Genomic DNA, 57,501 nt, shown 5'->3' with positions numbered 1-57,501 from the left:
TGGATGGTGGGCTGAGCGTCGCGGGAGATCGCGCCGACCGTCGAGTCGTCGACCGGGACCTCGCGCCATCCGATGACGGTGACCCCCTGCTCCGCGGCGATCCGCTCCACCAACCGCATGGCGTCCATCGCGAGCATCCGGGACTGGGGGAGGAAACACAGCCCGGTCGCGTACGCACCGACCTCGGGCAGCTCCAGGTTCTGCTCCGCGCGCATCACCTCGCGGAAGAACCGGTCCGGCACCTGGATCATCAGGCCCGTGCCGTCACCGGTGTTGGCCTCGGCGCCGACCGCACCCCGGTGCTCGAGGTTCACGAGCGCGGCGATCGCCTTCTCGACGATGTCCCGGGACTGACGTCCGTACATGTCCACGACGAACGCGACACCACAGGAATCGTGTTCATATTCAGGGCGGTACAAGCCTTTGGGGCCGGGAGTCGTCATAATCTGCTCGCCTTCGTTTGTCGACGGGCGGACTCCGTGGTGGCTGGAGCACCCGCACTCAGATCACCGTGGTGCTCTGGCCCGCAAATAATATGGGGAAAAGGGGTTAGCCGCACAATTGGGTTTAGTCAATCAACGCCGACTGACGTGGGACACGGATTCCACCCTGTGAGATTTCTCTCAGGTCGCGGGTGCAGTCGGCCCCGAAATCGCGATGCGCCCCGCTCCGAGTGGTCCACTCGGAGCAGGGCGCATCGCGCCTCGGTTCGCCGATCGCGTGTCAGGTCACCGGATGAAGGGCAGCGGGGGCAGGGTGACACCGTCCGGCAGCCCCACCTCGTAGTCGCCGAGCGACCCCGTGGTGATGATCGCCGCGTTCGCGGCCACCGCCACGCCGCCCGTGGCACCCGGTTCTCCACCGCGACCGTTGGGGGTTGTCGGGCCGGGAGCCGGCGGCGCCTCGGGAACGGCGACCGGGGCGGGCGGCGCCATGGGCATCCCGGGCAGCGGCGGCAGGACCAGCCCGAGGTCCATGACCGACTGCCCGATCATCGGGGCGGCGGCGATCGACCCACCGACGAGGACGACGGGCAGCAGGATCGGCAGTGACCCGACCGCTGAGCCGACAGTCGAACCCAACGGGGCCAGGGATGCGGTCAGGGATCCGACCGGGGCGAGCGAGCCTTCCACGGAACCCGGCTCCAGTGACCCCATCGGGAGAGAACCCTCCACCGAACCGTCGTCGAGCGAGCCGGGCTCCAGGGAGCCGTCCAGCGACCCGGCCTCGGAGCCCACCGACAGCGGCGCCAGTGAGGCGGGATCGAGCGACCCCGGCTCCAGCGAACCCTCCAGAGACCCGGCCTCGGAGCCCACCGACAGCGGGGCGAGCGACCCGGCGACCGACGCGAGGGGAAGCTCGAGCGACCCCTCGAGGGAGCCTGCCTCGGACCCCGCCGACAGGGGCTCGAGCGATCCGGGCTCCAAGGATCCGGGCTCCAAGGACCCGGGCTCCAGGGAACCCTCCAACGAGCCCTCGTCCAGCGAACCCGGCTCAAGGGACCCCTCGAGCGAACCCTCGTCAGACCCGGCGGACAGCGGCGCGAGCGACGCCGGATCGAGCGACCCCTCGCCCCCCTCCGAACCGAGCGCAAGGAGCACCGTCAACGCCACGAGCGAACCAGCCTGGACGGATCCCGGCTCGAGAGATCCCTCGTCCGAACCCGCCGACAGCGGCTCCAACGATCCCGGCTCCAGGGAACCCTCCAACGAGCCCTCGTCCAGCGAACCCGGCTCAAGGGACCCCTCGAGCGAACCCTCGTCAGACCCGGCGGACAGCGGCGCGAGCGACGCCGGATCGAGCGACCCCTCGCCCCCCTCCGAACCGAGCGCAAGGAGCACCGTCAACGCCACGAGCGAACCAGCCTGGACGGATCCCGGCTCGAGAGATCCCTCGTCCGAACCCGCCGACAGCGGCTCCAACGATCCCGGCTCCAACGATCCGGGCTCCAGCGATCCGGGCTCCAGCGAACCCTCGAGCGAACCCTCGTCGGACCCGGCGGACAGCGGCGCGAGCGATGCCGGATCCAGGGAACCCGGCTCAAGGGAGCCATCCAACGAACCCTGTCCCAGCGAACCGGGGTCGAGGGAACCGGGCTCGAGGGAACCGGGCTCGAGCGAACCCTCGAGGGACCCCCCTTCTCCGGATCCCGCCGACCCGAGCAACAGCTCGAGATTCAGTCCCAGCCCGAGGTCGAGCGACCCCTCCTGGGCGCCTGCGACCGCCGGGGAGCCGGTTGCCGCGAGAAGGGCCGCGCCGGCAACGGCCGCCGCACGAATGTGTAGTGCACGTTTCGATGACATCTTCGGTCCTCTGTTCGGTCGGTATCTCCACGCGGGATCGCTAGCACCAATCCCCCTGCCTCATACCCACATCGTGGAAACTCAGGATAGTGTTACGTTCGTCACAGTTCCACCGGTGCGGCGTAGATTTACTCTCGCCGTCGTCGGCCAGCCACCCAGCACCGCCTAGGCTCGGCGGGTGACCACCCCGCCTGACGCCCCGTCTCCTCGGATTCGACCGCTGCGTCGGATGGCGGACGGGACCGTCAAGCAGATCAACCCGTTCACCGGCACCGAGGTGTGGACGGTCCCGGGCCGCGGTAACCGCCCCGTCGACCATCACCCCGGCGAGGTCCGCCCGGTGGACCCGGTCGCCCCCGAGGCCCACTGCGCGTTCTGCGTGTCCCGCCTTCGCGAGACCACCCCCGAGAAGTCCCGCCTTATACGCGCCGGCGACACCTGGACGACGCTCGACCAGGTGGCACCGGACCGACTCGACCTGACGACGCCCGAGTTCCGACTTTTCGGAAACCTCTTCGAGATCGTCTCGCTCGACTACTGGAAAGCGGTCCACGGCTACCGGATCCCGGCCGGGGCCGCCGCGCATCAATCCGCCTACCTCGGGACCGAGGCCGGTGTCGAACACGTCCGTTCGCTGGTCCGGACCCGGATCGCCGCAGCGCAGGGGGATCCGTCGGTCGCCGATGCCATGGGGACCGCGGAACTGGCCGCCCGCTCGGAGAGCTTCTTCGGTGGCTGCCACGACGTCGTGGTGGCCCGACGTCACCTGGTCGACGGGGCCGTCTCCACCGACAGGCACTCCTCGTCGGGGTCCCTCGACCCGGACGAGCACCACCAGTTCATCGCCTTCACCGTCCGCGCCATGCGGAAGCTGTACCTCGACAACCCCCACGCCCGGTACGTGTCGGTGTTCCAGAACTGGTTGCAGCCGGCGGGCGCGTCGTTCGCCCATCTGCACAAGCAGCTCGTGGCGATCGACGAGATCCCCGCGAAGACCGCTCGCGAGGTGGCCGCCCTCGACCGGGAGCCGGACCTCTACGCCACCCTCGGGGTCGGTCTCGCGGTCTCGGAGGGGCTGGTGGTGGCGGCCAACGAGCACGCGGTGGCGGTTGTCGGGGTGGGGCACCGCTATCCCGCCCTCGTCGTCTATTCGCGATCAGCGGCGAGTGATCCGTGGGAACACTCGCCGGAGGAACTGCGCGGGGTCTCCGATCTGCTGCACGCCTGCCACGCCGCCACGGGCCCTCTGGTGCCGACAAACGAGGAGTGGCACACCCGACCGCCGGGGGTCGACGCCCCCATGCCGTGGCGGATCGTGCTCAAGTGGCGGATCTCCACCCCGGCCGGATTCGAGGGGGCGACAGGGATCCACGTCAACACCATCGACCCGTGGGCCCTGCGCGATCGGGTCGCGCCGCGACTGGAGGAGTTGCGCGCGTCGGGGCTGATCGCCGACATGGCGCTCGGGGACGAGCGCGGGGAGCCGACGATCAGATAGCGCGACGCGCCCGCCCCCGGGGGAGCCCGGCCGCGGTGGCTTCTCGGATGCCCGGTACGGAGGCCGGGATCACCACGGGCCCGGAGAGCGCCGGGTCGAGCAGCATCGCGGTGGGCGTCTCCTCCGAACCCATGTTGATGCTGCGGCAGAGCTCGTAGGCGTCCTCGTCCCGCCAGATGTTGACCCAGTGCACCTCGAGCCCTTCCCGGGCGGCGCGCCGCCGCAGTGCGGAGGAGTACGGACACCCGGGACGCCACAGGACCACCACGGCGTGTTCGGTACAGGCGCTGCGCACCGACTGAAGGGGCTCGTGACCGGTCATCCTGAGCGGGGAGTTCCACAGTGCCACCACGGTGGTGAGCGCCAACACCAGCAGCGCCGGTGCGGCTCCGTGACCGAAACCCACGATGATCCACGCGAGCGCACACCCCACTGCCACGACGGCCACGGGGCCGAACCAGTGGCCGGGGACGATCTCGCGCCCCGCCCGCGCGAAGGGGTGTGTCACGCGCACGACCATACGCGTCCGCGTTCCGTGTTCGCCCGCGCATTGACCGAATTGTGATGCGTCCACGATCGGTTCCCGGTCTGTCGCGGGGGGAGGTAGCGTCGATGCGATGACGGACTCGCGCCCGCCGACCCCGGCCCCGCAGGCCAGCACCCGGAAGGTCCGCGACCTCACCGGACCCGGCATCACCACCGCGTTCGGGATGGAGGGAACCGACCTGGGGATCACCGCCCGGACGCCCTCCGGACGCCTGCTCGCCGTGTTCGGCGACACCTTCGCGGGGGCGGGGGTGGGCGCACCCCACGTGGGTCGACCCCACCCCGGGATCGCGCAGTGCACTCCCACCACCGACGAGCGGCCCGGGCCGGGGAATCCGGACTGGAGGTCCCCCGTCGGTCTGTTCGCCGACGACTTCGACGCGTCCGGAGGCCTGGTGTGGACGGGCGCGGCCGGGCCCGGCCCACCGGACTACGCGGGCCAACTCCTCGACTACGTCCACGGCCGGGGCTGTTCCACGATCCTCCCCGGCGACGTCCTGACCGTGGGGGACACGATGTATCTCCACGTCATGGTCAACGAGGGTCTCGGGACGGTCACCCGGACCGAGATCCACCGCTCCGTCGACGACGGCCACACCTGGGAGCCGACCGGCGTCACCTTCTCCCCACTGCTCGAGGGCGGGCACCGTCAACTGTGGACCTGGGAGTCGGGCGGAGACGGATTCGTCTACGTCTTGTCGACCGGTTTCCAGCGGGACAAGGGGGTCATCCTCATGCGGGTCCGTGAGGAGCAGCTGGCCGATCCCGGCGTCAACGGGTGGCAGACGTGGGGATTCCGCGACGGGGCATGGGCCTGGGGCAACCCCACCACCATCGTGCTGCCGGGCCGTATCGGCGAGATGTACCTGCGGCGGTGCGAGGACTTCTGGACCCTCACCTACTTCAACGCGGAGCACTACCGGATCGACTGCCTCACCTTCCCGCACATCGGCGCGGACCTTCTCGACGGCTCGGTGACCGCCCACACCACACTCCTGCACGGCTGCGCCTGGGGTGACGAGTCCGACGGCTCCGATCCGGCCGCCGGCCCGGCGCGGGTCGCCCAGCTCTACTGCGGCTGCCCCGTACCCGGATCCACTCCGGAGCGGTGGCACCTCGTCGTGAGTCAGTGGAACACCCACGACTCGGCCGTGGGCCCGGCCGGCTGGCCGTACCGCTCGATGCAGTACGTGGGTTCCATCCCGCGCCCGCCGGGGGCACGGGCCCGGGACCGACCCGCCGCCGACGCGTAGGGTCCCGGCCGCTCAGGCCCAGGGCAGCGGCCCGAGGTTCCGCTCCGCCCAGACCCGTACGGCGTCGGCGGAGCGGGGATCCAGTTCTGTGGTGTCCACCTCGATCGCGTCGGGCCAGGGGGCCAGGCCCGCGAGCTGTCGCCCGAGCACCGCCACGGTCGCTTCCGACGGGTCCGAACCCGCGCGCCGCCGCTGTTCGATCCGCCGGACCAGTTCCCCGCGCGGAGCCGTACACGCGACCTCCACGAGTTCGGCGTGCGCGTCGGCAGCAACGGTCTCCGCCTCGGCGCGGCGGCGGGGGTCCAGCCAGGTGGCGTCGAGGACCACGCTGCGCCCCATCGCGAGCATGTCCCCGGCCATGTCGAGCATCCTGGTGTAGACGGCGGCGATCGCCTCCTCCGAGTACCGCCCCCCGCCCTGGTCCGCGGGGACGTCGGAGCGCAGGTCATCGGACCGGAGAAGCTCGGCCTTCAGGGCTACCGCCAGTGGTGCGGCCAGCGTCGATTTGCCCGACCCGGACACCCCTCCCACGAGAACCAACCGGACGCGGGCCCGCAGGAGGGCGTCGACGGCCCGGTCCGCGAGTTTCAGGGCGTCCCGCGCCTGCGCCCCTGCGCTCCCCGATTGGTCGGCCCGGATGGCCGTGACCTTGGACCGGACCAGCGCGCGGTACCCGATGTAGTGGTGGACGAGGGACGACGGGGCATCGTCCCCCGAGAAGTCCCGATACGCCTCGAGAAAGGCCTCGGCGAGGTCTCGAGCCCCCAACCTGTCGAGGTCCATCGCCAGGAATCCCGCGTCGAGCACGGCGTCCCCGAACCTCAGCCGGTCGTCGAACTCGAGACAGTCGATCACCCGGGGCCCGTCGTCCTCGAGGTAGATGTCGGCGGCGAGCAGATCCCCGTGCCCGTCGACCACCCGGCCGGCCCCGACGCGTGCGCGCAGGAGTCGCTCCCTTCCGCGGAGGTACTCCCCCGCGAGCCACTCCACGTCGTCGACGATCTCCGGTGCGTCCTCGCCGACGCTCAGCCGACGCAGTTGTCCGATCGACTCACGCCACAGCCCGGCCACGGCGTCCGGCGCGCCCATGGCCGCGACCTCCTCCGAGCGGGGACTCGCGGCATGCAGGTGGTCGAGCTGCCGACCCACCTCCTTCACGCCCGCCACGAGATCCGGATCGTCGGCGCGACTCGTGCCCGCCGCCCTCGAGCGGACCAGTGCTTCCAGGCTCCGCCGGGAGGGGAGTCGGCGCATCCGGACCACGTGGTCGATCACGTCGCCGTCGGGCCCGCGGACCTCGAGTACACCGCCGTAGACGTCCGGTGCCAGCCGACTGTTGAGCTCGACCTCCCGTCGGCTCTGCTCGGCGCGGGCCCCGACGGTCGTGTTGTCGAGGAAACCGAGGTCGATCCGCTTACGGACTTTGTGAGCCTCGTCACCATAGAGAATAATGAGAGCGCTGTGGGTCTCGACGACGGCCGGCGCCCCGTCTGCTGCCGGATCCGCGTCCGCAGGCGTGTCCATAACCCCAGCCTAGGCAGGTGCGACCCGGTTCGCTGCCAACCCCGCGACACGGGAGAACACGCCCGGATGGAGGCCAGTGACCGAAGTGTTACCTCAAGGAACACTCAGCATTTGACCCCCTGACAGGGTCGGTGTTCGCTTGTAGTGTCGCCGACGCACCTCGCTTTCGATCGAGGTGCCCGCGATGAGAGACATCGGGGTCAATGAAGATGGGAGCCGTTCAGTACATGACGAACACCCACCGGAAGACCACCAACCGTACGACTGCCAAGATCGCCGCCGTCGGCGCGTTCGGACTCGGTGCCGCCATCGCGTTCCCCGGGTTCGCCGCCGCGCAGGAGGCTTCGAACGGGAGCCTTGAGGGACTCGCGGGCGACACCGGGAGCCTCACGGAGATCGCCGGGGAGAACGGCAGCCTGGCCGACCTCGGCCTCGGGACCGACCTCGCCGTCGACCTGGGCAGCCTCGCCTTCAACCTGAACCTCGATGCCGAGGCCTCCAACCCGGGCTCGGTCGAGCTCGGCAGCCTCGGCGTCTCGCCCAACACCGGCAGCGCCCTCCTCGACGGCGGCACCGACGCGGGCACCGGATCGCTGGACACCGGTTCGCTCGGTGCGGGCAGTGCCGACGAGGGCACCGACACCGCCACGGGCTCCGTCTCGGGCTCGGCTGACGAGAGCACCGACACCGGCTCCCTCTCCGGCTCCGCTGACGAGGGCACCGACACCGGCTCCCTCTCCGGCTCCGCTGACGAGGGCACCGACACCGGCTCCCTCTCCGGCGAGCTCGCCGGTCTGAGCTCCGGCGCAGAGGCCGGCGCGGACCTGGGCATCGACGCCGGACTGTTCGCCGGCTCGCTGGGCTGACCCAGCAGCATCCGGTCACGCCGGATGCGCCCCCACGGCCCGGGGTCGTGGCTCCCGTCGGGGGTCACGACCCCGGGCCGTCGTGTGTCCGCTGACACGATGGGGAATGATGCAGTGGTGACGATCGTCGTGGCTTGCGGGGCCTTCAAGGGCTCTCTCACCGCTATCGAGGCATGCCACCACGCTGCCGCAGGTGCTCGCCGGGCCCATCCGGACACCGATGTGGTGGTGAGGCCGGTCGCGGACGGGGGCGGCGGCAGTCTCGAGGTGATGGTCGCCGGAGGTGCCCGCGAGGTGCGCGTGACCGCGTCCGGTCCCACGGGAGAGGCCGTCGAGACCTCCTTCGCCGCCATCGACCCCGACACCGCCTTCGTGGAGATGGCCGACGCCTGTGGGTTGCTCCGCCTCCCTGGTGGCCGGATGCGGCCCCTCGAGTCATCCAGTCGGGGCGTGGGCGAGGTTCTCCTGGCCGCGCTCCGGTCGGGCCGCGGCAACATCCACCTCGGCATCGGCGGCAGCGCCTCCACCGACGGCGGTACGGGCATGCTCTCCGCGTTGGGAGCCCGCTTTCTCGACTCCTCTGGCGCCGAACTTCCCGACGGTGGTGGCGCACTCGTGGACCTCGACCACGTCGACCTGGACGGACTCGACCCCGGGGTCCGCGCCTCACGCATCCTGGTCGCCTGCGATGTGGACAATCCACTGCTAGGTCCTCTGGGAGCGGCCCGCGTCTACGGGCCGCAGAAGGGGGCCTCCGCCGCTCAGATCGAGGTCCTCGAGTCGGGGCTGGCCCGCCTGGTCGAGGTCCTGCGCGGCCAGGGCCTCGCGGTGGATCCCGATGCGCCGGGCTCCGGTGCGGCGGGGGGCGTGGGCTTCGCGGCGCGGGAACTGCTCGACGCGTCCCTGGACCCCGGGTTCGAGGTGCTGGGCACCCTCACCGGCCTCGAGGACGTGGTGTCCGCCGCCGACCTGGTGGTGACCGGCGAGGGTCGCCTCGACGACCAGACGATGCACGGCAAGACCCCCATGGGAGTCGCGGCGCTGTGCCGCTCGCACGCGGTGCCCGTGGTGGCCGTGTGCGGACGCCTCGACCTGGGCGCGGACCGCGTGGCCGAGGCCGGGTTCGCGGCAGCGGCCGCCCTCACCGAGCGGGAGCCGGGCCTCGCCAGGTCAATCGCCAACGCGGGCCCGCTGTTGGAGGACGTGGCCGCCGAGGTCGTCGCGCGCATCCTGCCCTGAGGGGCGTCACCGGCCACCCTGCCGACGACTCCGCCCCCTATTGTCGGGCGTCCGGCCGTCCCGTCACGGTCACGGCCGCTGCGACGCGGTCCTCGACGAGCATCCACATCCGTAACCGGTCCCCGGACCGGATGCGCCGGATCGTCATCACGGCCCCCGGCACCACGGGCCGCGAATACTCGATCACGATGCGGTGGCGTCCCCGCAGCAGGTCCTGGTGATCCAGGAGTTCGTCCTCCACCGCGTCGAGGTAGGCGGCGTTGTTGAGGTGCTGGAGCAGATCGAAATCGGTGCTGCGCAGTACGTGGGGTCGGTCCACCGGCAGATCCCGTCCCGGGGCCTCGGTGGGCAGGGGCTCGGTCATGGCGGCCCACCGCAGCCGGTGGTCCTGGGTGGAGGCGGAGAGGGTGGCAAAGCCCTCGTTGCTGATGCGGGCGGGCACGCCCTCGGCGTTGACGTTGATCCAGAACGCCTCGGTCTCCACCAGCCCGTCGGGTCGCGTGCCGGCGTCATCGGGGCCGGCCTGCGGGTCCGCCGTCAGGCGCACCCGCATGTTCGCCCACCGCGTGGAGAGTCCCGAACACCAGCGGTGGAGGTGAACGGTGGCCGGCCAGGTGATCGGTTCGATCACGTCGATGACGGTCCGCCGCACGATCCAGTACGGGTCGGTCCGCGCGTGCCCGGTGAACTCGAGATCGTCGCCCGCCACGTCCTGCAGGTACCGGGCGATACTGTCCAGTCTCAGCCTGCGCCGTGGGTCGACGTCGCCTGTCCGCACCGTGCGGGAGGTGGAGAACCCCGACTCGGCCGAGGGTGGCGGGGGAAGCGGACCCAGGCCGTCGTCCTGTTCCGGGTCGTCCTGTTTCGCGTGGTTCATCGGTGTGGTCCTCTCGCCCAGGGTCCCGGTGTCCGCGACCGGTGCGGCCACTGTAGGCGCCCCGCCGCGGGGAGTCGGGCACGGGCGCAGGGGGCGACTGATGGTCCATGATGGGGACACCGACAGAACCGGAGGTCGACATGCGCAAGTGGCTCCTCGGCGCCCCCGTCGCGGCCCTGGCCGCCGTCGCGGCCTCGGACCTGCGACAGACCAGGTACCCGATCCTCCGGACGTTCCCCGTGCTCGGGCACGCCCGGATGGCCCTGAGTTCCATCGGGCCCGAACTGCGCCAGTACATCGTGGCGGGCAACGACGAGGAGCGCCCGTTCACCCGTGATCAACGCGCCTGGATCCAGGAGTCGGCGGAGGGGCGGGCCACGACGTTCGGGTTCGGCACGGACAACAACATCGAGTTCCTCTCCGGATACCCGATCATCAAGCCGCGCACGTTCGCCGGGGTCACGGTGTCCGCCCACGCGCACTCCGCCGAGCAACTCCAACTCCCGCCGGCCAAGATCCTCGGCGCCGCCCGCGGCCGGGCCCGCGCATTCCGACCCGAGTCCCTGGTGTCGGTCTCCGGGATGAGCTACGGCGCTCTGTCGGCTCCGGCCGTCGAGGCCCTCAACCGCGGGGCCGCCCTCGCGGGAGCTCTGCAGAACACGGGCGAGGGTGGGCTGAGCCCCTACCATCAGAAGGGCGGTGACCTGGTCTTCCAGATCGGCACCGCCTACTTCGGGGTCCGCGACGCCGACGGCCGTCTCGACCTCGACGCGCTGGTCGCCCTCACCGAGAAGCACCCAATCAGGGCGATCGAGATCAAACTCAGCCAGGGTGCCAAACCCGGGCTCGGCGGCCTGCTGCCCGCCGCCAAGGTCACCGCGGAGATCGGGCGGATCCGCGGGGTCCCCACCGACCGCGAATGTGCGAGCCCCTCCCGACACACCGCCTTCCACGACGTCGACTCCATGCTCGACCTGGTCGAGGAGATCGCCGAGCGCACCGGCCTTCCGGTGGGCATCAAGTCCGCCGTCGGCGAACTGGAGTTCTGGGAGCAGCTGGCCTCCGCGATGGTGTCCCGGGAGCGCGGTGTCGACTTCGTCACCATCGACGGCGGCGAGGGCGGTACCGGAGCCGCTCCCCTCGTCTTCACCGACGCCGTGTCACTCCCGTTCCGGCTAGGCTTCTCCCGCGTGTACCGGGTCTTCGCGGAGGCCGGGCTCACGGACGACGTGGTGTTCGTGGGCTCGGGCAAGCTGGGGATCCCCGAGAACGCGGTGGTCGCGTTCGCCCTCGGCGTGGACATCATCGCCGTCGGTCGCGAGGCCATGCTCTCCATCGGCTGCATCCAGGCCCAGAAGTGCCACACCGACCGCTGCCCCACCGGCGTGGCCACACAGAACCCGTGGCTGGCCCGCGGAGTGGACCCGACGGACAAGGCTGTGCGGTGTGCGTCCTACCTCCGGTCGTTGCGACGCGACCTCGTCAAGGTCTCCGGCGCCGTCGGCGTGCCCCACCCGTCACTGATCGGGCCCGAGGACGTGGAGCTGGCCGACGGCACCCGGGAGTCGACGACCCTCGCGGAGATCTACGGATACCGGCCGGGATGGGGCCTGCCCGGGCCCGCGGACATCCGGCGCATCACCGATCTCATGTCCGCCAGCGGTGCTGCCGAGCACACCGCCGCCTACACGCCCCCGGGGCTCTGACCCACCCCTCCCGACCCTTCCGCCATCGAAAAGAGCGTTCCGCGCAGATCTACTCGACCGATGTGTGCGGAACGCTCTTCCCGACGGCCGCAGGCGGGGCCCAGCCACCACGCCGACGGACGCGGGCGGGGCCCAGCGACTAGGCCGATACGCCGGCCCTGAGGAGCCCGAGTTCGCGGTTGAGGTTGGCGTGCGCCTGCTTCTCCCAGAGGTCGCGGCCGGCCCGCGTGAGGAAGACCGACTTCCGCTCCAGCAGTGCCTCCAGGGAGGCGATCCGCCCGGCCACGAACCGCTCGCCCGGCACGTGCGCGAATTCGTGGCGGACGTCCTGCGAGTAGGTGTCGTACGTCTCCGGGTCGGCCCCGAGGACCGCGAGATCGGCATCGGAGAGGACCGCGCCGTTGAGGTCCCCGGCCTCGACCCGGTGCCCGCCCATGAGCCGCACGAGGCGCGACACCTCGTCGACGGGGGCGGCCGGGTCGAGCGCCTTCTCGGTGAACGCCGCCGACTTGTCGTTGTTCTCCGACTCCGTGGGGTCGAACACAGCGGTGTGGAACCAGGCGGCCAGCCGGACGGCGGTCCCGTCGAACGCCTCGCCGTCCGACTCCAGGGCGTCGACGGCACGCAGCACCGCGCGCAGGTGCGTCTCGTTGTGGTAGCGACGCCGCGGTTCGTTCCACCGCTCGAGCAGATCCGAGCGCAGCCCGGGCGTGAGGAACTCGACCTCGGCGTCGAGGGGATCAACGGGTGCCGGACGGTCGGTATCCATGACCCGATGTTACCGCCGGACCCCGTCTCATCTGCGCGAATCACCAACCGCGACACCGGGACCGGCCCCACCACACCTCAGTCCTCGAAATCCGCCCCCGTGCGCGGCGGGAACCCCGCCAACGCCTCCTGCTCGGCCGCGTCGAACGTCCGGGCCCGGGACAGGAACCGCCTCCCGGTCGGATTCTCGAGGCTGAAGCCCGAACCCCGGCCCGGGATCGCGTCCAACACCAGCTGCGTGTGCTTCCAGGTCTCGAACTGGGAGCCCGAGATCCACACGCGCACCCGGGCCTCACCGAGGTCGAGCTCCCCCACCAGCACGTCGCGCTGGCCCACCCGGAACTCCCCGTCCGGGTAGCACATGGGCGCCGACCCGTCGCAGCACCCGCCCGACTGGTGGAACATCACCGGGCCGTGCCGGCCGACGAGCTCACGGATGAGCTCGGCGGCCGGCTCGGTGACCACGACGCGCGCCGGGAGACCGGGCGGCGCCCCCTCCGGCGGGAGGGCCCGCGCCGCGATGGGCACGCTCCCGCCCGAGGGGAGTCCGCAGACATCGTCCATGGCCGGTCCCTCCTCCTGTAACCCGCCGCGACTCAGAAGAAGCCCTGGGGCTTGCCCGAGTAGCTCACCAGCAGGCACTTGGTCTGCTGGTAGTGGTCGAGCATCATCCGATGGTTCTCGCGTCCGATGCCGGACTGCTTGTATCCGCCGAAGGCGGCGTGCGCCGGGTACTGGTGGTAGGTGTTGGTCCACACCCGGCCGGCCTGGATGGTGCGCCCGGCCCGGTAGGCGGTGGTGCCGTTGCGCGACCACACGCCGGCGCCCAGGCCGTAGAGCGTGTCGTTGGCGATCATCATGGCGTCGTCGAAGTCCGTGAACGAGCTCAGGCTGAGCACCGGCCCGAAGATCTCCTCCTGGAACAGACGCATCTTGTTGTGGCCGCGGAAGACGGTCGGCTGCACGTAGAAGCCGCCCGCGAGGTCGCCCTCGAGCTCCGCGCGCCCGCCGCCGGTGAGGACGTCGGCGCCCTCCTGCTTGCCGATGTCGATGTAGGACAGGATCTTCTCCAACTGGTCGTTGGAGGCCTGCGCGCCGAGCATCGTGTCGGTGTCCAGCGGATTGCCCTGCGTGATCTTGTTGGTGCGCTCGATCGCGAGCTCGCTGAACTCGTCGAAGACCGACCTCTGCACGAGCGCGCGTGAGGGGCACGTGCACACCTCGCCCTGGTTGAGGCCGAACATCGCGAAGCCCTCGAGCGCGGCCTGCCGGAAGTCGTCGTCGGCGTCCATGACGTCCTCGAAGAAGATGTTGGGACTCTTGCCGCCCAACTCGAGGGTCACCGGGATGAGGTTCTCCGAGGCGTACTGCATGATCAGGCGCCCGGTGGTGGTCTCACCGGTGAAGGCGACCTTCCGGATCCGGGGGTTGGAGGCCAGCGGCTTGCCGGCCTCGGTGCCGAAGCCGTTGACCACGTTCACGACGCCGGGCGGGAGCAGGTCGCCGATCACGGACATGAGGAACAGGATCGACGCCGGGGTCTGCTCGGCGGGCTTGAGCACCACGCAGTTGCCCGCGGCCAGGGCCGGCGCGAGCTTCCACACGGCCATGAGGACCGGGAAGTTCCAGGGGATGATCTGGCCGACCACGCCGAGAGGCTCGTGGAAGTGGTACGCCACGGTATCCTCGTCGATCTGCGAGATCCCGCCCTCCTGGGCGCGGATACAGCCGGCGAAGTAGCGGAAGTGATCGATAGCCAGCGGGATGTCGGCGGCCAGGCACTCGCGGATCGGCTTGCCGTTGTCCCACGACTCCGCCAGGGCGAGGGCCTGGAGGTTCTCCTCCATCCGGTCGGCGATCCGGAGCAGGACCAGCGACCGCTCTGCGGCGGAGGTGGCGTTCCAGCCGGGGGCGGCGGCCCACGCGGCGTCGAGGGCTGCCTCGATGTCCTCGGACGTGCCGCGGCCGACTTCGCAGAAGACCTGGCCGGTGATCGGGGTGACGTTCTCGAAGTACTCGCCCTTGACGGGAGCCACCCACTCGCCGCCGATGAAATGGTCGTAGCGGTCCTGGTAGGTCATCACCGAACCATCGGCGCCGGGCTGTGCGAAAACGGGCATCGTGCCCCTCCTTCTCCTCCGCGCGACCCCCGTGGTCGACGCTGTGATGTAGGACACTATGCGCGCCGGGGTTGCAGCAACGTTGCACGAGGTTCGGATCCGGCCGCGCCCGGGTCCGCACTGCCCGTCCGGGCAGGTCCGCACCCGTTCGACCTGCCGGAATCCACAGTTTCCCCTCGCTGCGGGCCCCCCGGTGGCCCTAGCGTCGGCCCCCATGCAGACCACAGCCACACCCCCGGGGCTCCGGGAGATCTCGGCGGTCCGGGGCGGACCGGGCCGACGGTTCGGGGCGTTCACCGTGCTCGCGGACGACCGTCGGGTGCGGATCGGGCACGATCTCGACGACGACGAGGTGAGCGAGGCACTGATCCCGACCATGTCCCGCGATCTGCTCGCCACCGGGGTCCTGCACACCGTCGACGAGTTCCACCGGGCGGTGACCGCGCTCGTGACCTGCCGCGACGGGAGCTGGGACGAGTGCTGGTCCGCCTACTACCAGTCGTCGATCTCGGCGCTGTCCCGTGGCGACTGCCCGTTCTCCCCGGTCCATGACCGGGCGGTGGCGGAGATGTCCGGCGACTCCGCGGTGGAGATCGGGTGCTGCTTCGGATTCCTGTCCCTCCGCCTCGCCCGGGAGGGCGTGAGGACCGTCGCGGTGGATCTCGACCCGTCCGTCCTCGGGCTCCTCCGGTCCTGCGCGCCGGCCGACGGACCGCTGCCCTCCCCGGTCTGCCTCGACGCACGGACGACCCCGCTGGCCGCGGGTACAGCGGACACCGTCTACCTGGTCCACGTCCTCGAGCACCTGGGCGACCGCGAGGGGTGGGACATGGTCCGCGAGGCGCTTCGCCTGGCGCGGCGACGCGTGGTGATCGCCGTGCCCTTCGAGCCCGTCGCCGTGAGGCAATACGGTCATGTCCGGACCTTCGACATCCCCACGCTGGCCGCGCTCGCCGACCGGATCGTGTCGCTCTGTCGCAGCTGGTCCCCCGGGGTGCGGACGCGGGTCGACGAGCACCACGGCGGATGGCTCGTGGTCGACAAGTGACCCGCCCCGTCACTCCATCGCCAAGAGCGTTCCGCACACGTTTGCCGAGAAGAGGGTGCGCGGAACGCTCTTCTCGTTGGGCCGTCCGGCCGGTGGAGGCCACTCGGGCGGGGCGGCGGGCACGGTGGAGGCTGCGGGCTCGGGCGGGGCGGCGGGCGGGCGGGCTCGGGCAGGACGGGCGGGTGCGGGGCGGTCAGAGCAGGCCCTGCCGACTGGCCACGTACACCGCCTCGGCGCGCCGTGAGACCTTGAGCTTGCGGAGGATGTTGCTGATGTGGAACTTGGCGGTGGTGGCCGAGATGAACAGCGTCTGACCGATCTCCTTGTTGGACATCCCCTCCGCCAGCAGCGTGAGGACCTCGATCTCCCGGGCCGACAGGGCCTCGGACGCCGAATCGACCCCTCTGAGCGCGTCCACGACCATGGAGGCGGTCCGCGCGTCGAAGGCGCTCTCCCCCGCGGACACCGACCGGACGGCGGTCACCAGTTCGGTGACGTCCACGTTCTTGACCACGTATCCCCGCGCCCCCGCCCGGACCGCCCGCACGACGATCGCCTTGTCGAGGAAGGTCGTGAGCACCAGCGGGGCGACCTCGGGGAACAGGTCGCGGACCGCCGCGCAGAGGCGCAACCCGTCCAGTTCGGACCCGCTGCCCAGCTTGAGGTCGATCACCGCGACGTCCGGGCGGGTCGAGTTGATGACCCCGAGGGCCGCGTCCGCGGTCGACGCCTCACCGACCACCTCGAGATCGGGCTCCCGCTCGAGCATCAACCGCAGGCCCTCGCGGAGGACCGCGTGGTCGTCCACCAACACGGTGCGGATCGTGCCCGGCGGGGTCGTCGGGCCGGTCGCCGGCGGGGGCATCGGGCCGGGACTCACCGGACCGACCCCCGGACCGCTGTGTCGAGGCCCCCGACACCGGGCGCCACCACGGTGATCGCCACCCCGCCCGCGTCGGACCCCGAGATGCGCAACACCCCTCCCACCATCTCCGCCCTCTCCCTCATGTTCACCAGACCGTGGCGCTCTTCCGGGGACCCGGTCCGCACGGCCTCGAGCAGGCCCCGCAGATCCTGCGGTCGCCCCACGCCGTCGTCCTCCACGGTGAGCGCCACGGCCTCGTCACCGAAGTCGAGGGTGACCACCACGCCGCTGCCCCGCGAGTGCCGCGCGGCGTTCGAGAGCGCCTCGCCGGCGATCCGGAGGAGCTCGTGCTCGATCCCGGGGGTCGTCGGCACCTCGTCGCCGAGGACCCGGACCTCGGAGGACATGGTCGACGGGACGTGGAGGCGGCACAGGTCCTCGATCAGCCGGCTCAGCCGGCCGTCCCCGTCGTCGATCGTGCGCAGGGCGTAGATCACGGATCGCAACTGGTCGACGGCCTGGTCGGTCAGGTGTACCGCCTTCTCGAGCAGGGGCCGCTGCCGGTCGGCGTCTCCCACCGCGTCGAGTCCGAGTTGGAGGTGCATCCCCGCGCCGAGGACGAGCTGGGACACGCTGTCGTGGAGTTCCCGGGCCATCCGGGACCGTTCCACGTCGAGGATCCGCTGGCGGTGCGCGGCGTCGAGCTCGCGGTGGGCGATCTCGAGCTCGGAGTTCCGCCGGGAGAGCTCCACCACGTGCCCCCGGGCCTCCTCGTACGCCTCCTCCGCCCGGGCGAGGAGCATCTCCTTGTCGCGGAACAGCACGGAGTTGTGCAGTGCGACCGCCGCCTGCGCGGCGAGGATCCGCAGGACCACGGTGTCGATGTCGTCGGCCTGCCTGCCCGGGTGACGCCACGACGCCAACCCTCCGATCACCCCGCCGTGCAGGATCAGCGGAACGGTGACCGCCTCCGGCCCACCGGCGTCCGCGACCTCGGCGGACCGGCCGCCGCGGAGGACCGCCAGGAGGACGTTGACCACATCCTTGGGCAAACCCTCCGGCACGGGCGCCAGGTCCCGTCCCTCGAACGCGACGAACCGGCCCTCGGGGTCCACGATGACGTGCCGGGGTTCGACTGACGGTAACTGACCGTCCCGCAGGGCCACCAGCGCCCACTCGGCGTCGAGTTGGTCGTAGGCGACCTTGAGGACGGACAGCATCAGCTCCTCGGGCCCCTCGGCGGTCCGCACCAGCGCCCCCGAGACGCGATCGAGCGCGTGCATGGAGCGGCGCAACCTGGACTCCGCCGCGCGGTACTGGTCGAAGAAGCTCCTCTTGACCGACCGGAGGCCCAGGAGCGAGTCCAGGTCCGTCGGCCCCTCGGTCATGACGCCTCCCGGTACAACCGTTCGACGTCCTCGAGGGTGACGGGACGCGGATTGGTGGCCATGCACAGATCGCGCAGGGCGTGAGCGGCCAGGGTGGGAATGTCCTCGCCCCGGACCCCCAGGTGAGTGAGCCCGGTCGGGATCCCGACGGACTCCGCGAGGTCCCGGAAGCGGTCCGCCACCCGGTCCGTCACCTGACCGGCGCGCGACCCCACGGCGACGCCGGCGGCGCGGGCCAGATCCGCCATGCGGTCCGGGTCCATCACCGCCCCGTTGTGCCGGACCACATGCGACAGCAGGATCCCGTTGATCTGGCCGTGGGACGCGTCGTACCGACCGCCCACCGGATGGCTCATCGCGTGGACCGCCCCCAGGACAGCGTTGCTGAAGGCCATCCCGGCCTCGAGCGAGGCGAGCGCCATGCTCTCCAACCGGTCGCGACCGTGCCCTCCCCCGTTGCTCCCACCTAGCCCGAACCGGTCGAGCGACCGTGCGCACAGTTCGACGGACCGGAGTGCGTGGGAGTCGGTCAACGGCCCCGCTGCGCGCGAGAAGTAGGCCTCCACCCCGTGCGAGAGCACGTCGACCGCGGTGGCCGCGCGCACGTCCTCGGGGACGGTGGCGTGCGTGCCCGGGTCGATGACCGTGACGTCCGGCACCAGCGAACGGCTCACGATGGTCACCTTGGTCAGGCGGTCCGAGTCGTTGACCACGCAGAACTGGGACACATCGGCGCCGCTGCCGGCCGTCGTCGGCACCGCCACCACCGGGGGCAGCGGCAACCGGACCCGGTCGACACCCTCGTACTCGAGGACGTGCCCGCCGTTGGACACCACCAGCGCGACCCCCTTGGCGGCGTCGATCACCGACCCGCCCCCCACCGCCACGATCACATCGCACCCCGAGGAGTGGTAGGTCTGCGCACCCTCGAGGATCTGTGAGGCGCGCGGGTTCGGTCGAACGTCGGACCACACGACCGGCTCGGCACCCCGCGACGTCAGTTCGTCCACGACGGTCCCCGGCCACGGGGTGAGTTCGAGCCACGGATCGGTGACGACGAGGGGGCGACGGGCCCCCAGCCCCATGGCGGCGGTCGCGGCCTCGGGCAGGGCTCCGAAACCGAAGAGGATCTCCGGCGCGTGGAACTTGGCCACCCGGCCTTCCGCGGACATGACCTCACGATAGGCCCGGGCCATGTCAGGCGAGCGAGCTTCCCAGCAGACCTGCCCGTTCGGACAGTTCCGCGGGATCGCGCGCGGTCACCACCCCGTCCAGGTACCGGGCGTACCCGCTCAGCCCACAGCTCGGCCGGTTCCAGTACCTCCGGGCCTCCGGGGTGATCCACGCCATCCGGTGGGCCCGCCTGCTGATCCGCCCCACCAGGTCCTCCCGCGGATCGAGGCCGTTGCTCCGTCCGTCACCGACCACGAGGACGGAGGTCCGGGCGTCGATCAGGTCCCCGTGGCGGTCGAGGAGTTCGGCGAACACCCGTCCGTAGTCACTGCTCGCCTCCAGATCCAGACCGGGCGCGGCCAGCACGGTCGCCAGCGCCTCCGCGCCCGACGAGGACAGGAGGTGGTCGGTGACGTCGACGGGTCGGTCGACAAAGGCGACGACGGAGCATCGGTTGACCTTCTGATGCAGGCTCTGGGCCAGTCGCAGCACGAATCCGGTGACGGGTCGGACCGAGAGCGAGACATCGACGAGGATCAGCAGCTTGAGCGGTCCGGGCACGCGGGTGCGGTTCATGAGGGTGAACGCCTCGCCGTCCGTGGCCCAGGCCCGGCGCAGCGTGGAGCGCGAGTCCAGCAACCCGCGCGCGAACGGTCGCGAACGCCGGCGGGGCGCTCCCCGGATCCGGCGCATCACCTCGTGTGACGCGCGCTCGAGGTCACCGTCATCGGTTCCCTCCGCGCGTCCGCGATCCTCGTCGTCGTCACCACCCCCACCGGGTCCACCGTCGGTGACGTCGTCCGGGAGGCTCCTGAGGAACTCCACGACCGCGTCGACGAACATCCCCACCTGGTCGCCCGGCGGTGGCCCGCCGTCCCCACCGCTCCCCGCATACACCTGGCGGGCGTCGTAATCATCGAGGGTCCGCAGGACATCGAGCGCGTCCCCCCAGTCCAACGACTCACCGCCGGACACCGAGAGCGCGGAGGACCCCATCTCCCCCACCCGTTCCGACGACGCGCGGTCCACCTCGATCTCGTAGGTGACCGACGACCGCCACTGCTGCGCGCCCTGTTCGACGGCGAACTCCTCCTCTCCCGTCGCGGTCGAGAAGTCGGAGTCGTCGTAGTGGATGTCCTCGTCACGACGGGCCGTGTCGTCGCCCTCGACCAGGTCACCGATCTCGGCCGGGTCCAGGTCCGACGGGGTGAACGGCGACGCCCCCTCAGAATCCAGTTCCAGCTCGTCGGGCAGCGCCCCCGCCTGCGGATCCTCGCCTCGGGCGCCCGCGGTGACCTCGGTCCGGGCCGCGGGCACACCGAGGAAGAAGCGGTCGAACACCGCGTCGAAGACCCGGTTCTCCCGCTGGTACTTGACCGTCACCGCACGGAGCGCCGGCCGCAGCACCTCGGGCCGCGAGGCCCCCAGCAGCGCGAGGACCGTCCGCACCTCCACCACCTCGGCCGGGGACACGGCCACCCCGCGTTCCCTGAGGAGACGCCCGAACGCCACGGAGACGATGTCGAGGACCTCCGGGGGCGAGACGCAGGGCCCCGTCCCGGCAGTCATCGTCGTCCGATCCCACGCCCGACCGCGCTGCGGGCCCGGCCGGCCCCGAACGCGGCGGAGGTCGACGCCCCGGTCGCGTCGGCGGCCGCCCGCATGCCCCCGCGTCCGCCGGTCGACTCCTGCGCCGCCTCGACCCCACCGCCGGGCACGCCATCGATCGCGTCGCCGGGCACCCCGCTGAGCATCTCGCGCGCGGCGTCGTCGTCGGACCGGTACTTCAGGAGCGAGGCGGCCAGCACCCAACCGAGCTCCGGACTGTCCGGTTCCCACACGGACGCGGCCCGCGCCGCGTCCACCACCTCGGAGATCGACGGGGCCTTGCGCAGGGGCATCTCGCGCAGTCGGCGCGCCTTCTCCACCACCTCGGCCGCCACCGGTTCCGGTACCTCCGGCGCGCGGGACCGGACGATCTCCGTCTCCCTCGCGGCGTCCGGGAAGTCCACGTGGAAGTGCAGGCACCGACGCTTGAGGGCGCTGGACAGCTCCCGCGTGTCATTGGAGGTGAGCACCACCCAGGGAGTCGTTCGCGCGCGATAGGTCCCGAGCTCGGGGATCGTCACCTGCTTCTCCGCGAGCACCTCCAGCAGCATCGCCTCGAGCGACTCCTCGGTGCGGTCGATCTCGTCGATGAGCAGGACGACCGGGTCTTCTGAGGTGATGGCCTCGAGCAGCGGCCTGGTCACCAGGAAGTCCTCGCCGTGGATCCCCACCTCCATCTCCGCCAGCGCGGCCGAGGCGGCGGCGAGGTCCTCGTGCACCTGCAGTTCGGCCGTGATCCGGTCCCGGAGCATCTGGACGTGCAGCAGCTGCTTGGCGTAGTCCCACTCGTACAGCGCCCGGGCGTCGTCCAGGCCCTCGTAGCACTGCAGCCGGACCAACCGACGCCCGAACGCGGTCGCGAGCGACTTGGCCAGCTCGGTCTTCCCCACGCCGGCCGGGCCCTCCAACAGCAGCGGCCTGTCGAGGACCGTCGCTAGGTGCACGACGGTCGCCAACTCCCGGTCGACGATGTACCCCGTCGCCCGGAGCGCCTCCTGCAGGAGGTCGACGTCGATCACCGCGTCAGCGGGTCCCGCCTCGTCGGGGCGGTCTGCGATGACATCCATGGTCGGGCCCCTTCCGTGCTCGCCGATCAGTACGAGCCGGTCATGGCGTGCTCGACCATGGGGATGAGGGACTCGACCGTGGACTCGCGCGGGTTGCCCGGGGTGCACGCGTCACCCATCATGTGCTCGGCGATCCTGCGGACGTTCTCCGCGGAGGTGTCGATCCTGTCGCCCTTGCCCTTGTACTTGCCCGTGTCCATCTGGTTCTTCTCGTACAGCCCGGGCGTGATCTGGCTGAAGTTGTCCGGGATGCCGACGTCCTTGGACAACCGGATGGCGGCCTCCACCGCGGCGTCGGCCGCCTGGACGGTCGTCATGTTGCGGGTATCCACGCCCATCTGCGGGGCGAGTTCGGCATATCGCCGGTAGCGGGACGGCAGGTTGTACTCCCACACCCGGGGCAGGGCGATCGCGTTGTTCAGACCGTGGTGCGTGTCGTAGTACGCGCTGATCGCGTGGGACATCGAGTGGATCATGCCCAGTCCGCCCGAGTTGAACGCCTGGGTGGCGATGTACTGCGCGTTCATCATCCCCGTGCGTGCCTCGAGGTTGCGGGGGTCGTACACGGCCGTGGTGAGGTTGTCCGCCACGAGCTTGGTCGCGTACAACGCGTTGCCCAGCGAGGGGGCGAAGTCGAGTCGGGACACGTACGGCTCCGAACAGTGCGCGAGGACGTCGAAGCCGCAGTACGCGGTGAAGTGCTGGGGGCAGGAGTAGTAGAGGAGCGGGTCGTCCATCGCCAGCGAGACCAGGCTGGCGTCGTCGAACGCGACCCACTTGTGCGGGTGGTCCATGTCCGAGGTGTCGGTGATGACGTACGCCCACGAGGTCTCCGCACCGGTTCCTGCGGTGGTGGACACGGCGATGTGCGGCGGGTTCTCGAAGTTGGTGGACTTGGAGAAGCCCTGGAACTCGTTGATGTCGCGGCCGTCGTGGGCGATCACCACGCGGGCGCCCTTGGCGGCGTCGTGGCTGGAACCCCCGCCCACCGAGATGATGCCGTCGCACTTCTCCGAGTTGTAGAGCGCGGCGGCGTCCATGACGTTGTAGTCCTTGGGGTTGGACTCGACCTTGTCGAAGACCACGACGTCGAGGCCCTGGTACTCGATCTTGCCCTTGAGCTCCTCGACGATCCCCGATCCGCGCAGTCCGGTGGTCATGATGAGGACGCGGGTCATCCCCAGCTTCTTGGCCTCCACGCCCAGGATGTCGTGCGCCCCCACCCCCAGCAGTGCCTTGGGGAGCGGGTGGAACTCCTTGATCGGCATGTCCCAGATCTGATTCAGTTCGATCGCCATCGTGCGCCTCCTGCTCGAGCGATCCCCACCATCGGCGGGGCGGTGTGTGTGACACCGATCACTCTCGCCCCGAGACCGCCCCCTCCGGAACAGCTATCGGCACGTTCTGCCCACCCGGCACGCCACGGACGGTCCGGTCGGCCCCGCCTCACCTACCCGGGTGGACAGGTAGGCCCCGAATCGACACCGGCGGCAGCCCGCCGGGCCCCTCACGCCCCGAAGCGCTGGTCGAGGACACGGCACCGCGCCTCCGCCGCCGCCACCGTGGAGGCGTCCGCGTAGCGCGATCGCGCCAGGCCCCGCCACGCGGCGAGGTCCTCGCGACCGGCGCCGGCGACCCAGGCGCGGAGGACGGGGAGCCGATCCGCGGACAGGACCGCCGCGCGCACCATCGAGTGGATCTCCAGTCGCAGGTCGGCCACGCCGGGAGCGTCCGATGACGGCAGGAGCGGTCCCGGATACGCGGCGACCGCCCTCATGACGTCCCCGCACCCGAGCGCGTCCGTGACGTCACGGACGTCGGTGGCGAGCGCGCCCGGCGCCAGGCGGTAGGGCCTCGACCCCACCACATCCGTCCCGAGCACCCGCCGCAACCGGGAGACCTCGGCACGGACGCTGACCTCGTCCAGGCGGTCGTCGGCGAGCAGCTCCGCGAGCGCGCCACCGGTCAGCCCCTCCGGATGGGCGTCGAGCAGCACGCAGATCTCGGCGTGCCTGCCGGTCAGGACGCGACCGTCGATCCCGGGGACGTCCCCGTCGAGGACCCCCGCCCCCGGACCGAGGACCCGCAGCCGCAACCGCCCGCCGTCGGACCGGTCGGCAGCGGTCGGGCGGGGCACGACGAGACCGGCGGCGGTGCGCAGCTCCCCCTCCGCGAGCATGACCGTCGCCCGGATCAGCGCGAGCATCTGGTCCGAGGCGGCGCTGCTCGGACCGGTCACATCGATGAGCCCTATCAGCTCACCCGAGCCGGGGTCGTGCACGGGAGCCGCCGCACAACTCCACTCGTGCGCCATCTCGAGGTAGTGCTCGGATCCACGGACCCGCACCGCCGTGTCGTGCCTGAGCGCGAGGCCCGGCGCGTTGGCCCCGACCGCCTCGTCCGTCCAGACGGCCCCGGGGATGAACGCCATCGACTCGGCTCGTGACCTGACCCCCCGGTCGCCGATCACCCGCAGCAGCCGCCCGCGCTCGTCCGCGACGGCGACGATGTGTCCGCTCGACACGACGCCCGGGACGAGGACGGACTCGACCACCGGCAGCACCGACGCCATCCGGTGTTGCGCCACGTGACGAGAGAGGTCCGGCCCCTCCAGCTCGACCGACGGCGCGACCACCGTGGGGTCGATACCCCGATCCCTGCTGCGCTCCCACGACTCGGCCACCAGCAGGCTCGCCGCGGGTCCCGTGCCCCCGAACATGCCTCCAGTGTAACCCGTATCACACTATCGGCGATTTCGAACCTGATGGCCCCCTCATAAACGGATCCAAATAGACCGTGCTGGAGACGGGCGGCGACGAACCCTCTACACTTGCCAGTGATACAGGCCACACATGACCTAAGGATCGCAATGACGACCGAGTTCGCCACCCCTCCCGCCACCAAGTCCTTCCCCGTCGAGAACCTCGGCCGGCTCGTGTTCAAGAACGCGGAGGAGGCCCCGAACGACGTCGCGGTACTGCGACTCGTCGGAACCGACTGGACAGAGGTCACCTGCGCCCAGTACCTGCAGGAGGTCAAGGGGGTCGCCAAGGGCCTGATCGCCCGGGGCGTCCAGCCCGGTGACCGCCTGGCCATCATGAGCCACACCCGCTACGAGTGGTCGCTCATCGCCTGGGCCGCGTGGGCGGTCGGCGCCGTCACCGTCCCGATCTACGAGACCTCCTCGTCGGCCCAGTGCGACTGGATCCTCACCGACTCCGGCGCCACCTTCGCCGTGGTCGAGGATCTCGAACTCCGCGAGGTGATGACGTCCGGCACCGAGTGGAGCGGCGACATCATGGTCATCGAGAACGACCTGGTCGCACAGCTCACCGCCTCGGGAGCGGACATCACCGACGAGCAGGTCGAGCAGGCCTCGCTGGCGATGGGCCACGAGGACCGGTGCGCCATCATCTACACCTCGGGCACGACGGGCAACCCCAAGGGCTGCGAGATCCTGCACGGCGGGTTCGGTGGCGTCGTGGTGGCCGTCGAGCAGCAGCTCCAGGACGCGTTCGTCCCCAACAGCCGCACCCTCATCTTCTTGCCGCTGGCCCACGTCCTGGCCCGCATCCTCGAGGTGGCCTGCTTCTACAAGCGCGTCGCCGTGGCCCACGAGCCCGACACCACCAAGGTCGTCGAGCGACTCGCGGAGGTCCATCCGACCTTCCTCGTGTCGGTCCCGCGCGTGCTCGAGAAGGTCTACAACTCCGCGGCGGGCAAGGCGGAGGCCGCCGGCGGCGCCAAGGCCAAGATCTTCAAAGCCGCGGTGCAGACCGCGATCGACTACTCCACGGCCATCGAGGGCGGCGGGAAGCCGTCCACGGGCCTGGCGCTCAAGCAGAAGCTGTTCTCCAAGCTCGTCTACTCGAAGCTGCACGAGGCCCTGGGCGGCGAGTGCAACCGCATCATCTCCGGTGGCGGCCCCCTGGGCGCCCGTCTGGGCCACTTCTACCGCGGCGCCGGCTTCGACCTCCTCGAGGGCTACGGCCTCACCGAGTCCTCGGGCGTGCTGACCGTCAACCCGATCGGCCAGGCGAAGATCGGCACCGTGGGTCGGCCGATCCCGGGCGTGACCATCCGGATCGCCGAGGACGGCGAGATCCTGGCCAAGGCCAAGACCTTGTTCAACGGCTACTGGCAGAACCCGAAGGCCAACGAGGACTCCTGGACCGGCGAGTGGTACCACACCGGCGACATCGGCCAACTCGACTCGGACGGCTACCTGTCGATCACCGGCCGCAAGAAGGACCTCATCGTCACCGCCGGTGGCAAGAACGTCTCACCGTCCCAGATGGAGGACCTGCTCTCGGCCGACCCGCTGATCAGCCAGGCCGTGGTGGTGGGCGACAACCGCAACTACATCGCCGCGCTGGTCACCATCGATCAGGAGACCTTCCCGGCGTGGCGGGACAAGCACGGCAAGACCGGCGAGGTGGAGGACCTGCTCCAGGACGGTGACCTGGTCGGCACGATCCAGGACGCCGTGGACCAGGCCAACAAGTCCGTCTCCCGTGCCGAGTCGATCCGCAAGTTCAAGATCCTCGCGGCGGAGTTCTCGGTGGAGAGCGGCGAGCTCACCCCGACGCTCAAGCTCAAGCGGAACGTGGTGCACGACCGCTTCGGCAGCGAGATCGAGGCGCTCTACTCCGGCAACTGACGCCCCGAGCCGGCGCCCGGATCCCACCGCGGGGTCCGGGCGCCGCGGCATTTCCGGGGCCGCGCGAATTCACCCGGGCCCCGTCCGGACGATCGCGGGATCACGTACACTTGCCGATAGACAGATCGGTTCATTCTGCAGAACGGAACTCACCAATGGCGAAGATCTATTCCGACATCACCGAGACCATCGGCCACACGCCCCTGGTCCGCCTCAACTCCCTGACCGACGGCCTGGGCGCCACCGTGTTGGCCAAGCTGGAATCCGCCAACCCGGCCGCCAGCGTCAAGGACCGCATCGGCGCCGCGATCATCGACGACGCGGTCGCCTCCGGCGCCCTCAAGCCCGGTGGCACCATCGTCGAGGGCACCTCCGGCAACACCGGTATCGCGCTGTCCATGGTCGCGTCCGCGCGCGGGTTCAAGGCCGTCCTGGTCATGCCCGACACCATGTCGGTCGAGCGCCGCGCCGTCATGCGCGCCTACGGGGCCGAGCTCATCCTCACCCCGGGCTCCGAGGGCATGAAGGGCGCGGTGGCCAAGGCCGAGGAGATCGCCAACACCCGCGAGAACGCCGTCCTCGCCCGGCAGTTCGCCAACCCGGCCAACCCGGACGTCCACCGTCGGACGAGTGGTCCCGAGGTCTGGGAGGACACCGACGGAGCGGTCGACATCTTCGTGGCCGGCATCGGGACCGGCGGCACCATCACCGGCGCCGGCGGCTACCTCCGCGAGCAGAAGTCGGACATCCAGATCGTGGCCGTCGAGCCCAAGGACTCCCCGCTGCTCACCGAGGGCAAGGCCGGACCGCACAAGATCCAGGGCCTCGGCGCCAACTTCGTCCCCGAGATCCTCAACCGCGAGATCTACGACGAGGTCATCGACGTGACCCTCGACGACTCGCTGCGGATCGCCAAGCGCCTGGGCAGCGAGGAGGGCATCCTCGCGGGCATCTCCTCCGGCGCGAACGTGTGGGCCGCGCTCGAGCTGGCCAAGCGCCCCGAGAATGCCGGCAAGACCATCGTCGTGATCGTGTGCGACTACGGCGAGCGCTACGTGTCCACCATGCTGTTCGAGGACTACCGCGACTGATGACCGACCCGACTCCGTCGTCCGCGGACGCGCCCGCGGCGGGCTTCCTGCGCACCCTGCGCGAGGATCTCGCCGCGGCGCGCGCCCACGACCCGGCGGCCCGGGGCGATGTCGAGAACGCGATCGTCTACTCCGGCCTGCACGCGATCTGGTCCCACCGGCTCTCCCACCGCCTGTGGGTGGCCGGCGGGGCCGGACGGTTCGCGGCCCGCGTCCTGAGCCAGTTCACCCGGTTCCTCACGGGGATCGAGATCCACCCCGGGGCCACCATCGGTCGACGGTTCTTCATCGACCACGGCATGGGCGTGGTCATCGGAGAGACCGCGGAGATCGGTGACGACTGCATGTTGTACCACGGGGTCACCCTGGGGGGCGTCTCGCTCAAGCACGTCAAGCGCCATCCCACCCTGGGAGACCGCGTGACCGTCGGCGCCGGGGCCAAGATCCTGGGCCCAGTCGAGATCGGCTCCGACTCCTCGGTCGGCGCCAACGCCGTCGTGGTCAAGGACGCCCCGGCCAACTCGATCGTCGTGGGCATCCCGGGCGTCGCCAAGCCCGCCAAGGAGTCGAAGGAGACGCTGCGCGACGCGCAGTTCTACATCGACCCCGCCATCTACATCTGATCCACGTGACTACGGCCACCCCGACGACGCTCCTGATCGCGTTCGCGGGGTGGCCCGAGTCGTCTGGCGAGGGTTAGGATCGCCGTCATCGCGCCGCGGGATCGAGGTGATCGTGACCATGACGACGACGATGCGAGCCTGGGTGGTCCGCGAACCCGGCCCCCTGGCGGAGTCGCCGCTGGACTTCGTCGACACGCCCGTGCCCGAGCCCGGGGCGGGAGAGGTCTTGCTCCGCGTCCTGACGTGCGGGGTCTGCCGCACCGATCTCCACGTCGCCACCGGTGACCTCCCCGCCCGCCGACCGCGCGTGGTCCCGGGACACGAGATCGTCGGCGAGGTCATCGGATCGGGGCCGGGGTGCGGTCGGTTCGTCACCGGTGACCGGGTGGGGGTGCCCTGGCTGCGGGGCACCTGCGGGAGGTGTGGTGCCTGCCGGTCAGGACGCGAGAACCTGTGCGCCCGGTCCCGCTACACCGGATGGGACGCCGACGGTGGTTACGCGGAGTTCACCACCGTTCCCGAGGCCTTCGCCTACGCCCTGCCCGAGGGGATCGACGACGTCTCGGCCGCACCGCTGCTGTGTGCGGGCATCATCGGCTACCGCGCGCTCAAGCGGGCGGCGCTGCCGCCGGGCGGCAGGCTGGGCATCTACGGCTTCGGCGGTTCGGCCCATCTCACCGCGCAGCTCGCGCTCGCGCAGGGGGCCGAGGTCCACGTGCTCACCCGGGGCGAGGGCGCGCGCCGGTTGGCGCTGGAGCTCGGCGCGGCCTCGGCCGGTGGCGCCGGCGAGCGCCCCCCGCTCCCGCTCGACGCCGCGATCCTCTTCGCCCCTGCGGGTGAGCTCGTGCCCGTGGCCCTGGCGGCGCTCGCCCCCGGCGCGACCCTGGCCGTGGCCGGCATCCATCTCTCCGACATCCCCCGGCTCGACTACCAGCAGCATCTGTTCCACGAGCGCGCGGTGACCAGCGTGGAGAGCAACACCCGCTCCGACGGCGAGGAGTTCCTCGCCCTGGCCGAGCGTCTCGCCCTGCACCCAACCACCCACGAGTACCGGCTCGACGAGGCCGGCCACGCCCTCGCCTACCTGGACGCGGGGGACGTCCGCGGCGCAGGCGTCCTGCGCGTGGCCCACCGGTCCACCGAACAGCGCGACCGCCGGCCTGCCGGGCCTCCGGCTGACCGCGGCGGCGGCTGAACCCGGTACCCGCTAGCCTCTGCACCATGGGACGACGGACGAGTCGTCACCCGGCGCGCAGGATCATCGCCGACGGTGACGCCAGAGGAGAGGTGGCGACCCTCGCGGTGGAGGAGCCGCTGGAGATCCGGCTCGGCGGGCGCCCCTACGTGGTCACCATGCGCACCCCGGGCGACGACATGGACCTGGCCGCCGGGTACCTCGTGTCGGAGGGAGCGATCTGGCACCGCGATCACCTCCCGGAGATCTGCTACTGCACCACGGTGAGCGGCCGCACCGAGCAGGACTACAACACCCTCACCGTGACCCTGTCCCCCGATGTCCCGGAGCCCCGGTCCGTCCGCGCGACCACCATGACCAGCTCCTGCGGGGTGTGCGGGGTCGACTCGGTCGCGGACGTGCGCACGGCGACCCACTTCCCCGCCGGGCCGGCCACCCCCCTGGTCGGAGCCGAGATCCTGCTCTCCCTGCCCGACCGACTCCGCGAGGGCCAGGTCGTCTTCGGCCGCACCGGCGGGGTCCACGCAGCGGCGCTGTTCTCCCCGGACGGCGAGTTGCTCTGCCTGCGCGAGGACGTGGGCCGGCACAACGCGGTCGACAAGGTGGTGGGCTGGGCTCTGCGCGAGGGCCGACTCCCGCTGCGGGAGACGATCCTCCAGGTCTCCGGGCGTGCCTCGTTCGAGCTCGTGCAGAAGACGTCCATGGCGGGGATACCGGTGATCTCCGCGGTCAGCGCCCCCTCGTCGTTGGCCGTGGACCTTGCCGCGGAGACCGGGGTGACGCTGGTCGGGTTCAGCCGGGGTGACCGCGCGACCGTCTACACCCATCCGGAGCGCATCGGGGTCTGAGAGGCCTGAGAGACCTACGCGTACCCACCGGGGCCACCCCTGCACCGGAGCCACGGCTGCGCCGTGATGTGTTCGGGCGCACAATAGGCCCATGAGCCTGATCCCCCACATCCGTCGGTCCGCGCCCACTGCCGACATCGATGAGACCCGGATCCGGATCGGCGAACCCGAGACCAGTGCGGCGGGCCTCAAGGCCGTCTCGGTGGCGCTCGAGCGGGGGATATCGCAGGCCGGCGTGTCCCGCACCGCCCGTGCGATGGCCCGCCTCAACCACCGCGGTGGCACCGACTGCCCCGGGTGCGCCTGGCCCGAGTCCATCACCGGGCCACGCAAACCGGCGGAGTTCTGCGAGAACGGCGCCAAGGCCGTGGCTGAGGAGTCCACCACCCGGACCGTGACCCCCGAGTGGTGGGCCGCCCACCCCATCCGCGAGCTGCGCGACAAGACCGAGTACTGGCTGGGTAATCAGGGCCGGATCACCGAGCCGCTCGTGCTCAGGCCCGGCGACGAGCACTACTCACCAATCTCCTGGCGGGACGCGTTCGCACTCATGGCAGAGCACGTGAACGCCACGTCACCGGGCCGCTGCGTGTTCTACACCTCCGGCCGCACCGCCAACGAGACCGCGTTCATGTACCAGCTGCTCGCGCGGTCGATCGGCACCAACAACCTGCCCGACTGCTCCAACATGTGCCACGAGTCCTCCGGGTCGGCCATGACGCCCACGATCGGCATCGGCAAGGGGACGGTCTCGCTGGAGGACTTCGATCACGCGGACGTCATCCTCGTCGTCGGACAGAATCCCGGCACCAACCACCCACGGATGCTCTCCGCCCTCACCGACGCCCGGCGGCGCGGCGCCCGCGTGGTGGCGGTCAACCCGCTGCCCGAGGCCGGACTGCTCGGGTTCGCCGACCCCCAGTCCCCCACGGGGATCGCCAAGAGCCTGGTCGAGGGGGGCGGTGAGACGGTGGCGGACGATTTCCTGCAGATCAAGGTGGGTGGCGACCTCGCGCTGTTCCAGGCGGTGGGCCATCTACTCCTGCGGGCCGAGGAGGCGGCGCCCGGGACAGTCGTGGACCGGGAGTTCGTGGACACGTGCACCGAGGGGTTCAGCGCCTACGCCGCCGCGCGTGCCGACCTGGACTGGGACACCACCGAGCGGGCCACCGGGCTGCGCCGCGACCAGATCGAACGCCTGGCGACCCTGCTGGTGCACTCGCGGGGGACGATCATCTGCTGGGCGCTGGGACTCACCCAGCAGCCCCACTCGGTCGACACTCTGCGCGAGATCGTCAACCTCCTGCTGCTGCAGGGGAACTTCGGCAAACGCGGGGCCGGCGCCTGCCCCGTCCGCGGGCACTCGAACGTGCAGGGCGACCGGACCATGGGGATCTGGGAGAAGCCGGGCGCGGTGTTGTTGGACGCGCTCGACGACGAGTTCGGCATCGACTCGCCGCGTGAGCACGGATACGACTCGACGGAGACGCTCGAGGCGTTCGAGCGCGGCGACGTGGACGTGTTCGTCTCCATGGGCGGCAACTTCGCCAAGGCGTGCTCGGACACCGACGTGCTCGAGACGGGGATGCAGCGCACCGGGTTGACCGTGCACGTGTCGACCAAACCCAACCGGTCCCATGTGGTCCACGGTCAGACGTCGCTCATCCTCCCGACGCTCGGGCGCACGGACCGCGACGACCGTCATCCGGGGGGCGCGCAGTTCGTCTCGGTGGAGGACTCGATGTCGGTCATCCGCTCGTCCCAGGGACGGCTGGAACCGGTGTCGGACCAGCTGCTCAGCGAACCGCAGATCGTCGCGGGCATGGCGGAGGCGATCCTCGGCCACGACCACCCGGTGGGGTGGCGCGCGATGGCGGAGGACTACGACGTGATCCGCGACCACATCGCACGAGTGATCCCCGGGTTCTCGGACTACAACCGGCGGGTGCGACAGAAGTCCGGTTTCGTGCTGCCCAATCCGCCGCGCGACACCCGGTCCTTCGCCACCCCGTCCGGGCGAGCCCACTTCACGGTGTCGCCACTGGAGTGGTTGGAGGCGCCGGCCGGGCATCTGGTCCTGCAGACCATGCGGTCGCACGACCAGTACAACACCACCTATTACGGACTCGACGACCGCTACCGGGGCATCTCCGAGGGGCGCCGGGTGATCCTCGTGAACCCGGATGACCTACGCGACCTGGGCCTCGCGGACCGCCAGCTGGTCGACGTTGTGAGTGTGTTCACCGGCGCGGACGGTGTGACCAGCGAGCGTCGCGCGGAGGAGTTCCGGCTGGTGTCCTACCCGACGGCCCGCGGCTGCTGCGCGGCCTACTTCCCGGAGGCCAACAACCTGGTCCACCGGCAGAACGTCGCCCGTGAGTCCAACACGCCCGGCTTCAAGGCGGTGACCGTCCGGTTCGAGCCGCGCAGCGAGCGCTAGCGAGCGCAGCGGCGAGCAACCGGCGCGCGGACTCCGTCCGGTTCGAGCCGCGCAGCGAGCGCTAGCGAGCGTAGCGGCGAGCAGCCGCATCGGCGGCCGCCGCATCCCCCGCCCCCGATTCACCCTTCGCGACGTAGCCCCGCCCGGGGGCCACGAACAGCAGCACCACCGCAGCGCCCGCCGCGACCAGACCCAGCGCGAACAGTGCGTCGGAGATCCCGGTCACGAAGACCTCGGCGGCGGCGTCGACTATCCCCTGGAGCGCCGGCCCGGCCACGGCGACGAACTCCACCGCACCGGCGAACGAGCTCTCCACCGCCTGCCGCCCGGGCTCGGGCACGCCGGGCAGGACGTCGACGATCCCGCTGGCGTAGCGACCGGCCAGGATACTGCCGGAGATCGCGATGCCGATGGCGGCGCCCACCTCGCGCATCGCGTCGTTGACGGCGGCGGCGACGCCCTGTTCGTCGACGGAGATGTCGGAGACGATCGCCGAGGTCGCCGGTGCCGTCGAGAGTCCCAGACCCACGCCCGCCGCGAGCATCGGCCACATGATGTCCCAGTATGTGGAGTCGACGCCCAGCCGCGAGAGCAGGATCATCCCGGCCGCGATCGCGCCGACGCCCACCACGGAGACGACCCGCAGCCCGACCACGGCGGTGATGCGGGGCGATACCAGCGAGAACACCAGAACCGGCAGCGCCATCGGCGCCAACGCCAGGGAGGCGGCGATCGGGTCGTACCCCTTGACCAACTGCAGGTACTGCACGATCAGCAGGAAGAACCCGAAGATCGTCAGGAACTGCATCCCGACGGAGATGGAACCCGCGGCGAAGCCCCGCCGGCGGAAGTACCGCACGTCGAGGAGGGGGTCGGTGGCCGGCAGTTCGACCAGGACGAAGGCCAGCAGGCTGGCCGCGGCCACGATGAGGGTGACGACGACGAGGGGGTCGGAGAAACTCGTGTGCGCACCCTCGATGAGCCCAAAGACGACTCCACCGACCGCCAGCGCCGAGAACACGGACCCCAGCACGTCCGGCCGACCGTGCCGGGAGGCCACGGATTCACCGATCGTGAGGGCGGCCAGGAGCACCAGCAGACCGATGCCGGAGTAGACCACGAAGATCGCTTTCCACGACCACACCTCCAGCATGACCCCCGAGCTGAGCAGGCCGACGATCCCGCCGATGCCTGCGAACCCGGCCCACATCCCCACTGCGGAGCCGCGACGTTCGGGCGGGAAACTGGCGGTGAGCAGGGAGAGCGTGGAGGGCATGACGAACGCCGCGCCCACTCCGGCCACCGCCCGCAGGATGATCACCCAGAGCGGCGAGTCCAGCCAGATGGGCAGGGCCGAGGACACGGTGAACAGGGCCAGCCCCACGATGAGGGTGGCCCGACGGCCGAAGCGGTCCCCCAGGGCTCCCGCGGTGAGCACGAGCGCGGCGAGGGCCAACGTGTAGGAGTCGACGATCCAGGTGAGCTGGGCCTGGGTCGCCCCGGTGGCCACGGCGATGTCCGGTAGGGACGTGTACAACGCGGACATCGTGGCGACGACCAGCGACACCGCCACGATGTTGACGAACAGCAGCCAGCGGCGCCGTCCGGTGGTCGGTTCCAGCACGTGGGCTCCCAGGGGTCAGGGTCGGCAGGGGTCACGGTCGGACGGTCTCGAGAAACGATACCGCCAGTATCGGTTGGGTCCCCACACCGTATACCACCGGGGGCCGTCACAATGGACCCATGAAGTCTCCGACCGATCCGCGCCGGGCACGTTCGCGGGGCAAACTCCTGGACGCCGCGGTCGATCTACTCCTGGCGGGCGGCGCCGCGGCGGTGACGGTGGACGCGGTCACCCGGGTCTCCGGCGTCGCCCGGACCACGCTGTACCGCAACTTCCCCTCCACCGATTCCCTGATCGCGGAGGCGTTCCGACGTCTCCTGCCGACGCCGGAGGCACCACCGGGCGACGCCCCGATACGCGAGCAGATGATCCAGCTGGGCACCTCCATGGCGCGGATGATCCAGGACGCGCCCCTCCAGCAGTCGATGTGGGGATGGCTGGCGATGGGCCGGGGAGCCGGGAACGACGACGAGGTGGGCGAGCTGCGCCGCGGGGTGGTGGACTCCTACGCCGCACCTCTGCACACGATCTTGTCCGCCGCGGAGGCCGACGGCACCCTGATCCCCGGTGATCGCGACCTGGCGGTGGCCCAGATCGCCGGGCCGGTGGTCCTCGCGCGCATGATCGGACTGCGTCCGTTCACCGAGACGGACATCGAGATCCTCGTCGACGACTTCCTGCGCAGCCGCCTGGCGGCCGACTCGTGACCGATTCCGTCGGGGCGATCGTCCTGGCCGGTGGCCGCGGGAGCCGGCTCGGGGGCGCCGACAAGTCCGGCATCACGATCGCGGGCCGACCGATGCTCGAGACCGTGGTCGGTGCTGTCGCCGCTGTGGCGGGCCCCGTCGTCACTGTGGGACCCGGTGGCGACACCCGCGAGGAGCCCGCTTTCTCGGGTCCGGTGGCCGGGATCGCGGCGGGACTGGCGGCGCTTGCTGACCGGGTCGATCTCGTCGTCGTCGTGGCCTGCGACCTCCCCGACCTCGACGCCGAGACCCTCCGCCGACTCGTCGCCGCGCTGGGGCGGCCCCCCGCCGACTCCACCGGGCGAACCGCCACTGACTCCACCGGGCGGCCCGCCGCCGCCCTGGCCGTGGACACCGGCGGCCGCGACCAGTACCTGCTCGCCGCGTGGCACCGCCGCGCCCTCGCCGCGCGGCTGGAGGCCCTGGGGCGATCCGGAGGACTGGCCGGGCGACCGGTCCGGGCGCTGTACGACGACGAGGTGGTCACCCGCGTGACCGTGGGCGCTCCCGCGCGGGACGTCGACACCTGGGCCGAGGTGGCCGCCTCCGGGCCCATCGCGCTGGCACACGTGAGGGCCGTCCTGCGCGCGGGGCTCACACCACTGCCGACGACCGCGCGCCCTCCCCTCGAGGCTGCCGGGGCCGTGCTCGCCGCACCGCTGGTCGCAGCCGACCCCATGCCGCGGGAGCCCGTGTCGGCGATGGACGGGTACGCCCTGGCCTGCGAGGGACCGTGGCGGTTGACCGGCCGGGCTCGCCGGGCCGGGGACGACTCGCCCGCCGGACTGGTCGCCGGGACCGCCGCTCCCATCGCGACCGGCGCGCTCGTCCCGGCCGGGAGCGACAGGGTGCTGCGCCATGAGCTCGTCGAGGTGACGCGGGACGGTTCCGGGCCCGCCGTGGTGACGGCACTGCCCCGCGCCGCCGGACAGAACGATCTGAGACCTGCCGGCGAGGACTGGGCCGCCGGCCACGAGCTCGCCGACGCGGGGGCCACGCTGGACCCCGCGCTGACCTCCGCGGCCCTCTCAGCGGGCCTGACCTCGGTGACGGTCCGTGGTCCCGTCCGCGCGGTCGTGGTGACGACGGGTGACGAGATCCTGCCCGCCCACACCCCGTCGCCACTGCCACCGGGCCGGATCCGCGACACCGTGGGCCCGCTTCTCGTCGAGGTTCTCGGGCGGGCGGGGTTGGCCTGTTCCGGGCCACCCGGTCACTGCCCGGACACCGCCGAGGCCATGGACGCGGTGCTCACGGGCCGCGCCGGATCCGCGACGTCGGACGCGGACGTCGTCGTCCTGGTCGGGGCGACCGGCCGCGGGGTGGCCGACCACCTGCGCCCCGCCCTCGACCGGGCCGGCGCGACGATCGTGCTCGACGGGGTCCGGGTCCGGCCCGGGGGGTCGCAGCTCGTGGCGGCCCTGCCCGACGGCCGCGTCCTACTGGGCCTGCCCGGCAATCCCCTCGCGGCGGTGAGCGCCGCTGCGACGACGGGCCGCGCGCTCGTCGACGCACTCACCGGGAGGTCGCGCCCCGAGGTGCTGGTCCCGGTGCCCGGACTCGACCGGGCGGCCGCCCCGGGCCGGACGAGGATCCTCCCGGCCCGCCCCGACGGAGCCGGCGGATGGTCGCTGTCCGCCCGGGTCCGCACCGCCCACCTCGCCGACCTGGCAGGCGCTCCCGCGCTCGCCGTGGTCCCGGAGGGCGCAGCGTCGGGCGATCTCGTCGAGATCATCGACTGGATCTGAGGTGGGGTACACGATCATCGCCGTGGCGTTCGGTCTCGCCGTCACCGCCGTATACGCGCTGGCGGTGGGCGCGATCGCTCGATACCCCTTCGCCCGGATACAGCACCTGTAGGACGGGCGCAGCCGGACGCTCCAGGACGGGATGACGACCGGGTCGTGTTAACGTCAGTTCGCCAGCATGACCCTCAACGGGTCGCGGGAACCCGGTGCGACTCCGGGACTGACGCGCAGCGGTATGGGTGATGGCGGGGCACGATGCCACTGGATCGCAGGATCTGGGAAGGCGCCCCGTCCAGACGACCCCGAGTCCGAATACCGGCTGGCCCTCGCGGTCCCCACCGCCTGGTCATGATCGGGCTTCGCGTTCCAGGCCCGCGACCTCGGAGCACACCCATGCGTAAATCAGGCCTGCTCGCCCTCGCCGGCGCCGCCGCCCTCGTCCTCACCTCCTGCGCCACCGACGACCCGGACGCCACCGCCGGCCCCGCGGTCAGCCCGATCGAGAACTGCGGGCAGGAGGTGACCGTCGACTCGGTCCCGGAGCGGATCGTCTCGCTCAACCAGAGCTCGACTGAGATCCTGCTCGCCCTGGGCCTTGCCGACCGCATGGTGGGCACGGCCACCTGGACCGACCCCGTTCTGGGCGAGTTCGCCGACGCCAACGCCGGCATCCCGCGACTGGCCGACAACGCGCCGTCGATGGAGTCCGTCCTCGACGTGGAACCGGACTTCGTCACCGCCTCGTTCGGCAGCACGCTCGGCGAGGGCGGTGTCGCGACCCGCGAGCAGTTCCATGAGCTGGGCGTGGGCACCTACCTCTCCCCCGCCGACTGCGTCGGCAAGATCGCCGACTCCGGGGACGGAGTGCGCGAGCAGCCGTTCACCCCGGATCTGCTCTACCGGGAGATCACCGAGCTCGCGCAAATCTTCCAGGTCGAGGAGGCCGGCGAGGAACTGGTGGCGGACCTCCAGCTCCGGCTCGACACTGCGCAGGAGGGGGTGAACGCGACCGGCGTCTCGGCGATGTACTGGTTCGCCAACTCCGAGTCGCCGTACCTGGCCGGCTGTTGCGGGGCCCCGGGTCTCATCTCGAACACCCTCGGCCTGAGGAACGTCTTCGACGACACCACCCAGGAGTGGCCCCAGATCAACTGGGAGGTGGTGGCCGAGCGCGACCCCGACGTGATCGTCCTCGGCGACCTGACCCGCCGGAGCCAGACCGCCGAGACCGGGGCCGCCAAGATCGCCTATCTCGAGTCGAACCCGGTGACCCGGGAGATGTCGGCCGTCCGCGAGAGGAGGTTCATCGAACTCACCGGCGCCGAGATGAGCCCCTCGCTCCGCACGGTCTACGGGGTGGAGACCGTCGCCGCGGGCCTCGACGAGCTCGGGCTGGTCGGTGAGCAGGATCCTTCGAACTGAGCAGATGCCCAGCGCCCCTCCGGTTCGCGCCACCAGGCGGGCTCCTCTCCGGCACCCGGCCGCCCTGGCCTTCCTGTGGCTCGCCGGCGTGGCCGTCCTGCTGGTCTCCACGGCACTCGTCCTGACGATCGGCCCGTCGGGCCTGACGGCCGGCGACGTGATGCAGTCCGCCCTGGCGCGCCTCTCCGGAACGGAGTCGGGACTGACGCGCATCCAGGAGGGGATCATCTGGAACCTGCGGTTGCCCAGAACCCTGATGGCGGCACTGGCCGGCGCGGGGCTCGCCCTGTGCGGGGTGATCCTGCAGTCCCTGCTCCGCAACCCTCTGGCCGACCCGTACGTCCTCGGAATCTCCTCCGGCGCCTCGACGGGCGCGGTGCTCATCGTGGTGCTCGGTGTGGGCGCGGGGGCGGTCGGGCTCACGACGGGCGCGTTCGTCGGGGCGCTGGCCGCCTTCGGGTTCGTCCTGCTGTTGGCCTTCGCCTCCGGCGGGACGACCGACCGGGTGGTGCTCGCCGGGGTCGCCGCCACCCAGTTGTTCTCGGCCGTGACCTCGTTCGTCGTCTACACCGCGGCCGACGCCGAGCAGACCCGCGGCGTGCTGTTCTGGCTGCTCGGCTCGCTGTCCTCCGTCCGGTGGACGGACGTGGCCGTGTGCGGCGCCGTCGTGCTCGCCGGTCTGCTGGCGTGCCTGCTGCACACCTCGAGCCTCGACGCCTTCACCTTCGGCCAGGACGCGGCGGCCGCGCTCGGCGTGAACGTGGCCCGCACCCGGCTCGTCCTCATGGTGGTGACCGCCCTCATCACCGCGGTCATCGTCAGCACCTGTGGTGCGATCGGGTTCGTCGGCCTGGTGCTGCCGCACGCCGCGCGGGCCGTGGTCGGCATGCGGCACCGCGTCCTGGTGCCCACGGCGGCGTTGATGGGAGCGGTCTTCCTGGTCTGGATCGACGCCGGCGCCCGGACCGTCCTCGCGCCGCAGGACCTGCCGATCGGAGTGGCCACCGCTCTGATCGGCGTGCCGGCGTTCGTGGTGCTTTTGCTCCGCAAGGGCAGGGCCCGATGACGACCAGGCCCCCGGAGGGGCAGGGGGCGCCGACTCTCGAGGCCCGGGGCGTGTCGTGGTCCGTCCGCGGTCGACCCATCCTGAGGGATCTCTCCCTGGCACCGGAGCCCGGGACGATGGTGGGGGTCCTCGGCCCCAACGGCTCGGGCAAGTCCACTCTGCTACGCGTCATGACGGGCCTGCTGCGGCCCTCGACCGGTCGCGTCCTGTTCGACGGCACAGACATCCGGAAGCTGCCCCGCAGGCGAGTCGCCCGGCACGTGGCCTTTGTCGAGCAGGAGGTGGCCACCGACCAGAACCCGACGGTGCGGGACGTGATCGAGCTCGGTCGCATCCCGCACCGCGCCGCATGGTCGGGCCCCCGCACGCAGGACGAGGAGGCCGTACTCCGCGCCGCCGCCACCACCGCCCTCACCGAGCGTCTCGACCAGCGGTACGCCACCCTCTCGGGCGGCGAGCGGCAGCGGGTGCAGATCGCGCGGGCCCTGGCCCAGGAACCGGACGTGCTCGTGCTGGACGAGCCGACCAACCACCTCGACATCCGCCATCAACTAGACCTGCTGGCGCTGGTCAGGGGCACGGGGGCGACGGTGGTGGCGGCGCTGCACGACCTCAGTCTCGCGGCCAGCTTCTGCGACCGGCTCGAGGTCCTGTCCGGGGGGCGCCTCGTGACCGGGGGCCGCCCGTCCGAGGTGCTCACGCCGGCCCTGATACACCAGGTCTACGGAGTTCGGCGAGGTGGTGCACGACGGGCCGACGGTGCACGTCCGGTATCTCGCCCGCTGACCAACGCTCCCGGTGATCAGCGCTTGCGGTTGCGGAGTTTCTCCGCGAACTCGCGGGCCTTACGCTGGTTCTCCGGCTTGGACGCCTCACGCTTGACCACGTCAATGGCCTTGAGTGCGACTCCGGTCTTCAACGCGTTTCTCAGGAACGCCATCGGGCACCTCCATCATCGGGGAGCGCCAGTCTAGGCAGGGCACCGACCGTCCGCGACCGGCCGCCAGATCACCGCTGCCGGCGCAGCAGGTACACGTCCATCACCCAGCCGTGCTCCGCGCGCAACCGCTCGCGCGCGTGCCGGAGCTCGGCCAGGACCTCCCCGACACGCCCCGCCACCAGGCACTCACCCCGGTCGCCGAGGTTGCCGCCCCACCAGATGTGCCAGTCGGCCAGGTGATCCAGAGGCAGGTCCGCGTTGAGCATCACCACCACGTTGTCCGCACCGCCGGCGACCACCTCCGCCAGACGTCGACCGGTGGTCACGGTGACCGTCCCGCCGATCTCGTGCAGGACCAGCCGGTGGCGGGCGGCCAGGACCTGCAGCGCGGAGATACCGGGTATCACCTCAACGTCGAGGTCGAGCCGGCCACGGGCGAGGATCCGGTCGACGATCCGCAGCGTGGAATCGTAGAAGGCCGGATCACCCCACACCGGTACCGCCACGTCGCCGGGCCGGTCCGCCAACACCCGTTCCCAGGCCAGGGACCGGGCCTCATGCCAGTCCAGGACGACGCCGCGGTACCCCGCCTGGGAGGAGGTCGACGACGACGAGCGGTCCCGCTCCGGATCGGTGACGCCCACCAGCTCGAGTCCGGGCGCGTGCCGGGCGAGCAGTCGCCTGCGCAGGTCGACCAACGGATCGGCCGGACCCTTAACGGCAGCGAGCGCGTACCCGGACGCGCGCAGGGCGGCGACCCCCTCCACCGTGATCTGATCGAGGCCGCCCGATCCCATGCCGACGACCCGCAGCCGCCGCAGCCGATCCCGCGTCTCCCCGATCGGCGCCTCACTGATCGGCACATCTGGGCCGTTCGCGTCGCCGGAGGTGCCGTCAGTCGCCATGCGACTCCTCGAGGTCGCCCTCGACGTCCAGGTAGACCTGCCGCATCCGGTCCATGATGTCGGCGTCCGGCCGGGCCCACAGCCCGCGGTCCGCGGCCTCGGAGAGCCGCTCGATCATCCCGCGCAGCGCCCAGGGATTGGACTGGCGTAGGAACTCCTGGTTGGTCTGGTCCAGCACGTACTCCCGGGCCAGCGAGTCGTACATCCAGTCGTGCACGACCCCGGCGGTGGCGTCGAATCCGAAGAGGTAGTCGACCGTCGCCGCCAGCTCGAAGGCCCCCTTGTACCCGTGCCGCTGCATGGCCGCGATCCACCGGGGGTTGACCACGCGAGCGCGGAAGACCCGGACCGTCTCCTCCGCCAGCGACCGCGTCCGGATGGCGTCCGGGGTGGTGGAGTCCCCCACGTACGCGCGGGGTTCGGCGCCGGTGAGCGCGCGCACGGTCGCGATCATCCCCCCGTGGTACTGGAAGTAGTCGTCCGAGTCGGCGATGTCGTGCTCGCGGGTGTCGATGTTCTTCGCGGCCACCGCGATGCGCCGGTAGTTGGTGCGCATGTCGTCCGCGGCCGGCACGCCGTCCAGATCGCGGCCGTAGGCGAAGCCGCCCCAGCGGGTGTAGACCTCGGCCAGGTCGCGGTCGTCCCGCCAGTTCCCGGCCTCGATCGTCTGCAGGATCCCGGCGCCGTACGACCCCGGCGCGGAACCGAAGATGCGGGTGGTCGCGCGCCGGTGATCCGAGTGCTCGGCCAGGTCCGCACGTGTGTGGGCGGCGACGTAGTTCGACTCCGCGGGCTCGTCCAGGTCGGCGACCATCCGGACGGCGTCGTCGAGCATCGTGATGACGTGCGGGAACGCGTCCCGGAAGAAGCCCGAGATACGGACGGTCACGTCGATGCGCGGCCGTCCGAGCTCCGCGGCCGGGACCACCTCGAGACCGTTGACCCGGCGGGAGGCCTCGTCCCACTCAGGCCTCACCCCGAGCAGGGCCAGGACCTCGGCCACGTCGTCACCGGAGGTCCGCATGGCCGAGGTGCCCCAGATCGACAGCCCCACCGAGCCCGGGTACTCCCCGGTCTCCGCGAGATGGCGGTCCAGCAGCGAGTCCGCCATCGCCTGACCGGTCTCCCAGGCGAGCCGGGACGGGACGGCGCGGGGGTCGACCGTGTAGAAGTTTCGGCCCGTCGGCAGCACGTTGACCAGGCCCCGCAACGGCGACCCCGACGGGCCGGCGGGCACGAACCCGCCGCCGAGGGCGTGCATCACCGCGTCCAGCTCGTCCACCGTGGCGGCCAGTCGAGGCACCACCTCGCGGGCGGCGAACTCCAGGACGCGGCCGACCTCGTCGTCGTCGTCATTTCCCAGCCCCGCGGCGGCCAGCACCTCCGGCACCGCCGCGAGGTCCCAGCCCCGCGCGTCCATGGCCTCGACCAGCTCCCGGGCCCGGGCCTCCACGCGGTCGACCTCCTGGGTCGGGGCGTCCTCGGCCAGGCCGAGGGCGCGGCGCAGTCCGGGAACGGCGCCGAACTCGCCACCCCACACCTGCGAGGCCCGCAGGATGGCGAGCACCAGGTTCACCCGCGCCTCGCCGTCCGGCGCCTGACCAAGCACGTGCAGTCCGTCGCGGATCTGGACATCCTTGATCTCGCACAGCCACCCGTCGACGTGGAGCAGGAAGTCGTCGAACTCCTCGTCCCCGGGCTGCTGCTCCAGGCCCAGGTCCTCGTGCATGTGCGCGGACCGCATGAGGGTCCAGATCTGCGCGCGGATGGCCGGCAGCTTGGCCGGGTCCATGGACGCGATGTTGCCGTACTCGTCCAGCAGCTGCTCGAGGCGGGCGATGTCGCCGTAGGCCTCGGCGCGCGCCATCGGCGGCACCAGGTGGTCGACGATCGTGGCGTGGGCGCGGCGCTTGGCCTGCGCGCCCTCGCCGGGGTCGTTGACGAGGAACGGGTAGATCAGCGGCAGGTCCGCGATCGCCGCGTCGGTCGCGCACGCCGCCGACAGCGCGGCGTTCTTGCCCGGCAGCCACTCCAGCGAACCGTGCTTGCCGATGTGGACCAGCGCGTGGGCGCCGAACCCCTTGGCGAGCCACCGGTAGGCGGCCAGGTAGTGATGGGAGGGCGCGAGCTCGGGGTCGTGGTAGATCGCCACCGGGTTCTCGCCGAATCCGCGGGGCGGTTGGATCAACAGGACGACGTTGCCGGCCGCGATGGTGGCCAGGACGATCTCGCCGGCGTCGTTGACGAACAGCTGACCGGGTGCCTCACCCCACGCGTCGACCATCTCCGAGCGCAGCGACTCCGGGAGGTCGGCTGTCCACCGAAGGTAGTCGTCGGTGGAGATGCGGACATGACTGTCGGTGAGCTGCGCGTTGGTCAGCCACTCCTCGTCCTGGCCGCCCGCGGCGATCAGGGCGTGGATCAGGGCGTCGCCGGCGGCGGTGTCGTCGGCGTAGGTTCCGTCTGCGGCGGAGTCCGTGCCACCGTCTGCGATGTCGAGGAACCTCGCGACGGGCCCGTCCGCCGGACCCAGGTCGTAGCCCTCGTCGCGCATCCGACGCAGCAGCCGGATGGTCGAGACCGGGGTGTCCAGGCCGACCGCGTTGCCGATCCGGGAGTGCTTGGTCGGGTAGGCCGAGAGCACCAGCGCGATCCGACGGTCGGCCGCGGGCACGTGGCGCAGCCGCGCGTGCGAGACCGCGATCCCCGCGACACGGGCGCAGCGCTCGGGGTCGGCGACGTAGCGGGGCAACCCGTCGGCGTCGATCTCCTTGAACGAGAACGGCGCGGTGATGATGCGGCCGTCGAACTCGGGGATCGCGATCTGGTTGGCCGAGTCCAGCGGGTTGACGCCGTCGTCAGAGGCCTCCCAGTCCTCCCGACTCCACGTGAGGCACAGTCCCTGCAGCACGGGGATGTCGAGCACGGCGATCCGTTCGACGTCCCACGTCTCGTCCTCGCCGCCCGCGCTCACCGCGCCGGGCGTGGTCCCGCCGGCCGCCAGGACGGTGACGATCACCGCGTCGAGCGTCCCGAGCGCCTCGAACAACTCGTCGGGGGCCGAGCGCAGGGAACCGGCGAACACGGGCACGCCCACGGCCTGCCCGGTGGCGTCGATCGCGTCGGCGAGAGCGTGCGCGAATCCCGAGTTCCCGCTCACCTCGTGGGCGCGGTAGTAGAGCACTCCCACGCGGGGGATGCTCCGCGACTGGTCGGTTCCGCTCGCGGGGGCGGCGGGGCCCGGCCGCGGCGGCATCCCCCACACCGGGACGGTCTCCGGGGGTTCGAAGCCGGTGCCGGTGAGCAGCACGGTGTCCGAGAGGAAGGCGTGGAGCTGGGCGAGGTTCCGCTCACCCCCCTCGGCGAGGTAACGGTGCGCCTCGGCCGCGATGCCGATCGGGACAGTGGACAGCTCCATCAGGTCGGCGTCCGGGGCCTGCTCGCCGCCCAGGACGACGACGGGTCGGCCGCTGGCCATCACGGCGTCGAAACCGGGTTCCCACGATCGGCGCGACCCGAGGATCCGGACCACGATGAGGTCGGCGCCGGAGATCAGACCGGGCAGGTCCGTCTTCACGTCGATCCGGGACGGGTTGCCCAGCGTCCAGTCGGCCCGGGAGGCGCGAGCGGAGAGCAGGTCCGTGTCGGAGGTGGACAGCAGGGCGATGCGGGGTGCCTGTGGTGGTGCCGTGTCGTCGGATGGTGCCGTGTCGTCGGATGGTGCCGTGGCGTCCTCAGGGGACGCCGAACGCCGGTCTTGGCGCATGTTCTTCTCCAAACCCTCGTGGAACATGACGCCGTGGCCGGTCTCCTGGCTTTCGCATCGACGCCGTGCGACCGACCTTCCCGGGCCGTGGCCCAGTGGTCTCCGCCCCGAGTGGGACGGACGAGGGTCGCTCGACTCCGCGACTACAGTGGCGAGGGCCGCGCCGGCTTTTCCTCCGGCTTCCCGAGCACCACGGCACCGGCGAGCCTATCCGGCCCGATCCCCGTACGGGTGCCCGGCCGTCGGCTCCCCACTCCACGCGGCTGACCCCCGGGTGCCACACTGTGGCCCGTGAGCGATTCCGGACCGACCCGCCGCACCCGCACCCGCACCCGCACCGACATGTGCCCCGGCGTGCATCGCCCGTGGCCCGCCGAGGACGGGGCCCTGGTCCGGCTGCGCGTCCCGGGCGGCCGGGTGTCGCCGGGGTCCCTCGTCGCTCTGCACCGGGTCGCCGCCGGATACGGCGACGGCGAGGTCCACGTGACGACCCGCGCGAACCTGCAGCTGCGGGCCTTGCCGATGAATGAGGACGGCCACCTCGCCGACGAGGTCGTGGCGGCCATCGCCGCGACCGGCCTGCTGCCCGCACCGGCGCACGAGCTCGTCCGCAATGTGCTCGTCTCCCCGCTCACCGGCCTGGTCGGGGGCAGGGCCGATCTGCGCCCGGTGACCGACCGGCTCGACGCCGGTCTCCGGGCGGATCCCGGTCTGGCGGGGCTCTCGGGCCGGTTCCTCTTTGTCCTCGACGACGGCCGCGGCGACCTAGTGAACCGCTCCGCGGACCTGGGGTTGGCGGCCCTCGACGCCGCCACCGTGCAACTCCGGGCGGGCGAGGACTGGGCGGCGGTCGTGCCCGTCGAGGAGGCGGCCGACCGCCTGGTCGACCTCGCCCGCGACTTCGCCGCCGCCCGCGGAACCGGCCCCGACGCGCCGTGGCACGTGCGTGAGCTCCCGGAGCCGCTCGCCGCCGCCCGCCCGGGCGACGAGCGGCTTCCCGCCCCCGCCCCGGCGATGCCGTACGGCCCGGTCCCCGGCGCCCCGGGACGGATCGAGCACATCGGGGCCCCGGGGGGCGTCCTCACTCGCGCCCTGGTCGATCGCCTCACCGGCGAGGACGTCACCGAGCTCATCGTCACCCCGTGGCGCGGCGTCCTCACCGTGCGCACGTAGACTCGCCGCTGTCCCACGGCGAGGAACCCGGTGCGAGTCCGGGGCGGTTCCGCCACTGTGAGGCCCGGTCGCCGGGCCGCCAAGCCAGATACTGGCCGCGGGATCGACGCGCCCTCAAGGTGCGCCGCCTGAAGACTTCTGACCGGGGCGAGAACCCCGAGGAGGACCCATGCCTGCTGTCCCCAGGCCGCCACGCCGCTACGACTACGTCGACGACGGACCCGCGATCTACATCGACTCGTTCGCCACGATCCGTCGCGAGACCGACCTGTCGCGCGTGCCGCAGGATGCCGAGCGACTCGCCGTCCGGATGGTCCACGGGACCGGGCAGATTGACCTCGTCGACGACCTGCGGGTCCATCCGGGACTGGTGGGGGCCGCGCGATCGGCGCTCGAGGCCGGGGCGCCGATTCTCTGCGACGCCCACATGGTCGCCTCCGGGATCACCCGGGCACGGCTCCCCCGGAACAACGACGTGGTGTGCCTGCTGTCCGACCCCCGCGTGCCCGAGCTGGCCCGACAGATGGCTACCACCCGCTCCGCCGCCGCCCTCTCCCTGTGGGGCGAGCGGCTCGACGGCGCCGTGGTGGCGATCGGCAACGCCCCCACCGCCCTGTTCCATCTGCTGGAGCTGCTGCTGGACGGCGCGCCCCGGCCCGCGGCGATCATCGGGTGTCCGGTGGGGTTCATCGGCGCCGCGGAGTCCAAGGCCGCGCTCTCCGGCTTCGCGGACGACCACGGGATCGACATCCCGTTCGTCACCGTCCACGGTCGACGCGGCGGGTCCGCGATGACGGTCTCCGCGGTCAACGCCCTCGCCCAGGAGGCCGAGTGAGCGCCGGGCCGGCGGGGCGCCTGTATGGAATCGGCGTGGGCCCCGGCGACCCCGAGTTGATGACCCTCAAGGCCGCCCGGTTGATCGGCGCCGCAGACGTGGTGGCCTACCACGCCGGCCGCGGCAAGGACTCCAACGCACGGCGGATCGCCGCTGGACTGATCCCCGCCGGTGCGGTGGAGGAGGTGCTGGAATACCCGGTGACCACGGGTCTGACCGACCACCCCGGCGGGTACGCGGGGGCGATCGCGGACTTCTACGACCGGGCCGCGCACCGTCTGGCGGGGCACCTCGCGGCCGGACGGGACGTGGTCCTGCTCGCCGAGGGCGACCCGCTGTTCTACGGCTCGTTCATGTACATGCACGACAAGCTCGCGGGCCGGTTCGTCACCGAGATCGTGCCCGGTATCCCGGCGTTCGCCGCCGCGACCGCCGCCGCGGCCACCCCCCTCGTCCGGCAGACTGACGTGCTCACCGTCCTGCCCGGGACCCTCCCGGAGCCCGAGCTCGCCCGCCGCCTCGCAGACACCGACGGGGCGATCATCATGAAGCTCGGTCGGAACTTCCCGGCGGTGCGCCGGGCCCTGGAGGCCGCCGGGCGGCTCGAGGGCGCGGTGTACGTCGAACGCGCCTCGACGGACGCCGAGGTGCACCACCCCGTCCGCGACGTCGACCCGGAGAGCGTGCCGTATTTCTCGCTCATCGTGGTCCCGGGCGACTCCCAGCAGGTGGACCCGTTCGGGCGGCGCCCCTCGCCACTGGGTGAGAGTTCCGTGCGCGACCCCGCCCCGGAGGGCAAACTGCACGTGGTCGGACTGGGTCCGGGTCCGGACCAGTGGCTCACCGCCGAGGCCCAGCGGGTCCTGGCCGAGGTCGACCACGTGGTCGGGTACGCGCCCTATGTCGACCGTGTACCCCAGCGGGCCGGGCTCACCCGCCACTGCTCGGGCAACACCGTCGAGGTGGACCGGGCCAGGCTCGCGCTGGACCTCGCGCGCTCCGGCGAACGCGTGGCGGTGGTCTCCGGGGGCGACGCGGGCGTCTTCGGCATGGCGGCCGCGGTCTTCGAAGCCGCCGAGGACCCGCTGTACGCCCGGATCGACGTGCGGGTCGCGCCCGGGGTGTCCGCCGTCCAGGCGGTCGCCGCGCGGGCCGGGGCCCCCATCGGAGCCGACTTCGCGGTGATGAGCCTGTCCGACCGGCTCAAGCCCTGGGACGTCATCGCCCGACGCCTCGACGCGATCGCCGCCGCGGACCTGGTCCTGGCGGTCTACAACCCCGCCTCGCGCTCGCGCACCCGCCAGGTCGCCGACGCCCGCGACGTCCTGCTCCGGCATCGCGCCCCGGACACTCCGGTCGTGGTGGGCCGGGACGTGGGCCGGGACGAGGAATCGCTGACCGTCACCACTCTCGCCGAGCTCGACTGCGACGCGGTGGACATGAAGTGCCTTCTCATCGTGGGCGCGTCCGGGACCCGCGTCACCGAGTCGGGGCGGGTGTGGAGCCCGCGGTTCGTGCGGTCGTGAGCGCCGATCCCGTCCGCGATGCGCTGTGGCAGATCCTCGCCACCCGCCGCGACCACCGCCACTTCCATCCCACCCCGGTGCCGCGCGAGACCGTCGAGCGGCTCCTCGAGGTCTTCGCCGTGGCCCCGAGCGTCGGGCTGAGCCAACCCTGGCACGTGACCGTGATCGAGGACCGCGCCGTGCGCGAGGCCGTCCACGAGGGATTCCGCACCGTACGCCGCGCCGAGTCCGAGCGCTTCGACGGACGGCGACGGGAGCTCTACGACTCCCTGCGTCTCGAGGGCATCCTCCAGGCACCGGTTGGGCTGGTCGTCAGCCACCTGCCGCCCGCCGGGCCGGTCCTGGGCACCACGAGCGTCCCGGCGGCGACCGAGTACAGCGTGGTGGCCGCCATCACGCTGCTGTGGCTGGCCGTGACCGCCGAGGGCCTGGGCATGGGCTGGGTGAGCCTCGTCGACCCGGACCACCTCTCGGACAGCGTTCCGCTGCCCGATGGGGCCCGTCCCCTGGCATATCTCTGTCTGGGCCACCCCGCCCTCGAGCTGAACGAGCCGTTGTTGCAGACCGTGGGATGGGGACGCAGGTCACCGCTGGTGGTGGACTGGGTGTAGATCCCGGTGGCGATGGGGTTGCTCAGAATCCGTACCTGACCGCCCACGCGGCCGTGTGGGCCCGGCTCCTGGTGCCGGTCTTGCGCATCAGATGGTCGACGTGTGTGGCAACCGTCCGGCGGGAGATGTACAGACGCTCCGCGATCTCAGGATTACTCAGCCCGTCCCGGATCAGGGCGAGTATCTCGCGTTCCCGCTCGGTGAGTCCCGACGTCATCCGTACGTGGACCGCCCAGGCCGTGTGCGCCAACCGGTCCACGGTCTCCCGGAACATCTCCTGGGTACGACTATCGAAACTCGGTTTGGCGATATTGGTGTGAATAAATCCGAAAATCGATCCGTTTTTCGCGGTGAGCGGACGCGTTATGCCGTTTCTGTATCCGGCCGGCTTCAGTGTTTCATTGACATATTCCGTGTCGATGAATTCAGAGCGCTCCCAGGGATATATTCCGCTCGGATCACTCACGTGCCGAGATATTCTCCGCCGGGTCGCGCCGAACCATTCTTTCTCGTACACACCGACGACACCCGGTTCGTATCCGATATTCGACACCAGGTGCGGCCTGCCGTCCGAGGCCGGCAGGATCGTCAGCGCGATGGCGTCGACCTTGAGCACGTACTGAGACAGCTGCAGTGCCCCGTCCACTCGGCGCACGGGATGCTGGTCCGTGGCATCAGCGAAGGACTGCGCCATCGCCTCGATCGTCGTGTTCGTCATCCCCACCACCCTGCGTCCACCACACTCGTGTCGATCCGCTCCGCGCGGAGCGTCACCCACCGGTCCGCGCGTGCATATCCCCAATTATGGGCGCGCGTGTTTCGGCCTCGTAAACCGTGCGAGTGATCCACGTAAAGTCTCCATTTTTCGCCTCGTAAGATCCGTCAGCTGACGGATGGCTCGTCCGGGTTCCCGCTCAATATTCTGGTGAGGCGACTTCTACACGAGAAGGTCAAGACCGCACTCATCTATTCCGGGAGAATCAGTGTTCAGATCACGCGCACTCACACGAATGGCCCTCATCTCCACCGTGTCGATCGGGCTGTTGTCTCTCACTGCATGCGGGGGGAACAGCGGAAGCGGAACAGCGGTCTCGGAGGACTGCGAGGAGGTCCGGACGATCGGGTTCAGCCACCCGATCGGTGAGGTCGACTTCGTCAACACCCTGAAGAACTACGCCGCTGAGTACGGCGCCACCTCCGAGTGCGTCGAGGTCCTCCTCGACAGCACTATCGAGTCCAACCTCGAGTCCCAACGGGAGACGGTGGAGAGCTGGGTCAACCAGCAGATCGACGCGATCGTCATCTGGCCGACCGACCCCGGAGCCTTCGCCGGGCTCCAACAGCAGGCCCAGGCCAACGGAACGGCATGGCTCACCTACTCGTCGCACATGGACGGCCAGGACGGCAGCGTCGGCTTCGACAACGAGTACTCCGGGAACATGGTCGCCGAGCACTTGGACGGCTGGCTGGACGAGAACTATCCGGACGGCACCGACGGCATCACCGCGGCGATCACTGAGATCCCGTCGCTTCCTCCTCTCGCCGGCCGGTGGCAGCCGGTGGCGGCGATGCTGGAACGACGTGGCATCGAGATCGTCTCCCTCCAGGACTGCGGGGACACCACCTGCGGTCGTCAGGTCGCGGACGACGCGATCGCGGAGAACGACGACCTGAGGATCTTCATCGGGACCAACGACGACGCCGCGATCGGCGCTCTCGGGGCCTTCCTCGCCTCGGACATTCCTCCGGAGGAGACCTACATCGTCGGGAACGACGGTCTCCCGGAGGCCTTCGAAGCGATCGAGAACGGCACCCACTACAAGGCCAGCGCCGCCATCGACATCCGGCATCTCGCCCGGTCGATCGTCGACAACTCGCTCGCGGCGATCACCGGAGAGGGCGACCCGAACAACGAGTCGCCCTACCTCATGGTCACGCTCGAGGACCCCGAGGTCCTCGCCGAGATGAAGGCGCAGTTCCAGTGAGCGGCCCCTCCCGAACCACCGCACGGCCCCCGGGTGCTGATCTCGGGGCGCGGGGTGACGACGAGCTCAGCGGCCCCGGACCGGCGGCCACCCCGGAGCCCGGGACGGGAGGCGGACTCGCCGTCCGGAACCTCACCAAGCGTTTCGGATCGACCACCGTCCTCAGGGGTGTCGACCTGGAATTCCGCACCGGAGAGGTCCACGCGTTCCTGGGCGCGAACGGCGCCGGGAAGTCGACGCTGCTGAGCTGCCTGAGCGGGGCGCACCGTCCGAGCAGCGGCGAGATCGTGGTCGATGGGACGTCCTACGACGGCTTCACCCCCACGTCCGCCTTCGACGCCGGCATCGCGGTGCTCTACCAGCACTTCCAGCTGGCCGGGTCACTCACCGTCGCGGACAACGTCTTCTTGGGCGACGAGCTCACGACGAGCGGTGTCCTCAGCCGTCAGAAGCAGGAGCAGATCACCCGAGAACTACTCGACGATCTGGGCGTGGACATCGACCCGCGGACCCCGGTGGAGAAACTCTCGATCGGGCAACAGCAGATCGTGGAGATCACCCGCGCTCTGCGACGCGACCCCTCGGTTCTCATCCTGGACGAACCGACGGCGGCGCTCGGCCGTACCGAGGCCGCGGGGCTGTTGACGACCATCCGCCGACTCGCCTACGAGCGACGTATCGCCGTCGTGTTTGTGACCCACCTGCTGGGTGAGGTCATGACTGTCGCCGACCGGGTCTCGGTCCTTCGGGACGGCAGAGTGCTGTGGACCCGGGACCGCGGGGAGGTGACCATGGACGCTCTGGTCAGCGGCATCTCCCCCTCCGTCACCGGGGCGGACGAGCGTGCCGAGCGCGCCACCGGACCGACATTCGTCGAGTTCTCGGGGTTCCGGACCTCGTACTGCGGTCCGCTGGACCTCGAGATCGGCGAAGGGGAAATCGTCGGCCTGTACGCGATGATGGGGGGAGGCCGGACCAATCTCCTCGAGACCATCGCGGGCGCCCGGCGCGTACGCGGTGGGACGCTCACCGTCGGTGGCGCCGACGCCACCGCCGCTTCTCCCCGACAGGCGGCCGGCAAGGGCATCGCCCTGGTGGCATCCGACCGACCGGCCCAGTCCCTGTTCGGTGACCTTTCGGGACTGGACAACCTGTTGATGCCCCACTTCCGCCGTTCTCGGTTCGGGATCCGATTTCCCCACCGTGAGAAGCCGGTCTTCGATCGGGTCGCGGAAAGGGTCCAGCTGATGCCTCCGGACTCGGAGGCGACCGGCGGCTCGTTCTCCGGAGGGAACGCGCAGAAGATCATGGTCGGCCGCTGGCTCAGCGGCCTCGGCGACTGTCGCTTCCTGCTCCTCGACGAACCGACACAGGGCGTCGACATCGGGTCCCGCGAGCAGATCTATCGACTGATCCGCGAGTTCGCGTCCCGGCCCGGCCGATCGGTGATGTTCACGACGTCCGATCCCGAGGAGGCCGTGGCGCTCGCCGATCGGATCGTGGTGCTCCACGAGGGACGGATCAGTCAGGTGTTCGGCCCCGACGTCGGTGAGGACACTCTGCTGTCCCACGCACAATCCGCGGCCGTCGAGTCATACGAAGGAGTCACAGCATGATGAGCGTCGCCACACTGCCGGCCCCGTCCCGCGGGGGCCCCGGGAACAGCCGCCCGGACCCGAGCCCCACCGTCACCCGCGACGTCCTCCTCAAGGCGATCGGCGCGGTGATGCCGGTGGCCGTGGTCCTGTTGATGGTCTACTTCGCCGTCAACACGTCCGCGTTCCTCACGGTCAACAACCTGCTCACCGTCATCACCCAGAACGCGCCGCTGATCATCATCAGCATGGCCTTCGCGATGCTGCTCATGTCCGGGTACGTCGATCTCTCCGTCGGCTCGACCATGGCGGTTTCCGGAGTGGCGGGCGCCCTGGCGTTCGGGCCGCTCGGGTTCCTCGGCGGTGCCGCCGTGGCGATCGGTGTCGGCGCGCTGGTCGGGGCGGTCAACGGCGGACTCGTCGGATACCTGGCGATCTCACCGATCGTCGTGACCCTGGGAATGCTGGCCGTGGGCCGCGGTGCCGCCATGACCCTGTCGCCCGACCCCCTCTACGGGTTCAACGACACGGTCCGCGCCTTCGGCACCGGCAGCGCCCTGGGGATCTCCTACATCGCGTGGGTCGCCATCGCGGTGGCGGTGATCTGCATCCTCGTCATGAGCTTCACCGCCCTGGGCAAGCACATCATGGCGATCGGGGTGAACACCCGCGCCGCGTACCTCTCCGGGATCAAGGTGAGGACAACGATCTTCTCGCTCTACGTCGCCGTCGGAGCAGCAGCGGGTGTCGCGGGCCTCGTCCTGGTCTCCCGTCTGGACTCTGCGCCTGCAGGAACGCTGGGGGCCGGCTTCGAGGTAACCGTCCTGTCCGCGGTGCTCCTCGGCGGAATCCCCTTCACCGGTGGCCGCGGGAGCCTGTGGCGGGTGCTGTTGGGCGTCTGGTTCATCTCCGTACTGCGCAATGGCCTCACGCTGATGAACGTCGGCTCGGAGATGGTCAACATCGTGTCCGGGATCGTGCTGATCATCGCCGCTGGCCTCGAAGCGCTCCGCATGTACCTGCGCCGCAAGCTCTGAACCCACCCATCCCTACCCAGGAAGGAATCCGGTCATGGCCACACTTCAGACCGCACCTCCGGGACCACTCCAGTCCGACCCGACGCTCGCCGATCCCCCGCCCACCATGGCCAGTCCAAATTGGTGGGGAGCGGACTCGATCCGCTTCCGGGCGACCGATGCCTCGGGCCGGTCAGTGTTCGTCAAGACCCACACGACTCCCGCCCGGAGCTACATCGACATCCCGTCGGCGATCCGGGCAACCCGGGCCGCGGGCGAGGCCGGGCTGGGCCCGGTCCTCTTCGGTGTCGACCGGGACAGCGGGCAACTGGCACTGGAGGATCTCACCGACTCACACAAGACCGCCACGCTCGCCGATTTCCGGGACCCGGGGAGTCGCGCCGACTTCTTCAGGACGCGCAGTCTCTTCCGGGCTGTCGATGACCCCGGGCTCCGTCAGGCCACGGTCTTCGACGACGTCCGGGCTCTCCACGACCGGATCGCATCCCTGGATACCGTGCTCCCGGGCGACATCGGGTGGATGCACGAGCGGATCGTCGAGATCGGCGATCGCGTCTCGGCGCTCGGGTTCGACGCCGTCCCCGTCCACGGCGACGCCAACTGTTCGAACGTCGCTCTCGGGTCGGGCGGTCAGCCCACGCTGCTCCTGGACTTCGACTGGGCTGCGCTCGCCGATCCGCTGCAGGACGTCGGCTCGGTCCTCCTCGAGTTCTCGTACTCCGAGTACGACGGCCGGGAGCTCTTCGAGGAGGCATGGGGAGCGTTCGACAACGGTCTCTACGCCCGGGCCCGTCTCTACAGCGTGGCCGAGGCCTACCGTTCGGCCCTCGTCGGCGTCCTGGCCGACAGTCTCGACCCCGGCACCCAGGAGTACTCGAAGTTCTCGGACTGGATGTTCCTGCGCGCCCGAGCCGCTCTGACCGCACGCACGACCGACGACCACATGAGGATGGCGCGATGACCACGACGACCCTCGGTGCCGCCAGCACACTGGCGCAGTGGCTCGAACTCCGTCGCCCCGCGGAGATCGCCTGGCCGGACTTCCCGTTCCCCGACAGACCACTCGACACCGGGTACTACCGGGGAACCCGATCGCCCGAGTCCCCCGGTCCGACCACCGCCAGGGCCGACGGGATCACCTCGTGAGCGCCGGTACGGGCATCCGTGCCGTCGTCTTTGACCTCGACGGGACACTGATCGATTCCGAGCCCTACTACCACGATGCCTGCCGGGCCATCGCCAGGGAGGCCGGTGTGAGTTGGACCGATGCCGAGGACGTCGCGTCGGTCGGGATGTCGCTCGCCGATCAGGCCTCACTGCTGCGCCATCTCGGTATCGGGGTGCCGGCGCACACGCTCACCGCCCGGATCGCAGCAGAGGTGACCGCACGACTCGGATCCGATGTGCCATGGCTCCCGGGGGCGCTGGAGTTCATCTCATCATTGCGGGCTGCGGACTACCGCGTCGGACTCGCCACGATGGCCTTCCGCGAGTCCGTGGAGCAGCTCCGGGGGGCACCCGACGCGCCGGTCTTCGACGCCACCGTCTGTGGCGACGAGGTGGACAACGGCAAGCCGGCGCCCGACGTCTACCTGGAGGCCTGCCGACTGCTGGACGTCGATCCCTCCGACGCCGTGGGCGTCGAGGACTCACGGCGTGGCCTGACGGCCGCGCGGGCCGCGGGACTCCGGACCATCGGGGTCCGCTGCCAGGAGGAGATCGCTCCGAACCTTGCGGACGAGAGATGGAGTTCCCTCGTCGGCAGGACGGCCGACGACGTCGGTCCACCGCGCAGTCCAGGCCCTCCACCAGCGAGAATCCGTCAGTTGGCGGATAGAGATCGCTGAGCGACCCTGCAACCATCACACACGACATCCCCACTCGAGATGAGGCACCTGCAATGGCAGCACGGTCGACGATCATGGACGCCAACTCGTTCCGTTCGGAACACGCCGATCGGCTCGATATGGCCACCCGCAAGCTGACGGATCGACGCGACGAGCTACTGGGGGGGGTCCTATCGACTCTTCTACCGCACCCCGGTGCACCTGGTCCGGGGTGAAGGCCAGTACCTCTGGGATGCGACCGGCACCAAGTATCTGGACATGTACAACAACGTGGCCAGTATCGGACACGCCCACCCCGCGGTGGTGGAGGCCGTCCACACCCAGATGTCGCAACTCAACACGCACACCCGGTACATCCACGAGCGGATCCTCGACTACACCGACAACTTCCGGAACACTCTCCCGGACTACATGGATCCGATGGTGTACAAGGCGATGTACGTGTGCACGGGGTCCGAGGCCAACGACCTCGCCCTGAGGGTCGCCAAGTCGTTCTCCGGCGGCACCGGGTTGATCGCCACCACCGAGGCCTACCACGGCAATTCCGAGCTCTCCTCCGGCGTGTCCCCCGCCCTCGGGGCGGGCCAGCCGGTGGGCAGCGACGTGTGGCTGATCGAGGCCCCGGACTCCTACCGCACGGGAGAGGCCGATATCGGGTCGTGGTTCGCACGTCGTGTCCGCGAGACCATCGCCGACATGGCGGAGGCCGGGGTGACGTTCGCCGGGTTCATCGCGGACTCCATCTTCTCCTCCGACGGGGTCCTGCCGGGCGACTATCTGGCGGAGGCGATCGACGTGGTCCACGATGCCGGCGGGATCTTCATCGCCGACGAGGTCCAACCGGGGTTCGCGCGGACCGGGGACCACTTCTGGGGCTTCGCCAATCACGGGGTCACACCGGACATCATCACCACGGGCAAGCCGATGGGCAACGGGATCCCGGTCGCGGGGGTCCTCGGCAGGTCCGACGTGCTCGAGGCGTTCAGCGGGTCGCTGCCGTACTTCAATACGTTCGGTGGGAACCCGGTCTCGATGGCCGCGGCGCAGGCGGTCCTCGACGTCATCGAGAAGGAGGGGCTCCAGGAGCACGCCAGGATAGTCGGCGCCGAGGCTCTCGCCGCCTTCCAGCAGGTCGGGGCGAACCATCACCAGGTCGGCGACGTCCGAGGGGCCGGTCTGTTCATCGGTTTCGAACTGGTGACGGACCCCGCCACACGGGAACCGGACCACGCACTGGCGCTCGACATGCTCGAGGAGCTCAAGTTCCGCGGGGTACTGACCTCGGTCGCGGGCCCCTTCGGCAACGTGCTCAAGCTGCGGCCTCCGTTGCCTTTCACCAGGTCGGACATCCCGTGGGCCGCGGACGCGCTCGACGAGTCGCTCCGTGTCCTCACGGCGACGAGGTGAACCCCTGAACCTCAACCGGTGTCGTCCTGGTGGACTGAGTCACGACCCCGTCACCCGTCGAAGGCCTCTCGTAGCGCATCGCACTGCGCCCGGAGAAAATCCTTGCTGACCCCGGCGCGGGTGACGACCAGGTCGAAACCGTGGAACGCGCCCGGAACGGGGACGAATTCGCAGTTCACCCCGGCACGCTCGAGTCGATCTGCGTAGGCCTTGTCCTCGTCGAAGAACAGATCCACCGTACCGACGCCGATCCACGCCGGCGCGACACCGGTCAGATCAGGGTGGCGGGCCGGGCTGGCCGTGGACGGGTCGACCCCGCCCAGATAGCTCGCCCAACCGAACCGATTGGATCGTGCGTCCCATAGTCGGTGTCGCGGGTCGCGGGTGTCGGTCCGGTCGTCCAACATCGGGTACGCGAGCAGTTGCAGTACCGGGTCGACGGGGCCGTCATCCCGCGCCCGGATCGCCAACGCAGCCGCCAGTCCGCCACCGGCGCTCGCGCCGCCTACGGCGATCCGGCGGGTGTCGATGTGGAGTGTTCCCGCTAAAGTGGCCACTGCAA

47 protein-coding genes, 1 pseudogene and 3 riboswitches (1 of these 51 only partly in view) are annotated in these 57,501 nt (G+C 70.8%); of the genes and pseudogenes, 28 read left to right on the top strand and 20 right to left on the bottom strand.

Annotation, left to right across the window (positions count from 1 at the left end; translation table 11 throughout):
• Positions 1 to 446, bottom strand: the 5' portion of a protein-coding gene (gene gltB / locus CEY15_RS01840) for a glutamate synthase large subunit (RefSeq protein WP_095717037.1). 4,156 nt of this gene lie to the left of the window's left edge; 446 of the gene's 4,602 nt are visible here — the first part of the coding sequence; the start codon lies at positions 444 to 446; the stop codon falls past the left edge of the window.
• A 282-nt stretch (positions 447 to 728) separates the two neighbouring features.
• A complete protein-coding gene (locus CEY15_RS01835; RefSeq protein ID WP_095717036.1) occupies positions 729 to 2,303 on the bottom strand; it encodes a hypothetical protein in 1,575 nt (524 codons plus the stop codon).
• A gap of 178 nt (positions 2,304 to 2,481) precedes the next feature.
• Here CEY15_RS01835 and CEY15_RS01830 point away from each other — a divergent pair, with 178 nt between their 5' ends.
• Positions 2,482 to 3,801, top strand: a complete 1,320-nt coding sequence (locus tag CEY15_RS01830; protein ID WP_245847111.1) for a DUF4921 family protein — start codon at positions 2,482 to 2,484, stop codon at positions 3,799 to 3,801.
• On the opposite strand, the gene CEY15_RS01825 is transcribed toward CEY15_RS01830, so the two are convergent.
• A complete protein-coding gene (locus CEY15_RS01825; protein ID WP_238556327.1) occupies positions 3,794 to 4,309 on the bottom strand; it encodes a hypothetical protein in 516 nt (171 codons plus the stop codon). The genes CEY15_RS01830 and CEY15_RS01825 overlap by 8 nt on opposite strands.
• Before the next feature lie 109 nt (positions 4,310 to 4,418).
• Between CEY15_RS01825 and CEY15_RS01820 the strand changes: the two genes are divergently transcribed.
• Positions 4,419 to 5,600 carry a DUF4185 domain-containing protein gene (locus tag CEY15_RS01820; protein WP_095717034.1) on the top strand — a complete coding sequence of 394 codons (1,182 nt, stop codon included), beginning with the start codon at positions 4,419 to 4,421 and terminating at the stop codon, positions 5,598 to 5,600.
• 12 nt (positions 5,601 to 5,612) lie between these two features.
• Here CEY15_RS01820 and CEY15_RS01815 read toward each other — a convergent pair whose 3' ends face one another.
• Positions 5,613 to 7,124 (bottom strand): bifunctional aminoglycoside phosphotransferase/ATP-binding protein, encoded by a 1,512-nt coding sequence (locus CEY15_RS01815; protein ID WP_095717033.1) that lies wholly within the window; start codon positions 7,122 to 7,124, stop codon positions 5,613 to 5,615.
• A gap of 227 nt (positions 7,125 to 7,351) precedes the next feature.
• Between CEY15_RS01815 and CEY15_RS01810 the strand changes: the two genes are divergently transcribed.
• Both CEY15_RS01810 and CEY15_RS01805 read left to right on the top strand, forming a co-directional pair.
• A complete protein-coding gene (locus CEY15_RS01810) occupies positions 7,352 to 7,990 on the top strand; it encodes a hypothetical protein (protein ID WP_245847108.1) in 639 nt (212 codons plus the stop codon).
• Between the two features lie 99 nt (positions 7,991 to 8,089).
• Positions 8,090 to 9,229, top strand: coding sequence for a glycerate kinase (locus CEY15_RS01805; protein ID WP_245847107.1), 1,140 nt, complete (start codon positions 8,090 to 8,092; stop codon positions 9,227 to 9,229).
• 37 nt (positions 9,230 to 9,266) lie between these two features.
• On the opposite strand, the gene CEY15_RS01800 is transcribed toward CEY15_RS01805, so the two are convergent.
• Complete coding sequence (locus tag CEY15_RS01800; RefSeq protein WP_245847104.1) at positions 9,267 to 10,106, bottom strand: acyl-[acyl-carrier-protein] thioesterase; 840 nt, start codon at positions 10,104 to 10,106, stop codon at positions 9,267 to 9,269.
• A 140-nt stretch (positions 10,107 to 10,246) separates the two neighbouring features.
• On the opposite strand from CEY15_RS01800, the gene CEY15_RS01795 reads away from it, so the two are divergent.
• Positions 10,247 to 11,812, top strand: coding sequence for an FMN-binding glutamate synthase family protein (locus tag CEY15_RS01795; RefSeq protein WP_095717181.1), 1,566 nt, complete (start codon positions 10,247 to 10,249; stop codon positions 11,810 to 11,812).
• Between the two features lie 139 nt (positions 11,813 to 11,951).
• Here CEY15_RS01795 and CEY15_RS01790 read toward each other — a convergent pair whose 3' ends face one another.
• The 3 genes from CEY15_RS01790 to exaC form a co-directional block, all read right to left on the bottom strand.
• Positions 11,952 to 12,581, bottom strand: a complete 630-nt coding sequence (locus CEY15_RS01790) for an HD domain-containing protein (protein WP_017837534.1) — start codon at positions 12,579 to 12,581, stop codon at positions 11,952 to 11,954.
• Positions 12,582 to 12,658: 77 nt separating this feature from the next.
• Positions 12,659 to 13,144: a DUF779 domain-containing protein gene (locus CEY15_RS01785; protein ID WP_017837535.1), complete on the bottom strand. Its 486-nt coding sequence runs from the start codon at positions 13,142 to 13,144 to the stop codon at positions 12,659 to 12,661.
• 32 nt (positions 13,145 to 13,176) lie between these two features.
• On the bottom strand, positions 13,177 to 14,700 hold the full coding sequence (exaC, locus tag CEY15_RS01780) for an acetaldehyde dehydrogenase ExaC (protein WP_017837536.1): 1,524 nt from the start codon (positions 14,698 to 14,700) through the stop codon (positions 13,177 to 13,179).
• A gap of 214 nt (positions 14,701 to 14,914) precedes the next feature.
• Between exaC and mftM the strand changes: the two genes are divergently transcribed.
• Entirely contained in the window at positions 14,915 to 15,748 is an 834-nt protein-coding gene (mftM, locus tag CEY15_RS01775) for a mycofactocin oligosaccharide methyltransferase MftM (RefSeq protein ID WP_141244202.1), read from the top strand.
• A 193-nt stretch (positions 15,749 to 15,941) separates the two neighbouring features.
• On the opposite strand, the gene CEY15_RS01770 is transcribed toward mftM, so the two are convergent.
• The 7 genes from CEY15_RS01770 to CEY15_RS01740 form a co-directional block, all read right to left on the bottom strand.
• On the bottom strand, positions 15,942 to 16,613 hold the full coding sequence (locus CEY15_RS01770; protein ID WP_095717028.1) for a MadR family response regulator transcription factor: 672 nt from the start codon (positions 16,611 to 16,613) through the stop codon (positions 15,942 to 15,944).
• An 11-nt stretch (positions 16,614 to 16,624) separates the two neighbouring features.
• Positions 16,625 to 18,001, bottom strand: a complete 1,377-nt coding sequence (locus CEY15_RS01765) for a GAF domain-containing sensor histidine kinase (RefSeq protein ID WP_095717027.1) — start codon at positions 17,999 to 18,001, stop codon at positions 16,625 to 16,627.
• Complete coding sequence (locus CEY15_RS01760) at positions 17,998 to 19,173, bottom strand: iron-containing alcohol dehydrogenase (RefSeq protein WP_245847101.1); 1,176 nt, start codon at positions 19,171 to 19,173, stop codon at positions 17,998 to 18,000. The genes CEY15_RS01765 and CEY15_RS01760 overlap by 4 nt, the downstream gene beginning before the upstream one ends.
• Before the next feature lie 25 nt (positions 19,174 to 19,198).
• Positions 19,199 to 20,743 carry a VWA domain-containing protein gene (locus tag CEY15_RS01755; RefSeq protein WP_095717025.1) on the bottom strand — a complete coding sequence of 515 codons (1,545 nt, stop codon included), beginning with the start codon at positions 20,741 to 20,743 and terminating at the stop codon, positions 19,199 to 19,201.
• A complete protein-coding gene (locus CEY15_RS01750) occupies positions 20,740 to 21,849 on the bottom strand; it encodes a MadB family AAA-type ATPase (RefSeq protein ID WP_095717024.1) in 1,110 nt (369 codons plus the stop codon). Before CEY15_RS01750 ends, CEY15_RS01755 begins: the two co-directional genes overlap by 4 nt.
• A gap of 26 nt (positions 21,850 to 21,875) precedes the next feature.
• A complete protein-coding gene (gene mdo / locus CEY15_RS01745) occupies positions 21,876 to 23,147 on the bottom strand; it encodes an NDMA-dependent methanol dehydrogenase (RefSeq protein ID WP_095717023.1) in 1,272 nt (423 codons plus the stop codon).
• Positions 23,148 to 23,356: 209 nt separating this feature from the next.
• Positions 23,357 to 24,568, bottom strand: coding sequence for a GAF domain-containing protein (locus tag CEY15_RS01740; RefSeq protein ID WP_017837544.1), 1,212 nt, complete (start codon positions 24,566 to 24,568; stop codon positions 23,357 to 23,359).
• A gap of 150 nt (positions 24,569 to 24,718) precedes the next feature.
• Between CEY15_RS01740 and CEY15_RS01735 the strand changes: the two genes are divergently transcribed.
• The 6 genes from CEY15_RS01735 (at position 24,719) to CEY15_RS01710 (ending at position 32,706) form a co-directional block, all read left to right on the top strand.
• The gene (locus CEY15_RS01735; protein ID WP_095717022.1) at positions 24,719 to 26,509 is read left to right on the top strand and encodes an AMP-dependent synthetase/ligase; all 1,791 of its coding nucleotides are present in this window, start codon (positions 24,719 to 24,721) and stop codon (positions 26,507 to 26,509) included.
• Positions 26,510 to 26,664: 155 nt separating this feature from the next.
• Entirely contained in the window at positions 26,665 to 27,600 is a 936-nt protein-coding gene (gene cysK, locus CEY15_RS01730; RefSeq protein WP_095717021.1) for a cysteine synthase A, read from the top strand.
• Positions 27,600 to 28,223 (top strand): serine O-acetyltransferase EpsC, encoded by a 624-nt coding sequence (epsC, locus tag CEY15_RS01725; RefSeq protein WP_017837547.1) that lies wholly within the window; start codon positions 27,600 to 27,602, stop codon positions 28,221 to 28,223. Before cysK ends, epsC begins: the two co-directional genes overlap by 1 nt.
• Before the next feature lie 130 nt (positions 28,224 to 28,353).
• Entirely contained in the window at positions 28,354 to 29,418 is a 1,065-nt protein-coding gene (locus tag CEY15_RS01720; protein WP_428844179.1) for a zinc-dependent alcohol dehydrogenase family protein, read from the top strand.
• Positions 29,419 to 29,444: 26 nt separating this feature from the next.
• Positions 29,445 to 30,266 (top strand): formate dehydrogenase accessory sulfurtransferase FdhD, encoded by an 822-nt coding sequence (gene fdhD / locus CEY15_RS01715; protein WP_095717019.1) that lies wholly within the window; start codon positions 29,445 to 29,447, stop codon positions 30,264 to 30,266.
• 91 nt (positions 30,267 to 30,357) lie between these two features.
• A complete protein-coding gene (locus CEY15_RS01710) occupies positions 30,358 to 32,706 on the top strand; it encodes an FdhF/YdeP family oxidoreductase (protein ID WP_095717018.1) in 2,349 nt (782 codons plus the stop codon).
• 61 nt (positions 32,707 to 32,767) lie between these two features.
• On the opposite strand, the gene CEY15_RS01705 is transcribed toward CEY15_RS01710, so the two are convergent.
• Complete coding sequence (locus CEY15_RS01705; RefSeq protein WP_095717017.1) at positions 32,768 to 34,330, bottom strand: MFS transporter; 1,563 nt, start codon at positions 34,328 to 34,330, stop codon at positions 32,768 to 32,770.
• Positions 34,331 to 34,449: 119 nt separating this feature from the next.
• On the opposite strand from CEY15_RS01705, the gene CEY15_RS01700 reads away from it, so the two are divergent.
• The 5 genes from CEY15_RS01700 to CEY15_RS18660 all read left to right on the top strand — a co-directional run bounded on the left by CEY15_RS01700 (position 34,450) and on the right by CEY15_RS18660 (position 40,286).
• On the top strand, positions 34,450 to 35,037 hold the full coding sequence (locus CEY15_RS01700) for a TetR/AcrR family transcriptional regulator (protein ID WP_095717016.1): 588 nt from the start codon (positions 34,450 to 34,452) through the stop codon (positions 35,035 to 35,037).
• A complete protein-coding gene (locus tag CEY15_RS01695; RefSeq protein ID WP_095717015.1) occupies positions 35,034 to 36,824 on the top strand; it encodes an NTP transferase domain-containing protein in 1,791 nt (596 codons plus the stop codon). The genes CEY15_RS01700 and CEY15_RS01695 overlap by 4 nt, the downstream gene beginning before the upstream one ends.
• Before the next feature lie 157 nt (positions 36,825 to 36,981).
• Positions 36,982 to 37,162, top strand: a riboswitch (cobalamin riboswitch).
• A 55-nt stretch (positions 37,163 to 37,217) separates the two neighbouring features.
• A complete protein-coding gene (locus CEY15_RS01690; RefSeq protein WP_095717014.1) occupies positions 37,218 to 38,246 on the top strand; it encodes an ABC transporter substrate-binding protein in 1,029 nt (342 codons plus the stop codon).
• A gap of 4 nt (positions 38,247 to 38,250) precedes the next feature.
• The gene (locus CEY15_RS01685; protein WP_095717013.1) at positions 38,251 to 39,312 is read left to right on the top strand and encodes a FecCD family ABC transporter permease; all 1,062 of its coding nucleotides are present in this window, start codon (positions 38,251 to 38,253) and stop codon (positions 39,310 to 39,312) included.
• Positions 39,309 to 40,286: an ABC transporter ATP-binding protein gene (locus CEY15_RS18660; protein ID WP_245847098.1), complete on the top strand. Its 978-nt coding sequence runs from the start codon at positions 39,309 to 39,311 to the stop codon at positions 40,284 to 40,286. Before CEY15_RS01685 ends, CEY15_RS18660 begins: the two co-directional genes overlap by 4 nt.
• A 34-nt stretch (positions 40,287 to 40,320) precedes the next feature.
• Here CEY15_RS18660 and cobF read toward each other — a convergent pair whose 3' ends face one another.
• Together cobF and cobN are read right to left on the bottom strand one after the other, a co-directional pair.
• Positions 40,321 to 41,157: a precorrin-6A synthase (deacetylating) gene (cobF, locus tag CEY15_RS01675; protein WP_095717012.1), complete on the bottom strand. Its 837-nt coding sequence runs from the start codon at positions 41,155 to 41,157 to the stop codon at positions 40,321 to 40,323.
• Positions 41,147 to 44,950 carry a cobaltochelatase subunit CobN gene (gene cobN, locus CEY15_RS01670; RefSeq protein ID WP_217987068.1) on the bottom strand — a complete coding sequence of 1,268 codons (3,804 nt, stop codon included), beginning with the start codon at positions 44,948 to 44,950 and terminating at the stop codon, positions 41,147 to 41,149. The genes cobF and cobN overlap by 11 nt, the downstream gene beginning before the upstream one ends.
• Positions 44,942 to 45,133: riboswitch (cobalamin riboswitch) on the bottom strand. (Overlaps the previous gene by 9 nt.)
• Before the next feature lie 81 nt (positions 45,134 to 45,214).
• Between cobN and CEY15_RS01665 the strand changes: the two genes are divergently transcribed.
• From CEY15_RS01665 to bluB, 4 genes are all read left to right on the top strand, one after another.
• Positions 45,215 to 46,096, top strand: a complete 882-nt coding sequence (locus CEY15_RS01665) for a nitrite reductase (protein ID WP_095717011.1) — start codon at positions 45,215 to 45,217, stop codon at positions 46,094 to 46,096.
• 21 nt (positions 46,097 to 46,117) lie between these two features.
• Positions 46,118 to 46,189: riboswitch (cobalamin riboswitch) on the top strand.
• A 76-nt stretch (positions 46,190 to 46,265) separates the two neighbouring features.
• Positions 46,266 to 46,931: a precorrin-8X methylmutase gene (locus CEY15_RS01660; RefSeq protein ID WP_095717010.1), complete on the top strand. Its 666-nt coding sequence runs from the start codon at positions 46,266 to 46,268 to the stop codon at positions 46,929 to 46,931.
• A gap of 59 nt (positions 46,932 to 46,990) precedes the next feature.
• A complete protein-coding gene (locus tag CEY15_RS01655; protein WP_245847153.1) occupies positions 46,991 to 48,457 on the top strand; it encodes a precorrin-2 C(20)-methyltransferase in 1,467 nt (488 codons plus the stop codon).
• Positions 48,454 to 49,068, top strand: a complete 615-nt coding sequence (gene bluB, locus CEY15_RS01650) for a 5,6-dimethylbenzimidazole synthase (RefSeq protein WP_245847096.1) — start codon at positions 48,454 to 48,456, stop codon at positions 49,066 to 49,068. Before CEY15_RS01655 ends, bluB begins: the two co-directional genes overlap by 4 nt.
• Positions 49,069 to 49,090: 22 nt before the next feature.
• Here bluB and CEY15_RS01645 read toward each other — a convergent pair whose 3' ends face one another.
• Positions 49,091 to 49,786: a helix-turn-helix transcriptional regulator gene (locus CEY15_RS01645; protein WP_141244201.1), complete on the bottom strand. Its 696-nt coding sequence runs from the start codon at positions 49,784 to 49,786 to the stop codon at positions 49,091 to 49,093.
• 292 nt (positions 49,787 to 50,078) lie between these two features.
• Here CEY15_RS01645 and CEY15_RS01640 point away from each other — a divergent pair, with 292 nt between their 5' ends.
• The 7 genes and pseudogenes from CEY15_RS01640 (at position 50,079) to CEY15_RS01615 (ending at position 56,939) form a co-directional block, all read left to right on the top strand.
• Positions 50,079 to 51,053: a sugar ABC transporter substrate-binding protein gene (locus CEY15_RS01640; RefSeq protein ID WP_095717006.1), complete on the top strand. Its 975-nt coding sequence runs from the start codon at positions 50,079 to 50,081 to the stop codon at positions 51,051 to 51,053.
• The gene (locus CEY15_RS01635) at positions 51,050 to 52,669 is read left to right on the top strand and encodes a sugar ABC transporter ATP-binding protein (RefSeq protein WP_095717005.1); all 1,620 of its coding nucleotides are present in this window, start codon (positions 51,050 to 51,052) and stop codon (positions 52,667 to 52,669) included. Before CEY15_RS01640 ends, CEY15_RS01635 begins: the two co-directional genes overlap by 4 nt.
• Positions 52,669 to 53,685, top strand: coding sequence for an ABC transporter permease (locus CEY15_RS01630; protein ID WP_176474985.1), 1,017 nt, complete (start codon positions 52,669 to 52,671; stop codon positions 53,683 to 53,685). Before CEY15_RS01635 ends, CEY15_RS01630 begins: the two co-directional genes overlap by 1 nt.
• Positions 53,686 to 53,719: 34 nt before the next feature.
• Positions 53,720 to 54,646 carry an aminoglycoside phosphotransferase family protein gene (locus CEY15_RS01625; RefSeq protein ID WP_095717003.1) on the top strand — a complete coding sequence of 309 codons (927 nt, stop codon included), beginning with the start codon at positions 53,720 to 53,722 and terminating at the stop codon, positions 54,644 to 54,646.
• Complete coding sequence (locus tag CEY15_RS18365; RefSeq protein WP_176474984.1) at positions 54,643 to 54,831, top strand: hypothetical protein; 189 nt, start codon at positions 54,643 to 54,645, stop codon at positions 54,829 to 54,831. The genes CEY15_RS01625 and CEY15_RS18365 overlap by 4 nt, the downstream gene beginning before the upstream one ends.
• A complete protein-coding gene (locus CEY15_RS01620) occupies positions 54,828 to 55,532 on the top strand; it encodes an HAD family hydrolase (protein ID WP_176474983.1) in 705 nt (234 codons plus the stop codon). The genes CEY15_RS18365 and CEY15_RS01620 overlap by 4 nt, the downstream gene beginning before the upstream one ends.
• A 53-nt stretch (positions 55,533 to 55,585) precedes the next feature.
• Positions 55,586 to 56,939 (top strand): annotated as a pseudogene (locus CEY15_RS01615) (aspartate aminotransferase family protein).
• Between the two features lie 50 nt (positions 56,940 to 56,989).
• On the opposite strand, the gene CEY15_RS01610 reads toward CEY15_RS01615, so the two are convergent.
• Positions 56,990 to 57,501, bottom strand: a 512-nt coding sequence (locus CEY15_RS01610) for an alpha/beta hydrolase fold domain-containing protein (protein ID WP_141244200.1), incomplete at its 5' end; no start/stop codon positions are given.

Origin of the sequence: Dietzia natronolimnaea (assembly GCF_002289575.1) — a bacterium.
Taxonomy (GTDB): Bacteria; Actinomycetota; Actinomycetes; order Mycobacteriales; family Mycobacteriaceae; genus Dietzia; species Dietzia natronolimnaea_A.
This window is presented reverse-complemented; position numbering and strand designations above follow the sequence as displayed.

Bases quoted from the DNA above. Each gene is read 5' to 3' on its own strand.
- CEY15_RS01835 (WP_095717036.1), bottom strand. From the start codon at position 2,303: ATGTCATCGAAACGTGCACTACACATTCGTGCGGCGGCCGTTGCCGGC.
- CEY15_RS01820 (WP_095717034.1), top strand. From the start codon at position 4,419: ATGACGGACTCGCGCCCGCCGACCCCGGCCCCGCAGGCCAGCACCCGG.
- CEY15_RS01815 (WP_095717033.1), bottom strand. From the start codon at position 7,124: ATGGACACGCCTGCGGACGCGGATCCGGCAGCAGACGGGGCGCCGGCC.
- CEY15_RS01810 (WP_245847108.1), top strand. From the start codon at position 7,352: ATGACGAACACCCACCGGAAGACCACCAACCGTACGACTGCCAAGATC.
- CEY15_RS01805 (WP_245847107.1), top strand. From the start codon at position 8,090: ATGGGGAATGATGCAGTGGTGACGATCGTCGTGGCTTGCGGGGCCTTC.
- CEY15_RS01800 (WP_245847104.1), bottom strand. From the start codon at position 10,106: ATGAACCACGCGAAACAGGACGACCCGGAACAGGACGACGGCCTGGGT.
- CEY15_RS01795 (WP_095717181.1), top strand. From the start codon at position 10,247: ATGCGCAAGTGGCTCCTCGGCGCCCCCGTCGCGGCCCTGGCCGCCGTC.
- CEY15_RS01790 (WP_017837534.1), bottom strand. From the start codon at position 12,581: ATGGATACCGACCGTCCGGCACCCGTTGATCCCCTCGACGCCGAGGTC.
- CEY15_RS01785 (WP_017837535.1), bottom strand. From the start codon at position 13,144: ATGGACGATGTCTGCGGACTCCCCTCGGGCGGGAGCGTGCCCATCGCG.
- exaC (WP_017837536.1), bottom strand. From the start codon at position 14,700: ATGCCCGTTTTCGCACAGCCCGGCGCCGATGGTTCGGTGATGACCTAC.
- mftM (WP_141244202.1), top strand. From the start codon at position 14,915: ATGCAGACCACAGCCACACCCCCGGGGCTCCGGGAGATCTCGGCGGTC.
- CEY15_RS01770 (WP_095717028.1), bottom strand. From the start codon at position 16,613: ATGCCCCCGCCGGCGACCGGCCCGACGACCCCGCCGGGCACGATCCGC.
- CEY15_RS01765 (WP_095717027.1), bottom strand. From the start codon at position 18,001: ATGACCGAGGGGCCGACGGACCTGGACTCGCTCCTGGGCCTCCGGTCG.
- CEY15_RS01760 (WP_245847101.1), bottom strand. From the start codon at position 19,173: ATGTCCGCGGAAGGCCGGGTGGCCAAGTTCCACGCGCCGGAGATCCTC.
- CEY15_RS01755 (WP_095717025.1), bottom strand. From the start codon at position 20,743: ATGACTGCCGGGACGGGGCCCTGCGTCTCGCCCCCGGAGGTCCTCGAC.
- CEY15_RS01750 (WP_095717024.1), bottom strand. From the start codon at position 21,849: ATGGATGTCATCGCAGACCGCCCCGACGAGGCGGGACCCGCTGACGCG.
- mdo (WP_095717023.1), bottom strand. From the start codon at position 23,147: ATGGCGATCGAACTGAATCAGATCTGGGACATGCCGATCAAGGAGTTC.
- CEY15_RS01740 (WP_017837544.1), bottom strand. From the start codon at position 24,568: ATGTTCGGGGGCACGGGACCCGCGGCGAGCCTGCTGGTGGCCGAGTCG.
- CEY15_RS01735 (WP_095717022.1), top strand. From the start codon at position 24,719: ATGACGACCGAGTTCGCCACCCCTCCCGCCACCAAGTCCTTCCCCGTC.
- cysK (WP_095717021.1), top strand. From the start codon at position 26,665: ATGGCGAAGATCTATTCCGACATCACCGAGACCATCGGCCACACGCCC.
- epsC (WP_017837547.1), top strand. From the start codon at position 27,600: ATGACCGACCCGACTCCGTCGTCCGCGGACGCGCCCGCGGCGGGCTTC.
- CEY15_RS01720 (WP_428844179.1), top strand. From the start codon at position 28,354: ATGCGAGCCTGGGTGGTCCGCGAACCCGGCCCCCTGGCGGAGTCGCCG.
- fdhD (WP_095717019.1), top strand. From the start codon at position 29,445: ATGGGACGACGGACGAGTCGTCACCCGGCGCGCAGGATCATCGCCGAC.
- CEY15_RS01710 (WP_095717018.1), top strand. From the start codon at position 30,358: ATGAGCCTGATCCCCCACATCCGTCGGTCCGCGCCCACTGCCGACATC.
- CEY15_RS01700 (WP_095717016.1), top strand. From the start codon at position 34,450: ATGAAGTCTCCGACCGATCCGCGCCGGGCACGTTCGCGGGGCAAACTC.
- CEY15_RS01690 (WP_095717014.1), top strand. From the start codon at position 37,218: ATGCGTAAATCAGGCCTGCTCGCCCTCGCCGGCGCCGCCGCCCTCGTC.
- CEY15_RS01685 (WP_095717013.1), top strand. From the start codon at position 38,251: ATGCCCAGCGCCCCTCCGGTTCGCGCCACCAGGCGGGCTCCTCTCCGG.
- CEY15_RS18660 (WP_245847098.1), top strand. From the start codon at position 39,309: ATGACGACCAGGCCCCCGGAGGGGCAGGGGGCGCCGACTCTCGAGGCC.
- cobF (WP_095717012.1), bottom strand. From the start codon at position 41,157: ATGGCGACTGACGGCACCTCCGGCGACGCGAACGGCCCAGATGTGCCG.
- cobN (WP_217987068.1), bottom strand. From the start codon at position 44,950: ATGTTCCACGAGGGTTTGGAGAAGAACATGCGCCAAGACCGGCGTTCG.
- CEY15_RS01660 (WP_095717010.1), top strand. From the start codon at position 46,266: ATGCCTGCTGTCCCCAGGCCGCCACGCCGCTACGACTACGTCGACGAC.
- CEY15_RS01655 (WP_245847153.1), top strand. From the start codon at position 46,991: ATGACCCTCAAGGCCGCCCGGTTGATCGGCGCCGCAGACGTGGTGGCC.
- CEY15_RS01645 (WP_141244201.1), bottom strand. From the start codon at position 49,786: ATGACGAACACGACGATCGAGGCGATGGCGCAGTCCTTCGCTGATGCC.
- CEY15_RS01640 (WP_095717006.1), top strand. From the start codon at position 50,079: ATGGCCCTCATCTCCACCGTGTCGATCGGGCTGTTGTCTCTCACTGCA.
- CEY15_RS01630 (WP_176474985.1), top strand. From the start codon at position 52,669: ATGAGCGTCGCCACACTGCCGGCCCCGTCCCGCGGGGGCCCCGGGAAC.
- CEY15_RS01625 (WP_095717003.1), top strand. From the start codon at position 53,720: ATGGCCACACTTCAGACCGCACCTCCGGGACCACTCCAGTCCGACCCG.
- CEY15_RS18365 (WP_176474984.1), top strand. From the start codon at position 54,643: ATGACCACGACGACCCTCGGTGCCGCCAGCACACTGGCGCAGTGGCTC.